General features: G+C 65.8%; 54 protein-coding genes (2 of these 54 only partly in view). 39 read left to right on the top strand and 15 right to left on the bottom strand.

Features of this window, described 5'->3' with window-relative positions:
* The 3 genes in view from ACQR1I_RS28895 to nikE are tightly spaced (at most 46 nt apart) and all read left to right on the top strand, a layout consistent with a single transcriptional unit that may run on beyond the window.
* Positions 1–11, top strand: the final stretch of a protein-coding gene (locus tag ACQR1I_RS28895; RefSeq protein ID WP_434868710.1) for an ABC transporter permease. The gene continues 1,021 nt to the left of window position 1, outside the view; only the last 11 of its 1,032 coding nucleotides appear in the window; its start codon lies beyond the left edge, outside the window; it ends in the stop codon at positions 9–11.
* A 2-nt stretch (positions 12–13) separates the two neighbouring features.
* Positions 14–874 carry an ABC transporter permease gene (locus ACQR1I_RS28890; protein ID WP_434868709.1) on the top strand — a complete coding sequence of 287 codons (861 nt, stop codon included), beginning with the start codon at positions 14–16 and terminating at the stop codon, positions 872–874.
* Positions 875–920: 46 nt separating this feature from the next.
* On the top strand, positions 921–2,582 hold the full coding sequence (gene nikE / locus ACQR1I_RS28885; protein WP_434868708.1) for a nickel ABC transporter ATP-binding protein NikE: 1,662 nt from the start codon (positions 921–923) through the stop codon (positions 2,580–2,582).
* A 48-nt stretch (positions 2,583–2,630) separates the two neighbouring features.
* On the opposite strand, the gene ACQR1I_RS28880 is transcribed toward nikE, so the two are convergent.
* A complete protein-coding gene (locus ACQR1I_RS28880; protein WP_434868707.1) occupies positions 2,631–3,362 on the bottom strand; it encodes a TonB family protein in 732 nt (243 codons plus the stop codon).
* Between the two features lie 394 nt (positions 3,363–3,756).
* Here ACQR1I_RS28880 and uxuA point away from each other — a divergent pair, with 394 nt between their 5' ends.
* The 31 genes from uxuA (at position 3,757) to ACQR1I_RS28725 (ending at position 38,951) form a co-directional block, all read left to right on the top strand.
* The gene (uxuA, locus tag ACQR1I_RS28875; protein WP_434868706.1) at positions 3,757–4,953 is read left to right on the top strand and encodes a mannonate dehydratase; all 1,197 of its coding nucleotides are present in this window, start codon (positions 3,757–3,759) and stop codon (positions 4,951–4,953) included.
* 52 nt (positions 4,954–5,005) lie between these two features.
* Positions 5,006–6,037 carry an L-idonate 5-dehydrogenase gene (locus ACQR1I_RS28870; RefSeq protein ID WP_434868705.1) on the top strand — a complete coding sequence of 344 codons (1,032 nt, stop codon included), beginning with the start codon at positions 5,006–5,008 and terminating at the stop codon, positions 6,035–6,037.
* A gap of 17 nt (positions 6,038–6,054) precedes the next feature.
* A complete protein-coding gene (locus ACQR1I_RS28865; RefSeq protein ID WP_434868704.1) occupies positions 6,055–6,981 on the top strand; it encodes a sugar kinase in 927 nt (308 codons plus the stop codon).
* Positions 6,978–7,622 carry a bifunctional 4-hydroxy-2-oxoglutarate aldolase/2-dehydro-3-deoxy-phosphogluconate aldolase gene (gene eda / locus ACQR1I_RS28860; RefSeq protein ID WP_434868703.1) on the top strand — a complete coding sequence of 215 codons (645 nt, stop codon included), beginning with the start codon at positions 6,978–6,980 and terminating at the stop codon, positions 7,620–7,622. Before ACQR1I_RS28865 ends, eda begins: the two co-directional genes overlap by 4 nt.
* 234 nt (positions 7,623–7,856) lie before the next feature.
* The gene (gene ytfQ, locus ACQR1I_RS28855) at positions 7,857–8,822 is read left to right on the top strand and encodes a galactofuranose ABC transporter, galactofuranose-binding protein YtfQ (RefSeq protein ID WP_434868702.1); all 966 of its coding nucleotides are present in this window, start codon (positions 7,857–7,859) and stop codon (positions 8,820–8,822) included.
* A 136-nt stretch (positions 8,823–8,958) separates the two neighbouring features.
* Complete coding sequence (locus ACQR1I_RS28850) at positions 8,959–10,509, top strand: sugar ABC transporter ATP-binding protein (RefSeq protein WP_434868701.1); 1,551 nt, start codon at positions 8,959–8,961, stop codon at positions 10,507–10,509.
* Positions 10,506–11,498, top strand: coding sequence for an ABC transporter permease (locus ACQR1I_RS28845; RefSeq protein ID WP_434888856.1), 993 nt, complete (start codon positions 10,506–10,508; stop codon positions 11,496–11,498). The genes ACQR1I_RS28850 and ACQR1I_RS28845 overlap by 4 nt, the downstream gene beginning before the upstream one ends.
* Positions 11,495–12,490 carry a galactofuranose ABC transporter, permease protein YjfF gene (gene yjfF, locus ACQR1I_RS28840; protein WP_434868699.1) on the top strand — a complete coding sequence of 332 codons (996 nt, stop codon included), beginning with the start codon at positions 11,495–11,497 and terminating at the stop codon, positions 12,488–12,490. Before ACQR1I_RS28845 ends, yjfF begins: the two co-directional genes overlap by 4 nt.
* Positions 12,487–13,230: a FadR/GntR family transcriptional regulator gene (locus tag ACQR1I_RS28835; protein WP_434868698.1), complete on the top strand. Its 744-nt coding sequence runs from the start codon at positions 12,487–12,489 to the stop codon at positions 13,228–13,230. Before yjfF ends, ACQR1I_RS28835 begins: the two co-directional genes overlap by 4 nt.
* Entirely contained in the window at positions 13,227–14,963 is a 1,737-nt protein-coding gene (locus tag ACQR1I_RS28830) for an IlvD/Edd family dehydratase (protein WP_434868697.1), read from the top strand. Before ACQR1I_RS28835 ends, ACQR1I_RS28830 begins: the two co-directional genes overlap by 4 nt.
* 9 nt (positions 14,964–14,972) lie before the next feature.
* Positions 14,973–15,902, top strand: a complete 930-nt coding sequence (locus ACQR1I_RS28825; RefSeq protein WP_434868696.1) for a dihydrodipicolinate synthase family protein — start codon at positions 14,973–14,975, stop codon at positions 15,900–15,902.
* Positions 15,903–15,904: 2 nt separating this feature from the next.
* The gene (locus ACQR1I_RS28820; protein ID WP_434868695.1) at positions 15,905–16,831 is read left to right on the top strand and encodes a Gfo/Idh/MocA family protein; all 927 of its coding nucleotides are present in this window, start codon (positions 15,905–15,907) and stop codon (positions 16,829–16,831) included.
* 4 nt (positions 16,832–16,835) lie between these two features.
* Complete coding sequence (locus ACQR1I_RS28815) at positions 16,836–17,915, top strand: aldose epimerase family protein (protein ID WP_434868694.1); 1,080 nt, start codon at positions 16,836–16,838, stop codon at positions 17,913–17,915.
* Positions 17,915–18,796 carry an SMP-30/gluconolactonase/LRE family protein gene (locus ACQR1I_RS28810; RefSeq protein WP_434868803.1) on the top strand — a complete coding sequence of 294 codons (882 nt, stop codon included), beginning with the start codon at positions 17,915–17,917 and terminating at the stop codon, positions 18,794–18,796. The genes ACQR1I_RS28815 and ACQR1I_RS28810 overlap by 1 nt, the downstream gene beginning before the upstream one ends.
* 106 nt (positions 18,797–18,902) lie before the next feature.
* Complete coding sequence (chvE, locus tag ACQR1I_RS28805; RefSeq protein ID WP_434868693.1) at positions 18,903–19,973, top strand: multiple monosaccharide ABC transporter substrate-binding protein; 1,071 nt, start codon at positions 18,903–18,905, stop codon at positions 19,971–19,973.
* A gap of 116 nt (positions 19,974–20,089) precedes the next feature.
* A complete protein-coding gene (gene mmsA, locus ACQR1I_RS28800) occupies positions 20,090–21,640 on the top strand; it encodes a multiple monosaccharide ABC transporter ATP-binding protein (protein ID WP_434868692.1) in 1,551 nt (516 codons plus the stop codon).
* 21 nt (positions 21,641–21,661) lie between these two features.
* Complete coding sequence (mmsB, locus tag ACQR1I_RS28795) at positions 21,662–22,852, top strand: multiple monosaccharide ABC transporter permease (protein ID WP_434868691.1); 1,191 nt, start codon at positions 21,662–21,664, stop codon at positions 22,850–22,852.
* Positions 22,853–23,567: 715 nt separating this feature from the next.
* Positions 23,568–23,816, top strand: coding sequence for an STAS domain-containing protein (locus ACQR1I_RS28790; RefSeq protein ID WP_434868690.1), 249 nt, complete (start codon positions 23,568–23,570; stop codon positions 23,814–23,816).
* A 1-nt stretch (position 23,817) separates the two neighbouring features.
* Positions 23,818–24,183 carry a response regulator gene (locus ACQR1I_RS28785; RefSeq protein WP_434868689.1) on the top strand — a complete coding sequence of 122 codons (366 nt, stop codon included), beginning with the start codon at positions 23,818–23,820 and terminating at the stop codon, positions 24,181–24,183.
* A complete protein-coding gene (locus ACQR1I_RS28780) occupies positions 24,174–26,243 on the top strand; it encodes a chemotaxis protein CheA (protein ID WP_434868688.1) in 2,070 nt (689 codons plus the stop codon). The genes ACQR1I_RS28785 and ACQR1I_RS28780 overlap by 10 nt, the downstream gene beginning before the upstream one ends.
* Positions 26,233–26,748, top strand: coding sequence for a chemotaxis protein CheW (locus tag ACQR1I_RS28775; RefSeq protein WP_434868687.1), 516 nt, complete (start codon positions 26,233–26,235; stop codon positions 26,746–26,748). Before ACQR1I_RS28780 ends, ACQR1I_RS28775 begins: the two co-directional genes overlap by 11 nt.
* A 211-nt stretch (positions 26,749–26,959) precedes the next feature.
* Complete coding sequence (locus tag ACQR1I_RS28770) at positions 26,960–29,521, top strand: methyl-accepting chemotaxis protein (RefSeq protein WP_434868802.1); 2,562 nt, start codon at positions 26,960–26,962, stop codon at positions 29,519–29,521.
* Between the two features lie 59 nt (positions 29,522–29,580).
* Complete coding sequence (locus ACQR1I_RS28765) at positions 29,581–30,399, top strand: CheR family methyltransferase (RefSeq protein ID WP_434868686.1); 819 nt, start codon at positions 29,581–29,583, stop codon at positions 30,397–30,399.
* Entirely contained in the window at positions 30,396–31,037 is a 642-nt protein-coding gene (cheD, locus tag ACQR1I_RS28760; protein ID WP_434868685.1) for a chemoreceptor glutamine deamidase CheD, read from the top strand. Before ACQR1I_RS28765 ends, cheD begins: the two co-directional genes overlap by 4 nt.
* Before the next feature lie 8 nt (positions 31,038–31,045).
* A complete protein-coding gene (locus tag ACQR1I_RS28755) occupies positions 31,046–32,104 on the top strand; it encodes a protein-glutamate methylesterase/protein-glutamine glutaminase (protein WP_434868684.1) in 1,059 nt (352 codons plus the stop codon).
* Between the two features lie 2 nt (positions 32,105–32,106).
* Positions 32,107–33,246: a methyl-accepting chemotaxis protein gene (locus ACQR1I_RS28750; RefSeq protein ID WP_434868683.1), complete on the top strand. Its 1,140-nt coding sequence runs from the start codon at positions 32,107–32,109 to the stop codon at positions 33,244–33,246.
* Between the two features lie 9 nt (positions 33,247–33,255).
* Entirely contained in the window at positions 33,256–33,555 is a 300-nt protein-coding gene (locus tag ACQR1I_RS28745) for an STAS domain-containing protein (RefSeq protein ID WP_434868682.1), read from the top strand.
* A gap of 3 nt (positions 33,556–33,558) precedes the next feature.
* Complete coding sequence (locus tag ACQR1I_RS28740; protein WP_434868681.1) at positions 33,559–34,191, top strand: ATP-binding protein; 633 nt, start codon at positions 33,559–33,561, stop codon at positions 34,189–34,191.
* A complete protein-coding gene (locus tag ACQR1I_RS28735) occupies positions 34,188–35,510 on the top strand; it encodes a PP2C family protein-serine/threonine phosphatase (protein ID WP_434868680.1) in 1,323 nt (440 codons plus the stop codon). The genes ACQR1I_RS28740 and ACQR1I_RS28735 overlap by 4 nt, the downstream gene beginning before the upstream one ends.
* Positions 35,494–35,853, top strand: a complete 360-nt coding sequence (locus tag ACQR1I_RS28730) for an Hpt domain-containing protein (RefSeq protein WP_434868679.1) — start codon at positions 35,494–35,496, stop codon at positions 35,851–35,853. The genes ACQR1I_RS28735 and ACQR1I_RS28730 overlap by 17 nt, the downstream gene beginning before the upstream one ends.
* Positions 35,850–38,951, top strand: coding sequence for an ATP-binding protein (locus ACQR1I_RS28725; protein WP_434868678.1), 3,102 nt, complete (start codon positions 35,850–35,852; stop codon positions 38,949–38,951). Before ACQR1I_RS28730 ends, ACQR1I_RS28725 begins: the two co-directional genes overlap by 4 nt.
* Before the next feature lie 41 nt (positions 38,952–38,992).
* Here ACQR1I_RS28725 and ACQR1I_RS28720 read toward each other — a convergent pair whose 3' ends face one another.
* The 5 genes from ACQR1I_RS28720 to ACQR1I_RS28700 all read right to left on the bottom strand — a co-directional run bounded on the left by ACQR1I_RS28720 (position 38,993) and on the right by ACQR1I_RS28700 (position 42,420).
* Positions 38,993–40,555, bottom strand: coding sequence for a rhodanese-like domain-containing protein (locus ACQR1I_RS28720; protein WP_434868677.1), 1,563 nt, complete (start codon positions 40,553–40,555; stop codon positions 38,993–38,995).
* A gap of 178 nt (positions 40,556–40,733) precedes the next feature.
* The gene (locus tag ACQR1I_RS28715) at positions 40,734–40,862 is read right to left on the bottom strand and encodes a hypothetical protein (RefSeq protein ID WP_434868676.1); all 129 of its coding nucleotides are present in this window, start codon (positions 40,860–40,862) and stop codon (positions 40,734–40,736) included.
* Between the two features lie 91 nt (positions 40,863–40,953).
* Positions 40,954–41,466, bottom strand: coding sequence for a hypothetical protein (locus ACQR1I_RS28710; RefSeq protein WP_434868801.1), 513 nt, complete (start codon positions 41,464–41,466; stop codon positions 40,954–40,956).
* Positions 41,467–41,468: 2 nt separating this feature from the next.
* Entirely contained in the window at positions 41,469–41,849 is a 381-nt protein-coding gene (locus ACQR1I_RS28705) for a hypothetical protein (protein WP_434868800.1), read from the bottom strand.
* Between the two features lie 166 nt (positions 41,850–42,015).
* Entirely contained in the window at positions 42,016–42,420 is a 405-nt protein-coding gene (locus tag ACQR1I_RS28700) for a nuclear transport factor 2 family protein (protein WP_434868799.1), read from the bottom strand.
* Positions 42,421–42,555: 135 nt separating this feature from the next.
* On the opposite strand from ACQR1I_RS28700, the gene ACQR1I_RS28695 reads away from it, so the two are divergent.
* Positions 42,556–44,163, top strand: coding sequence for a flavin monoamine oxidase family protein (locus ACQR1I_RS28695; protein ID WP_434868675.1), 1,608 nt, complete (start codon positions 42,556–42,558; stop codon positions 44,161–44,163).
* A gap of 25 nt (positions 44,164–44,188) precedes the next feature.
* Positions 44,189–45,907 carry an ATP-binding protein gene (locus ACQR1I_RS28690; RefSeq protein ID WP_434868674.1) on the top strand — a complete coding sequence of 573 codons (1,719 nt, stop codon included), beginning with the start codon at positions 44,189–44,191 and terminating at the stop codon, positions 45,905–45,907.
* A 30-nt stretch (positions 45,908–45,937) separates the two neighbouring features.
* Here the strand turns inward: ACQR1I_RS28690 and ACQR1I_RS28685 are convergent, their stop codons facing one another.
* The 8 genes from ACQR1I_RS28685 to ACQR1I_RS28650 all read right to left on the bottom strand — a co-directional run bounded on the left by ACQR1I_RS28685 (position 45,938) and on the right by ACQR1I_RS28650 (position 52,847).
* Positions 45,938–46,579: a glutathione S-transferase family protein gene (locus ACQR1I_RS28685; RefSeq protein ID WP_434868798.1), complete on the bottom strand. Its 642-nt coding sequence runs from the start codon at positions 46,577–46,579 to the stop codon at positions 45,938–45,940.
* Between the two features lie 13 nt (positions 46,580–46,592).
* On the bottom strand, positions 46,593–46,832 hold the full coding sequence (locus tag ACQR1I_RS28680; protein ID WP_434868673.1) for a hypothetical protein: 240 nt from the start codon (positions 46,830–46,832) through the stop codon (positions 46,593–46,595).
* 21 nt (positions 46,833–46,853) lie between these two features.
* The gene (locus ACQR1I_RS28675) at positions 46,854–47,171 is read right to left on the bottom strand and encodes a hypothetical protein (protein ID WP_434868672.1); all 318 of its coding nucleotides are present in this window, start codon (positions 47,169–47,171) and stop codon (positions 46,854–46,856) included.
* Entirely contained in the window at positions 47,168–47,896 is a 729-nt protein-coding gene (locus tag ACQR1I_RS28670; RefSeq protein WP_434868797.1) for an ankyrin repeat domain-containing protein, read from the bottom strand. The genes ACQR1I_RS28675 and ACQR1I_RS28670 overlap by 4 nt, the downstream gene beginning before the upstream one ends.
* 65 nt (positions 47,897–47,961) lie before the next feature.
* On the bottom strand, positions 47,962–49,605 hold the full coding sequence (locus ACQR1I_RS28665) for a SagB/ThcOx family dehydrogenase (protein WP_434868671.1): 1,644 nt from the start codon (positions 49,603–49,605) through the stop codon (positions 47,962–47,964).
* Positions 49,606–49,830: 225 nt separating this feature from the next.
* Positions 49,831–50,034, bottom strand: coding sequence for a hypothetical protein (locus tag ACQR1I_RS28660; protein WP_434868670.1), 204 nt, complete (start codon positions 50,032–50,034; stop codon positions 49,831–49,833).
* Between the two features lie 5 nt (positions 50,035–50,039).
* A complete protein-coding gene (locus ACQR1I_RS28655; protein WP_434868669.1) occupies positions 50,040–51,002 on the bottom strand; it encodes a PDR/VanB family oxidoreductase in 963 nt (320 codons plus the stop codon).
* 93 nt (positions 51,003–51,095) lie between these two features.
* The gene (locus tag ACQR1I_RS28650; RefSeq protein ID WP_434868668.1) at positions 51,096–52,847 is read right to left on the bottom strand and encodes a hypothetical protein; all 1,752 of its coding nucleotides are present in this window, start codon (positions 52,845–52,847) and stop codon (positions 51,096–51,098) included.
* 36 nt (positions 52,848–52,883) lie between these two features.
* Here ACQR1I_RS28650 and ACQR1I_RS28645 point away from each other — a divergent pair, with 36 nt between their 5' ends.
* A complete protein-coding gene (locus ACQR1I_RS28645; protein ID WP_434868667.1) occupies positions 52,884–53,156 on the top strand; it encodes a hypothetical protein in 273 nt (90 codons plus the stop codon).
* 283 nt (positions 53,157–53,439) lie between these two features.
* Positions 53,440–54,603: a PcfJ domain-containing protein gene (locus ACQR1I_RS28640; protein WP_434868666.1), complete on the top strand. Its 1,164-nt coding sequence runs from the start codon at positions 53,440–53,442 to the stop codon at positions 54,601–54,603.
* Between the two features lie 40 nt (positions 54,604–54,643).
* Here ACQR1I_RS28640 and ACQR1I_RS28635 read toward each other — a convergent pair whose 3' ends face one another.
* On the bottom strand, positions 54,644–55,924 hold the full coding sequence (locus ACQR1I_RS28635; protein WP_434868665.1) for a gallate dioxygenase: 1,281 nt from the start codon (positions 55,922–55,924) through the stop codon (positions 54,644–54,646).
* Between the two features lie 138 nt (positions 55,925–56,062).
* Here ACQR1I_RS28635 and ACQR1I_RS28630 point away from each other — a divergent pair, with 138 nt between their 5' ends.
* Positions 56,063–56,477: the 5' portion of a LysR family transcriptional regulator gene (locus ACQR1I_RS28630; RefSeq protein ID WP_434868664.1), read on the top strand. 491 nt of this gene lie beyond the right edge of the window; 415 of the gene's 906 nt are visible here — the first part of the coding sequence; it begins with the start codon at positions 56,063–56,065; the stop codon falls past the right edge of the window.

Here is a 56,477-nt window from a genome sequence, read left to right as displayed (position 1 = left end):
CGGTGGCCTGAGCATGACCACGATCGAGACCTCATCCACTTTGCGCCACACCGCCTTCGTGCTGCGCGGCAATCCGGTTACGGCGGTGGCAGCCAGCGGCGCGCTGCTGCTGGCGTTGATCGCGCTATTCGCGCCGTGGCTCGCGCCCTATGATCCTGTCGCCTCTGACGTGCCGGCCGCCTTGCAGCCGCCGAGTGCGGCGCACTGGTTCGGCACCGACCAGCTCGGCCGCGACGTGCTGAGTCGCCTGCTGGTAGCGAGCCGGCTCGACCTCACCATTGCCGTGACCGCGGTCGCGGTGTCGTTCGCGATCGGCTCCGTGATCGGCGCGCTGTGCGGCTATGGCGGCGGCCGGCTCGACAAGGCAGTCGGCCGCTTTGTCGACGTGCTGATGGCGTTCCCGCTGTTCGTGCTGGCGATGGCGATGGTCGCCGCGCTCGGCAACCGCGTCGAGAACATCGTGATCGCGACCGCGATCATCAACCTGCCGTTCTACATCCGCTTTGCCCGTGCGGAGGTCAACATCCGGCGCAATCTCGGCTGGGTCGAGGCCGCGCGCGCCTGCGGCGAAAGCCATGTCGCGGTCGTGCTGCGCTTCCTGTTGCCGAACGTCTTGCCGGCGATGGCGGTGCAGATGTCGCTCAATCTCGGCTGGGCGATCCTGAATGCCGCGGGTCTCTCGTTCATTGGTCTCGGCGTCAAGCCACCGACGCCGGAATGGGGCATCATGGTCGCCGAGGGCGCGCGCTTCATCTCGACGGGGCGATGGTGGCTGGTGGCGTTCCCGGGCCTTGCATTGATGAGCGCGGTGCTGTGCTTCAACCTGCTCGGTGACGGCCTGCGCGACATCCTGGATCCAAGGATGCGCACATGATGTATCCTTTTACCACTGCAAGCGGGGCGCATCCGAGGATGCGCACGTGACCGCGCCTTTGTTGGAAGTCGAGAACCTCAAGGTCACCTTCTCTACGCGCCGCGGCCTGGTCGAAGCCGTGCAAGGCGTGTCGCTGTCGCTGCAGCCCGGCGAGATGCTCGGGCTGGTCGGCGAGAGCGGCTCCGGCAAGTCGGTCACGGGCTTTGCCATCACCCATCTGCTCGACAAGGCCGGCCGCATCGCCGACGGCCGCATCCGCTTCAAGGGCCAGGACATCACCCGCGCCGGCGGCGCCGATCTGCGCAGCCTGCATGGGGCTGCGATGGCGATGATCTTCCAGAACCCGCGTGCCGCGCTCAATCCGATCCGCACCATCGGCCAGCAGATCGCCGATGCCATCCTCGCGCATCGCCGGCTGTCGCGGCAGGAGGCACAGGCCGAGGCGCTGTCGCTTTTGAAGGCCGTGCAGATCCGCGATCCCGAGCGGCGCATGGGCGCCTATCCGCACGAGCTGTCCGGCGGCATGTGCCAGCGCGTGATGATCGCGATCGCGATCTCCTGCAGCCCGCAGCTGTTGATCGCGGACGAGCCGACCACCGGCCTCGACGTCACCACGCAGAAGGTGGTGATGGACCTGCTCGCCCGGATCGCCTCGGAACGCGGCATGGCGACGATCCTGATCACGCATGATCTCGGACTTGCCGCGCGCTATTGCTCGCGCGTCGTAGTGATGGAGCAGGGCAGGCTGGTCGAGGAGGCCGCGCCGCTGACCTTGTTCCACCGGCCGCAGCATCCCTACACCAGGCGCCTGGTCGCGGCCTCGCCGACGGCGACCTCGCGGGTCGAGGACCTCGTGCCCGACGGCGACAAGATCCCGCTGGTCGAGGCGACCGAGCTGCCGCCCCTGCCGCACGGCACGCCGCCACTGCTCGACGTCAAGACCATCGCCAAGCGCTTCGATGATGGCACGGTCGGTGTTGCCGATTTTTCGATGACGATGCGGGGCGGCGAGAGCGTCGGCCTGGTCGGCGAGAGCGGTTCGGGCAAGAGCACGACCTCGCGCATGATCTGCCGCCTGATCGACCCCAGCGAAGGCGAGATCCTGTTCGACGGCCAGGCGATCGGTCAGATCCCGGCGCGCGACTTCCATCGATCCGAGTTGCGCAAGGACATCCAGATCGTCTTCCAGGACCCGAACGACAGCCTCAATCCGCGCTACACGGCATTCGACTGCATCGCCCATCCGCTGTTGCGGCTGATGAACATGCGCAGTGGCGACAAATTGCGCCAGCGCGTCGAGGAATGCGCCGACCGCGTCGGGCTGCCGCGCGAGCTGCTGTCACGCTTTCCGCATCAGCTCTCCGGCGGCCAGAAGGCGCGCGTCGGCATTGCCCGCGCGATTGCCTGCCGGCCCCGGCTACTGGTGCTGGACGAGCCGACCGCCGCGCTCGACGTCTCCGTCCAGGCCGTGGTGCTGCAGCTCCTCAACAAGCTCAGGCGCGAGGACAATCTCGCCTTCCTGTTCGTCAGCCACGATCTCAACGTCGTGCGCATGATGTGCGACCGCACCATCGTGCTGCGCACCGGCCTGATCGTCGAGCAGGGCGAGAGCCGGGCGTTGTTCGCCAATCCGCAGACCGACTACACCCGCGAGCTGGTCGACGCCGTCCCCCACATCGCCGCGCCGATGGCCCTGGCGCCGGTTTGAGGAGAAGCTGCTGCCGCGGGCGTAACTCGGCCGTCCTGTTCGCGGCCGCTAGCAGCCTCGGCAGACTGAGTTGACCTTGCTCCGTGCCTGCTCGTCATTCCAGGTCCCCTCGACGGCGAACACCAACTCGGCCGTCAGCTTCATCGGTGAACCGAGATCCGATGGCATTTTCGGAAACGGTTGGATCGCCTTGAGCCAGGTGACGGTCTGATCGTCGATCGCTTTCGCGCCGGAGCTCTTGGTGACCTTGGCGTCGACGAGGCGGCCGTCGCGGTCCAGCGAGAACGTAACGACAGATCGGACCTCGCTCGAGATGTTGATGTCGTCGGGCAAGATGTGCGGATAGACCCGCAAGTGCTGCTGCACATCGGAGCGATAGGCGATTTCCTGGCCTGAGGTCTGGGCAGTGGGCTGCCATTGCAGGTCGACATAACCAATGCGCTTCTGCATGCCGAGATTGAATGTCGTTTTGGCTTCGTAGGGTACGTTCAACTCATCCGGGACCCGCGGAAACGGTCGCATGCGCTTGAGGCTGGAGAGAATGTCCGCATCGTCGACACGCGAGCCGGAGCTCTGGTCGACCGTTGCATTCAGAATCTTGCCGTCGCGGTCAATCGAGAAGACAACCCCGACTTGAACGGCCTTGTTCTGCAATCGTAATGGGATCACCCAGCCATTTTCCATGATGTGCTGGTAGAGCTGACGCTTGAACACCAATTCGTCTGCAAGCGCCGAGCCCGATATCAAATGGAGGAGGACACAAAGACTGACGAATCGCATGCAAGCCCGCCCGCTGATTGGTGAGCCATTGTAGCTTGCTCTTCTGGCGCTGTCGCGGACAGTTCAGACCCGCGCTCTGGTGCGTTGTCGATCGATGGGCTACGCGGAGAGAGTTCCCGGTTGGCTGTGATGCTCATCGCACGTCGTTTCGCGATGCCGAACCGAAGGACGGCGTCCCGCCGCCCCCAAACGCGCGAAGCTATCCTTGCCGTTCGATGTCCGAAAATGTTTGACGGCCGAGATCAATCAAGGTTCCTTCGGCTCCTGCGGGATGCTGGCGAGGGCTGCAGCGTGAGGCAGTATCCCAGGCCAAGCTCGTGACGCGAGGCCGTGAGGATCAATAGACCAGCCGGATTGCAGCATCGGCAGTCCGATTCGGGCGGAGGTGGACGACATGGAACAGACGTGGCGCTGGTTTGGACCGGAGGATCCCATCACCCTGCCGCAGGTGCGTCAGACCGGAGCGACCGGCATCGTCACGGCGCTGCATCACATTCCCTATGGCGTGGTGTGGAGCACCGAGGAGATCATCAGGCGCATCGGCCTGATCGAAGGCGATTCCTCGCTGCGGCTGCGCTGGAGCGTGGTCGAGAGCCTGCCGGTCTCGGAGGCCATCAAGCTCGGCGAGGGCGACCTCACGTCGTTGTTCGACAATTACCGCCAGTCGCTGCGCAACCTCGCCGGCTGCGGTGTCACCACCGTGTGCTACAATTTCATGCCGGTGCTGGACTGGACCCGCACCGAGCTCGCGCATCGCCTGCCGGGCGGCGCCACCGCGCTGCGCTTCGACATGGATCGTCTCGCGGCCTTCGACTGCTACATCCTGCAGCGCCCCGGCGCGGAAGCCGATTTCTCCGCCGACGTGCTCGACCGTGCGAAGGCCTGGGTGGCGCAGGCCTCCGAGTCCGACAAGGACCGATTGCTCGCGACCATCATGGCAGGCCTGCCCGGCGCCTATGACCGCTACGACGTGCCCGGCCTGCGCCGCATGCTGGAGAAATATCGCGGCATCGGCCATGCCGAGCTGCGCGCCAACTATGCGCGCTTCCTGCGCGAGGTGGTGCCGGCGGCCGAGGAATGCGGCGTCAGCCTGTGCGTGCATCCGGACGATCCGCCGCGCGACCTGTTCGGCCTGCCGCGCGTGGTGTCCTCGGCGGACGATCTGCAGTTCATCGTCGATGCCGCCCCTTCGAAGGCCAACGGCATCACCTTCTGCACCGGCGCGCTCGGCGCGGGCGGCCAGAACAACGTGCCGGCGATGGCCGAGCGCTTCGCTCCGCACATCCGTTTCGTGCACCTGCGCAACGTGACGAAAATGCTCGACGGCTCGTTCATGGAGGCGGAGCATCTGCGCGGCGATGTCGACATGGTTAACGTCGTCACAACGCTGCTGAAGGAGCAGGCCCGCCGCAAGGCCGAGGGCGACCCGGACTGGCGCATCCCGTTCCGGCCCGATCATGGCCATGAGCTGGCCGATGACGTCGGCCGCGGCACCCATCCGGGCTATCCGCTGGTCGGCCGGCTCAAGGGATTGGCGGAGGTCCGCGGCGTCATGACCGCGGTGGCGGCCATCAACCGCTTGCCGGTCTGATCGGGTCGTGATCTAGGATCGCCGGACAAGATCAGGACAGGGAGACCGGCCGATGCGTGCCGTCGTGATTCACGCCCCCAAGGACCTGCGCATCGACAGCTTCCCGGATCCGGCGCCGGGCGCCGGCGAGGTCAGGGTCAAGATCGCGGCCGGCGGCATCTGCGGCTCGGACCTGCATTATTACCACCATGGCGGCTTCGGCACGGTGCGCATCAAGCAGCCGATGGCGCTGGGGCACGAGATCGCAGGCCACATCGCCGCGGTCGGCGCCGGTGTGACCGGCCTGTCCGAGGGCATCCGCGTCGCCGTCAATCCGAGCCTGCCGTGCGGGACCTGCGCCTATTGCCGCGAGGGGCTGCGCAACCAGTGCCTGGACATGCGCTTCATGGGCAGCGCGATGCGCGATCCCCACGTCCAGGGCGGCTTCCGTGAATACGTAACCGTCGACGCCGCGCAGGCGGTGCCGATCGCGCCGCAGCTCTCGCTCGGCGAGGCCGCGATGGCTGAGCCGCTGTCGGTGTGCCTGCACGCCGCCCACCAGGCCGGCTCGCTGCTGGGCAAGCGCGTGCTGGTGACCGGCTGCGGCCCGATCGGCGCGCTGTCGATCCTGGTCGCGCGCTATGGCGGTGCGGCCGAGATCGTCGCAACCGATGTCGCCGAGGCGCCGCTCGCGGTGGCGCGCACGCTCGGCGCCAGCCAGGCCCTCAACGTCGCTGCCGAGCCAACGGCGCTCGATCCCTGGCGTGCGGGGAAGGGCACGTTCGACGTGCTGTTCGAAGCCTCCGGCAATCAGGCGGCGCTGCGGGGCGCGCTCGACGTGATGAGGCCGGGCGGCGTCATCGTCCAGCTCGGGCTCGGCGGCGAAATGACCTTGCCGATCAACACGCTGGTCACGAAGGAGCTGCAATTGCGCGGCACCTTCCGCTTCGACCGCGAATTCGCGCTGGCGTTGCGGCTGATGGGCGAGGGGCTGCTGGACGTCAAGCCGCTGATCTCGGCGACGCTGTCATTTGAGCAGGCTGTCGATGCCTTCGAGCTCGCCAGCGACCGCAGCCGGTCGATGAAGGTTCATTTGACGTTTTGATGGATGGATTGACGCCGATGAGAGTCGCCTGCATCGGAGAGTGCATGGTGGAGTTTGCGCAGGAGGACGGCTCGCTGTTCCGGCGCGGCTTCGGCGGTGACACGCTCAACACGGCGCTCTATCTCGCCCGGCTGGGCGTGGCGACGTCCTACGTCACGGCGCTCGGCGACGATCCTCTGAGCGCGATGATGCTGGCAGCGTGGAAGGCGGAGGGCATCGACACCGCTGACGTGCTGCGGGTCGAGGGCCGCGTCCCCGGCCTCTACATGATCGAGCGCGACGCCAAGGGCGAGCGCAGTTTTCTCTATTGGCGCGACCGCGCGCCGGCGCGCGAACTGTTCGATCGCGCCGACCGCGACATGCTCGACCGGCTCTCGCGCTTCGACTGGATCTATCTGTCCGGCATCAGCCTGTCGCTCTATGGCGAGACCGGCAAGGCCAAGCTGCGCGAGCTGCTCACGGTGGCGCGCAAGCGCGGCGCGCGCGTCGTGTTCGACGGCAACTACCGGCCGCGCGGCTGGCCCAGCCCGGAGGTAGCGCAACGCGCGTTCCGCGCGATCCTGCCGCTGGTCGATATTGCGCTGCCGACGCTCGAAGACGAGCAGATGCTGTTCGGCGATGCCGATGCCTCGGTCTGCCTGCGCCGCTTCAAGGATGCCGGCGTGGCCGAGGTGGTGGTCAAGCGCGGGCCGCGCGGCTGCCTGATCCATGCCGATGGCGTGCTGGTGGACATCGCGCCGCCGGCCGTGCTGAAGCCGATCGACACCACGGCGGCCGGCGATTCCTTCAATGCGGCCTATCTGGCCGCGCGCATTAAGGGCGCGCCGCCGCGCAAGGCGGCCTTGGCGGGCCATCGGCTCGCCGGCGCCGTCATCATGGCGCCGGGCGCCGTGATCCCGGCGACCGCGATGCCTCGTGACATTCTGGCCATGAGCGAGACGTGATGAACAATTCGGACAAGCGCGCAAAGCTCGATGCCGTGTTTGCGCTGGCGCCGGTGATCCCGGTGATCACGATCGAGGATGCCGCGCACGCGGTGCCGCTGGCGCGGGCGCTGGTCGCTGGCGGCCTGCGCGTCATCGAGATCACCCTGCGGACGCAGGCCGGGCTCGACGCCGCGCGCGCGATCATCGCCGAGGTCCCCGACGCGGTCGTCGGCATCGGCACGGTGCTGACGCCGGCCGACTACGAGCGCGCCGCCCACCTCGGCGCCGCCTTCGCGATCAGCCCGGGGATGTCGATCGGATTGCTCGATGCCGCCAATGCTGGCGAGCTGCCGTTCGCGCCCGGCATCCAGACGCCGTCGGACCTGATCGCCTGCGTCACCCGCGGCTATGAGCTGGTGAAGTTCTTCCCGGCAGTGCCGGCCGGCGGCCTTGCTGCGCTCGATGCGCTCGCCGGGCCGTTCCCGAGCGTGCGGTTCTGTCCGACCGGCGGCATCAATGCCGGCAACGCTGCGCAGTGGCTCGCGCACAAGAAGGTCGTGGCGATCGGCGGCTCGTGGATCGCGCCTGCCGCGGATATCAAGGCCGGCGTGTGGGCCGCGATCGAGCAGCGCGCCCGCGAGGCGACGAAGCTGCGCTGAACACCGCAACAACTTCAAATGTCACTTTTGTCGGTGCACGATCGCGGGGACATAGAGGTAATTAGGTAGTATATTCGTTTGCTTTTCAAAAAGTATTACAGTCAAATAATATGACTAGTCAGGCCCGATGTTCCGTGGAATAACGGCCTCGTCAGCCATCGAGGCTGCGTCAACGGTGCGAAGACACCGCTGCGAGCGGTGCCGCGCCAAGATACTTTGTGGGAGAAACGCCTGATGACCCTGAAAGCCCTCTTTGCGGCCTCGGCAACGGCCGCCTTGCTGCTCGCTACCTCCGCCAGCGCCGCGGAACTGACCGTCGGCTTTTCGCAGATCGGATCGGAATCCGGCTGGCGCGCCGCCGAGACCTCGGTCTCGAAGTCGGAAGCCACCAAGCGCAAGATCAATTTGAAGATCGCCGACGCGCAGCAGAAGCAGGAAAACCAGATCAAGGCGATCCGCTCGTTCATCGCCCAGGGCGTCGACGCGATCTTCCTCGCGCCGGTCGTGGCCTCCGGCTGGGATGCCGTGCTGAAGGAAGCCAAGGAAGCCAAGATCCCGGTCGTGCTGCTCGACCGCGACATCGATCCCTCGGGCAAGGACCTGTATCTGACCGCCGTCACCTCCGACAGCGTGCATGAAGGCGCTGTCGCCGGCGAGTGGCTCGCCAAGACCGTCGCCGGCAAGGACTGCAACGTCGTCGAGCTGCAGGGCACGGTCGGCGCCAGCGTCGCCACCAACCGCAAGAAGGGCTTCGACTCCGTCGTTGCCAAGAACGCCAACCTGAAGGTCGTGCGCAGCCAGACCGGCGACTTCACCCGTGCCAAGGGCAAAGAGGTGATGGAGAGCTTCATCAAGGCCGAGAACGGCGGCAAGTCGATCTGTGCCGTCTATGCCCACAACGACGACATGATGGTCGGCGCGATCCAGGCGATGAAGGAAGCCGGCCTCAAGCCGGGCAAGGACGTCCTGACCGTCTCGATCGACGCGGTGCCGGACATCTTCAAGGCGATTGCCGCCGGCGAGGCAAATGCGACCGTTGAGCTGACGCCGAACATGGCTGGCCCGGCGTTCGATGCGATCGTTGCCTTCAAGGAGAAGGGCACCACGCCGCCGAAGTGGATCCAGACCGAATCGAAGCTCTACACCTCTGCCGACGAGCCGATGAAGGTCTACGACAGCAAGAAGGGCCTCGGCTACTGAGCCGCAGCTCTCGCCGTCGTCCTGGTCAGGTGAGCAGTTTGCGCGCTCGGCCGGGACGACGACAGCAAGTGGCTGGTGCTCGCATGCGAATGCGGGCGCCGGTCCCATGACCTTGCCAGTAGCATAGTAGTTCGCCATGTTTGATCCTTCAGCCCCTCCGGCGGCACGTCCCTTCCTTCTGGAGATCAGCGGCCTCAGCAAGAGCTTCGGCGCGCTGAAGGCGCTCGATGACGTCGACTTCAAGCTGGGGCAGGGCGAGATCCATGCGCTGCTCGGCGAGAACGGCGCCGGCAAGTCGACCTTGATCAAGGTCGTCACCGGCGTGTTCGCGCGGGACGCGGGCAGCGTGCGGCTGGCGGATCACGAGATCGAGGCGCGCTCGGCCAAGGACGCCGTCGATGCCGGCATTGCGACGGTCTATCAGGAAGTGAACCTGCTGCCGAACCTGTCGGTGGCGCAGAACCTCTATCTCGGCCGGCAGCCGACCCGCTTCGGTGTCGTGCGCGAGGCCGAGATGCGGCGGCGCGCGCGGGCGCTGCTGCTGGACTACGGCCTCGACATCGACGTCGGTGCGCCCCTGTCGAGCTACTCGGTCGCGGTCCAGCACATCACGGCGATCGCGCGCGCGGTCGATCTCTCCGCGCGCGTCCTCATACTGGACGAGCCGACCGCGAGCCTCGATCGCCACGAGGTCGAGGTCCTCTTCAAGGTGATGCGAAAGCTCGCGGAGCGCGGCATCGGCATCATCTTCGTCAGCCATTTCCTCGATCAGGTCTATGAGATCTGCGATCGCGTCACGGTGCTGCGCAACGGCCGGCTGATCGGCACGCGCGACATCGCCGACCTGCCGCGGCTCGACCTGATCCGCATGATGCTCGGGCGCGAGCTGGCCGAAACCACCCACGAGCGCGCGGCGAGCCAGCCCGACACGGCGCGCGAGGTCTGCGTCAGCTTCAAGGGCTACGGCAAGCAGAGCTATCTCGCGCCGTTCGATCTCGAGCTGCGCCGCGGCGAGGTGGTCGGGCTGGCCGGCCTGCTCGGCTCCGGCCGCACCGAGACCGCGCGGCTGGTGTTCGGCGCCGAGCGCGCCGACAGCGGCGAGGCCACGGTCGACGGCAAGGCCATCAGGCTGAACTCGCCGCGTGACGCCGCCGCGCTCGGCTTCGGCTATTGCCCGGAGGAGCGCAAGACCGAGGGCATCGTCGCCGACCTCACCGTGCGCGAGAACATCGTGCTGGCGCTGCAGGCGCGGCGCGGCCTGCATCGTCCGCTGTCGCGGCGCGAGCAGGACGAGATCGCGCTGCGCTACATCCGCATGCTCGACATCCGGCCGCCGGACCCGGAGCGTCCGATCGGACTGCTGTCCGGCGGCAATCAGCAGAAGGCGCTGCTGGCGCGCTGGCTTGCCACGTCGCCGAAGCTGCTGGTGCTGGACGAGCCGACGCGCGGCATCGACGTCGGGGCGCATGCCGAGATCATCCGCCTGGTGCGTGAATTGTGCGAGCAGGGCCTGGCGCTGCTCGTCATCTCCTCGGAGCTCGACGAGATCGTGACCTATTCCAACCGCGTCGTCGTGCTGCGCGACCGCGCCCATGTCGAGGAGCTGAAGGGCGAGGCGGTCGAGGTTTCCAGCATTCTCGCCGCGATCGCCGCGGATGCAGCCCCCGCGCAAGAGGCCGCATCATGACGCTCCGGATTCCGCGCCGCGGCCTCGCGCAAGCGCTCGCACTGCTCGTGATCCTGATGATCGATCGCGCGGTGTCGCCGCAGTTCTTCAATCTGCATCTGCAGGATGGCCGCCTGTTCGGCAGCGTCATCGACGTGCTCAACCGCGGCACCCCGGTGGCGCTGCTGTCGCTCGGCATGGTGCTGGTGATCGCGACCGGCGGCATCGATCTTTCGGTCGGCGCGGTCATGGCGATCGCCGGCGCGACCGCCGCGAGCCTCGCCGATACGCATTCGCTGCCGGTCGTCATCGCGTCGGCGCTCGCCGTGGGCCTGGCCTGCGGGCTCTGGAACGGCATCCTCGTCGCCGTGCTGAGGATCCAGCCGATCGTCGCGACGCTCATCCTGATGGTCGCGGGCCGCGGCATCGCGCAGCTGATCACCGAGGGCCGCATCGTCACCTTCACCTCGCCCGACCTGGTGTGGATGGGCAACGGCGCCGTGCTCGGCCTGCCGACCCCGGTCGTGATCGCCTTGGGCATGCTGCTGGTGACGGCGGCGGTGGTGCGCGGCACCGCGCTCGGGCTCCTGATCGAGGCGACCGGCGGCAACGCCCGCGCCAGCGAGCTGTCCGGCGTCGGCACCCGCGCCATGATCCTGTCGGTCTATGTCTGGTGCGGGCTCTGCGCCTCGCTGGCCGGCGTCATCGCGGCGGCCGACATCATGGGCGCGGACGCCAACAATGCCGGCCTGTGGCTCGAGCTCGACGCGATCCTCGCCGTCGTAATCGGCGGCACCTCGCTGTTCGGCGGCCGCTTCAGCCTGGTGCTGGCGGTGGCCGGCGCGCTGATCATCCAGGCGATGAACACCGGCATCCTGCTGTCCGGCTACCCGCCGGAGCTCAATCTGCTGGTCAAGGCCGTCGTCGTGCTCGCCGTGCTGCTGGCGCAGTCGCCGCGGCTCGGCGATCTCTCCCGCTTCACCGCGCGCTGGCGGAGGACCAAGCCATGAAGTCATCGACGTCGGTTGCAATCACCGCCTTCGTGCTGGTGGCGGGCTTCGCGCTGTGCGCGCTGCAGTTCCCCAACATCGCCTCGACCCGCGTCGTCGCCAATCTGCTCACCGACAATGCTTTCCTCGGAATCGTCGCGGCCGGCATGACCTTCGTCATCATCTCCGGCGGCATCGACCTCTCGGTCGGTTCGGTGATCGGCTTCACCACGGTGTTCGTGGCGCTCGCGGTCGAGCGCTGGGGCATTCCGCCGTTTGCGGCTTTCGCGCTGGTGCTGGTGCTCTGCGCGCTGTTCGGCGCCGCGATGGGCGCCGTCATCCACGTGTTCGAGCTGCCGCCCTTCATCGTGACCCTGGCCGGCATGTTCCTGGCGCGCGGCATCAGCTTCCTGCTGTCGACCGAGTCGATCCCGATCACGGCGTCGATCTACACCGAGGTGTCCGACTTCGCGATCCGGTTGCCCGGCGGCGGCCGGCTCACCGCAATCGCGATCGCCATGCTGGTCATCCTGGTGCTCTGCGCGCTGCTGCTGCACCTGACGCGGTTCGGCGCCAACGTCTACGCGCTCGGCGGCAGCCGTGCTGCGACTGCGCTGATGGGCATTCCGGTCGGGCCGATGACCATCCGCATCTATATGCTGTCGAGCGTGCTCGCGGGCCTCGCCGGCATCGCCTTCTCCTTCTATACCGCGGCCGGCTATTCGCTGTCGGCGGTCGGCGTCGAGCTCGATACCATCGCGGCGGTCGTGATCGGCGGAACATTGTTGACGGGCGGGCAGGGCTCGGTCATCGGTACCTTTCTTGGCGTCCTCATCCAGGGCATGATCCAGACCTACATCAACTTCGACGGCACGCTGTCGAGCTGGTGGACCAAGATCGCCACGGGGGTTCTGTTGTTCGTTTTCATTGCGCTGCAGCAAGGTCTGATGGCACTGGCGCGCCGCTCGTCGGCGAAGCCGGCAAGGGCCAGGCCTGCGGGGGCGGCGACATGACGACGCCGCACATCGTCTCGATTCCGACCCGGCGCGCACATTCCAACCACGCCGAGGTCGCCCGCAGCATCGGCATCGACATCATCTCAGGCAAACTGGGCGAGGGCGTGCGGTTGCCCGGCGATGCGGAGCTGACGGCCACGTTCGGCGTGTCGCGACCCGTGCTGCGCGAGAGCGTCAAGACGCTGGTGGCCAAGGGCCTGCTCTCGACCAAGGCGCGCGTCGGCACCGTGGTGCGCGAGCGCTCGGCCTGGAACATGTTCGACCCGGACGTGCTCGCCTGGCATCTCGATGCCGGTATCGACAAGCGCTTCCTCGCCGACCTCGCCGAGATCCGGCTGGCGATCGAGCCGCGGGCCGCCGCGCTCGCCGCGGAGCGCCGCAGTGAGGACGACGTCGCCGCGATGCGCAAGGCGATGGCCCAGATGGAGCGCGAGCCGTCGACTTCGGTCGCCTTCGCCGAAGCCGACCTTGCGCTGCACGTCGCGGTCGCCAACGCCTCGGGCAATCCCTTCATGCGGTCGATCGGTGCCGTCATCGAGGCGGCGCTGCGCACCTCTTTCGTGTTGAGCGCGCCGGTCGAGATAGCCGATCGCGACACCGTGCTGGTCTGGCACCAGCGCATCATCGACGCCATTGCCGATGGCAATCCCGAGGGCGCCTCGGAAGCCATGATCGAAGTCATCTACAACGGCCGGCGGCGTCATGCGCAGTCGGCTGCACGAACGGACCAGGAATGAGCAACGACAAGTCAGACAAGCAGCTGCGCAGCCAGGCGTGGTTCGGCCGCCAGGACAAGATGGGCTTTTATTATCGCTCATTCCTGAAGAACAGCGGCACGCCGCAGGACCGCTTCGAGGGCCGCCCGGTCATCGGCATCTGCAACACCTGGTCGGAGCTGACGCCCTGCAACGCGCATTTCCGCGTCATCGCCGAGCATGTCCGCCAGGGCGTGCTCGACGCCGGCGGCTATCCGCTGGAGTTTCCGGTCTCCTCGCTCGGCGAGGTGACGATGCGCCCGACAGCGATGCTGTTCCGCAACCTCGCCTCGATGGACGTCGAGGAGGCGATCCGCGCGCATCCGCTCGACGGCGTCGTGCTGCTGATGGGCTGCGACAAGACCACGCCGGCGCTGTTGATGGGCGCTGCGTCCGCCGACCTGCCTGCGATCGGCGTCTCCGGCGGCCCGCAGCTGCGCGGCGTCTATCGCGGCCAGATCATCGGCTCCGGCACCAACATCATCTCGATGAGCGAGCAGTTGCGCGCCGGCGAAATCACCTTGAAGGAATTCCATGAGGCCGAGGCTGGCATGAACCGCTCGGCCGGCAGCTGCATGACTATGGGCACGGCGTCGACGATGGCCTCGATGGTCGAGGCGCTCGGCATCGGCCTGCCGGAAAACGCGGCGATCCCCGCCGCCGACGCGCGCCGCAATTTGCTGGCGCGCATGGCGGGCCGGCGCATCGTCGAGATGGTGGGCGAAGACCTCAAGCCGTCGGACATTCTGACCCGGCAGGCATTCGAGAACGCAATCCGCACGCTGGCGGCGATCGGCGGCTCGACCAACGCGGTGGTGCATCTGCTCGCCATCGCCGGCCGCGTCGGCGTGGAGCTTTCGCTCGATGATTTCGATCGACTGTGCCGCGACGTGCATTGCCTTGTCGACCTGATGCCGTCGGGCCGCTTCCTGATGGAAGACTTCTACTACGCCGGCGGTCTTCCTGCGGTGCTGCGCGCGCTCGGCGAGCGCGGCCTGCTGCACAAGGATGCGCGGGCCGTCAACGGCAAGACGCTGTGGGACAACGTCGCCGAGGCGCCGAACTACAATGCCGAGGTGATCACGCCGTTCGAGACGCCGTTCAAGACGGAAGCCGGCATCGCCATCCTCACCGGCAACCTCGCGCCGAATGGCGCGGTCATCAAGCCGTCGGCGGCCTCGCCGGAGCTGATGAACCACACCGGACGCGCGGTCGTGTTCGAGAGCGTCGAGGAGATGCACGACGCCGTCGACGACGACAATCTCGACATCGATGCGTCCTGCATCATGGTGCTGAAGAACTGTGGCCCGAGGGGCTATCCGGGCATGGCCGAGGTCGGCAACATGCCGCTGCCGGCGAAAGTGCTGCGCCAGGGCGTACGCGACATGATCCGCATCTCGGATGCGCGCATGTCCGGGACGGCCTACGGCACCGTGGTGCTGCACGTCGCGCCGGAGGCGACCATCGGTGGACCGCTGGCGCTGGTCAAGAACGGCGACATGATCACGCTCGACGTCGCCGCCCGCCGGCTGCATCTGCATGTCAGCGACGAGGAGCTGGCTGTGCGCCGCACGGCGTGGACGCCGCCGAAGCCGCATGCCGACCGCGGCTATCAAAAGCTCTACATCGATCACGTACTGCAGGCCGATCGCGGCGTGGATTTCGACTTCCTGGTCGGCCGCACCGGCTCGCCCGTGCCGCGCGACAATCACTAAGAGGTGCCCATGACCGCTTCCGCCAAAAAGCTCTACAAGGGCGTCTTCCCGGTGGCGCCGACCGTGTTCGACGCCGATGGCCGCCTCGACCTCGAGGGCCAGAAGCGCGCGATCGACTTCATGATCGATGCCGGCTCGCACGGCATCTGCATCCTCGCCAATTTCTCCGAGCAGTTCGTGCTGACCGACGACGAGCGCGATCTCGTCATGACCACGGTGCTGGAGCACGTCGCCGGCCGCGTGCCGATCATCGTCACGACCACGCATTTCTCGACTTTCGTCTGTGCCGAGCGCTCGCGTCGGGCGCAGGACAAGGGTGCGGCGATGGTGATGGTGATGCCGCCATATCACGGCGCCACTTTCCGCGTGCCCGATAGCTCGATCTATGAGTTCTATCGCGGCGTGTCGGATGCGATCTCGATTCCGATCATGGTGCAGGACGCACCGGTCGCCGGCACGCCGCTGTCGGTGCCGCTGCTGACGCGCATGGCCAAGGAGATCGAGAACCTCGCTTATTTCAAGATCGAGGTGCCGCGCGCCGCCGACAAGCTGCGCGCACTGATCGAGGCGGGCGGTGAGGCCATCGAAGGTCCGTGGGACGGCGAGGAGGCGATCACCTTGATGGCCGATCTCGAGGCCGGCGCGACCGGTGCGATGACCGGCGGCGGCTATCCCGACGGTATCCGAAAGATCATCGATCCCTATTTCGCGGGCGATCGCGATGCCGCCGCCGCGGCCTATGAGCGCTGGTTGCCGCTGATCAACTACGAGAACCGGCAGTGCGGCCTTGCCACCTGCAAGATCCTGATGAAGGCGGGCGGCGTGATCAAGCACGACACGCTGCGCAGCCCGCAGCCGCCGATCCATCCGGCGACGCAAAAGGGCCTGCTCGAGATCGCGCGCCGGCTCGACCCGGTCGTGCTGCGCTGGGGACGCTAGAGATGAGCGAGCTTCGTGTCGCCATCGTCGGTTTCGGCAAGATCGCGCGCGACCAGCACGTGCCGGCGATCGCTGCCACCGAGGGCGTGACCTTGACCGCCGTTGCGAGCCGCAACGCGTCGCTGCCGGGGCTGCCGCATTTCGGCACCATCGAGGAGCTGTTGCGCGACGGTCCGGAGATCGACGCGGTGGCGCTGTGCACGCCGCCGCAGGTGCGCCGCGCCCAGGCGCTGGTCGCGCTCGAGGCCGGCAAGCATATCATGCTGGAGAAGCCGCCGGGGGCCGCCGTCAGCGAGCTCGATCCGCTGATTGCGCTTGCCGCCGCCAAGCAGCGCACGCTGTTTGCGACCTGGCATTCGCGCTACGCGCCGGCGGTCGAGCCGGCGCGGGAGTGGTTGTCACAGCGCCAGATCCGCAGCGTGCGGATCGACTGGAAGGAGGACGTCCGCGTCTGGCATCCGGGACAGGCCTGGATCTGGCAGCCCGGCGGGCTCGGGGTGTTCGATCCCGGCATCAACGCGCTATCGATCCTGACCCGTATCCTGCCCGAGCCGGTGTTCTTGACCGAAGCGGAACTGTCGTTCCCGTCCAATTGCCAGGCGCCGATCGCGGCCAGCCTGTCGCTCTCGACGGCCAGCGATCTGCCGATCGCGGCCGAGTTCGATTTCCGCCAGACCGGGCCGCAGAGCTGGGATATCAGGGTCGAGACCGACGAGGGACAGCTCAAGCTCTCGCTGGGCGGTGCGCGGATGACTGCGGACGATCAGGTGATGGTGGATGAGAAGGAGCGGGAATATCCCGGCCTCTACCGCCGCTTCGTCGAGCTGACGAAGACCGGAGCCAGTGACGTCGACCTCGCGCCGCTGCGGCTCGTCGCCGATTCCTTCCTGCTTGGCCGCCGCAACATCGTCGAGCCGTTCGAGGACTAGAGCCATGACCGAGGCGCGGATCACCAAGGATGTGTTCGGGACTCTGCCGGACGGCCGCGAGGTCGAGCGCGTGACCTTGCGCGGCGACGGCGGCTTCGAGGCGCGGATCATCACCTACGGCGCGGCGCTGCAGGCGCTGCTGGTGCCGGATGCGCAAGGCCGCGTTGACGACGTCGTGCTCGGCCATGACGACCTCTTGAGCTACCTCAAGCTCCGGAGATTCTTCGGCGCGACCGTCGGGCGCTACGCCAATCGCATTGCCAAGGCGCGCTTTGAGCTCGACGGCCAGGAGGTGCGTCTGGACGCCAATAACGGCGCGCACGCGCTTCATGGCGGGCCCGACGGCTTCGACCGCAAGCTCTGGCAGATCGTCGCGACCGAAGACGGTGCGCAGCCGTCAGTCACGATGCTCTATGTCAGCCCCGACGGGGAGGCGAACTATCCGGGACGGTTGGACGTTCGCGTCACCTATCAGCTGATCGGGCCGATGGAGTTGTCCATCACGTTCAGTGCCCGGACGACCCGCACCACGGTGGTCAACCTGACCAATCACAGCTTCTTCAATCTCGACGGCCTGGCCGCCGGCACTGATACTCTCGATCATCATCTGACGCTCTCGGCGGACCACTATCTCGCGATCGACGAGACCGCGATTCCGCTGGCTGGGCCGCCGCATTCCGTCGCCGGCACGCCGTTCGATTTTCGCGACGCGCATCCGGTCGGCGCGCGCATCCGCGCCGACGATGCGCAGATCAAATGTGGCCGCGGCTATGACCACAATTTCTGCCTGCGCGAGGGCAGCGGCGTTCGCTTCGCGGCGCGGCTGGAATCGCCGCGCTCGGGGCGGGTCATGGAGCTGCTGACGGACCAGCCCGGCCTGCAGATCTATTCCGGCAACTTCATCGACGCGACCGTCAGCGGCAAGGGGCGGGTCTATCGCCAGTCCGACGCCATCTGCCTCGAGCCGCAGGTCTGGCCGGACAGCCCGAACCGGCCGGATTTCCCGAGCGCTCGGCTGACGCCGGACGGCGTCTACAAGCACGAGACCGTCTATCGCTTCTCGATCGCGGGGGCGTCCGCGTGATGGAGCATGTGCCGACCTCCGTGCTGTGCGCCGACCACTGTCATCTCGGCGAGGGGCCGACCTATGACCCGGCCACTGACACCGCGTGGTGGTTCGACATCCGCGAGGGATTGCTGTTCGAAGCCAATCTCGGCAGCGGTGAAATTCGTCGCCACGTGCTGGGGAAGATGGCCAGCGCGCTCGGCCGAATCGATGCCTCCCGGCAGTTGGTCGTGGCCGAGGACGGGCTCTACATCCGCACCATCGCCGACGGCGCGCTGGCGCCGTATCTGCCGCTCGAGGCCGACAACCCGGCGACGCGGTCGAACGATTCGCGCGTCCATCCCTCCGGCACGTTCTGGATCGGAACCATGGGCCGCAAGGCCGAACGCGGGCTGGGCGCGATCTACGCGCTGCGTCGCGGCGAGATCGTCCGGCTGTTCCCGAACGTGACCATTCCCAACGCGATCTGCTTCTCGCCGGATGGTTCGATCGGCTATTTCGCCGATACCGATGAGAACGTGCTCTATCGCGTGGCGCTCGACCCGGAGACGGGCCTGCCGCGCGGCACGCCTGAGGTTCTGGTGCGTCGGCGCGCGCCCGGCGGCATTGACGGCGCGGTCGTCGACGCCGAGGGGCGCATCTGGCATGCCTGCTGGGGCGGTGGTTGTGTCGACGTCTACAGCCCGCAGGGCGAGCACATGCGGAGCATCGCGGTGCCGGCCAGCCAGGCCAGCTGTCCGGCCTTCGTCGGAAAGGACTTGTCAAGCCTGCTCGTCACTTCTGCCTGGCAGGATATGGACGCGGCGGCCAAGGCGGCCGACCCTGGTCACGGTCAGACTTTTCTGCTCGATGTCGGAGTCCACGGCCGTGCCGAGCCCGACGTCAAACTATGCATCTGAGAGGAGGAACAATCGGTCAGGCGTCGTTCAGCCTAACAGTTAACTGGTACCAAAATACGCAATCGCGTATTCATTGTCCAAATTTGAAGTCCAAAGGGAGTGAAATATGTCGAGAATGAAGACCATCATGGCCGCCGCCCTGGCCGGCCTCGGCGCCCTGGCGCTGTCGAGCGCCGCAATGGCCCAGAGCAAGGGGACCGTGGGCATCGCGATGCCGACCAAGTCCTCGGCGCGCTGGATCGACGACGGCAACAACATCGTCAAGGTGTTGAAGGAGCGCGGCTACGGCACCGACCTGCAGTATGCCGAGGATGACATCCCGAACCAGCTCTCGCAGATCGAGAACATGGTCACCAAGGGCTCCAAGGTGCTGGTGATCGCCGCGATCGACGGCACCACGCTGTCGGACGTGCTCAAGCAGGCCAAGGCCAAGGGCATCATCGTGATCGCCTATGACCGCCTGATCCGCGACACCCCGAACCTCGATTACTACGCCACCTTCGACAACTTCCAGGTCGGCGTGCTGCAGGCGCAGTCGATCGTGGACAAGCTCGGACTGAAGGACGGCAAGGGTCCGTTCAACATCGAGCTGTTCGGCGGCTCGCCGGACGACAACAACGCCTACTTCTTCTACAATGGCGCGATGTCGGTGCTGAAGCCGTTCATCGACTCCGGCAAGCTCGTGGTCGGATCCGGCCAGATGGGCATGGACAAGGTTGCGACCCTGCGCTGGGACGGCGCCACCGCCCAGGCCCGCATGGACAACCTGCTCAGCGCCTTCTACGGCAAGAAGCGCGTCGACGCGGTGCTGTCGCCGTATGACGGCCTGTCGATCGGCATCATCTCCTCGCTGAAGGGCGTGGGCTACGGCAGCGCCGATCAGCCGATGCCGGTGATCTCGGGCCAGGACGCCGAAGTGCCGTCGGTCAAGGCGATGCTGCGCGGCGACCAGTACTCGACCATCTTCAAGGACACCCGTGACCTCGCCAAGGTCACCGCCGACATGGTCGACGCTGCGCTGAGCGGCAAGGAAGTCCAGGTCAACGACACCAAGACCTACAACAACGGCGTCAAGATCGTTCCGTCCTACCTGCTCAAGCCGGTCGTCGTCGACAAGAGCAACTGGGAGAAGGTTCTGATCGACAGCGGCTACTACAAGAAGGCCCAGTTCCAGTAATCCTGGCCTTGGACTTCAACGACCCTCTCCCCGATCTCGGGGAGGGGGCTCTACCACTGAAGCCCGCGAGGCGCGCGCGCGGAACGCAGTGGAGACCCGAACAGAGATAGAAGACGATGACCGCAATCCTGGAAATGCGCAACGTCAGCAAGAGCTTCGGCAACGTGCAGGCTCTGCGTGACGTCAGCTTCACCGTCGAGCCCGGCGAGATCCACGCCCTGGTCGGCGAGAACGGCGCCGGCAAGTCGACGCTGATGAAGGTGCTCAGCGGCGTCTATCCGCATGGCCGCTACGAGGGCCAGATCATCTTCGAGGGCGAGGAGCGAAAGTTCCGCGACATCAACGATTCCGAGGCGCTCGGCATCATCATCATCCACCAGGAGCTGGCGCTGATTCCGCTGATGACGATCGCGGAAAACATCTTCCTGTCGCATGCGCCGCAGCGCTTCGGCGTCATCGACCGCGACGAGGTCTACCGCCGCACCCAGCAATTGCTCGCCCAGGTGGGTCTGAAGGAATCGCCGGATACGTTGATCACCGATCTGGGCGTCGGCAAGCAGCAGCTGGTCGAGATCGCCAAGGCGCTGTCCAAGCGCGTCAAGCTCCTGATCCTGGACGAGCCGACCGCCAGCCTCAACGAGGCCGACAGCGCGGCGCTGCTCGACCGCCTCGTGAAGTTTCGCGAGCAGGGCATCTCCTCGATCCTGATCACCCACAAGCTCAACGAGGTCTCGCGCGTCGCCGACCGCATCACGGTGCTGCGCGACGGCCGCAGCGTCGACGGCATCGACTGCCGTGCCGAGCCGGTCCTGGAGGACCGCATCATCAAGAGCATGGTCAACCGCGACATGGCGCACCGCTTTCCCGAGCGCCAGCCGAAGATCGGCGAGCCGGTGTTCACGGTCGAGAACTGGTCCGTGTTCCACCCGCAGCATACGGACCGCCGCGTCATCAAGAATGTCGACTTCCAGGTCCGTCGCGGCGAGATCGTCGGCATCGCCGGGCTGATGGGCGCCGGCCGCACCGAGTTCGCGATGAGCCTGTTCGGCCGCTCCTGGGGCTTCAACATCTCGGGTCGCGCCCGGCTCGAGGGCCACGATGTCAATCTCAACAGCGTGCCCGCGGCGATCGATGCCGGCCTCGCCTATGTCACCGAGGACCGCAAGCAGCTCGGCCTGATCCTGGCCGACGACGTCCGCAAGAACATCACGCTGGCGAGCCTCGGCCAGGTCGCGCCGAAGGGCGTGATCGACGACATCGCCGAGCTCAAGGCGGCCTCCGGCTACCGCGGCCGCATGCGCATCCGCTGCTCGGACGTCTATCAGGAGGCCGGCCAACTCTCCGGCGGCAACCAGCAGAAGGTCGTGCTGTCGAAATGGCTGATGACCGATCCCAAGGTGTTGATCCTGGACGAGCCGACCCGCGGCATCGACGTTGGCGCCAAATACGAGATCTACTGTATCATCCAGGAGCTTGCGGACGCCGGCCGAGGTGTGGTCGTAATCTCGTCGGAAATGCCCGAGCTGCTCGGAATCTGCGACCGGATCTGCGTGATGAATGACGGCGCCTTCGTCGGCGAGTTTGCCGGCCCGGAGGCGACGCAGGAAAAGATCATGCGCGCTATCATGCGCAACGAAGCCATCAAGAACCAGGAGACGGCCGCGTAAGCGGTCGGGAGGACACCACCAATGACCGACAAGACGGTTTCGCTCCCGGAGGAGAAGCCCCACAGCGGCTTCCTGAAGAACAATCTGCGCAGCTACGGCATGCTGATGTCGTTGTTCGTCATCATGCTGTTCTTCCAGGTCATGACCGACGGCACGCTGCTGCAGCCGCTCAATCTCACCAACCTGGTGCTGCAGAACAGCTACATCGTCATCATGGCGCTCGGCATGCTCTTGGTCATCGTGACCGGGCACATCGACCTGTCGGTCGGATCGGTCGCCGGCTTCGTCGGCGCGGTCGCGGCCGTGCTGATGGTGCGCTACCACATCGACTTTCCTATCGCCATCATCGCCTGCCTGATCGTCGGCGCCGTGATCGGCGCGGCGCAAGGCTATTGGGTGGCGTATTTCGGCATTCCATCCTTCATCGTCACCCTTGCCGGCATGCTCGTGTTCAAGGGCCTGGCGCTGGCGCTGCTGCAGGGCCAGTCGCTCGGTCCGTTCCCCGGCACATTCCAGAAGCTCTCGTCCGGCTTCATTCCGGAGCTGATCTCGGGCGCTGGCAATCTCAATCCGACGTCCATTGCCATCGGTGCGGTGCTGACGCTCATCCTGGTTTATGCCAGCGTCAAGGGCCGCGCCCGCGAGGTCGAGCACGGCATCGAGGTCGAGCCGTTCGGCGTCTTCGCCGCCAAGAACGTCGTGCTGGCCGGCGTTCTGATGTACTTCACCTATCTGATCGCCTCGCACCGCGGCCTGCCCAACGTGCTCGTCATCATGGTCGCGTTGATCGCGCTGTACGGCTTCATGACGCGCCGCACCGTGGTCGGCCGGCAGATCTACGCGGTCGGCGGCAACGCCAAGGCGGCCAAGCTGTCGGGCATCAAGACCGAGCGGCTGGTGTTCCTGACCTTCGTGAACATGGGCGTGCTGGCGGCCCTGGCCGGCCTGATCTTCGCCGCCCGCCTCAACACGGCGACGCCCAAGGCGGGCCTCGGCTTCGAGCTCGACGTCATCGCGGCCTGCTTCATCGGCGGTGCGTCGGCCTATGGCGGCGTCGGCAGGGTCGGCGGTGCCGTGATCGGCGCCATGATCATGGGCGTGATGAACAACGGCATGTCCATCCTCGGCATCGGCATCGACTACCAGCAGGTCATCAAGGGCCTGGTGCTGCTCGGCGCGGTCTGCATCGACGTCTACAACCAGCGCCGCTAACCGTTTCCAACAACGATCTCGACCTCGCTGCCGGCGCCTTCGCGCCGGCAGTTGCGTTTCTGGGCCAGCACGCCACTGCTCGCACCAGCGGCGATCGCCGCCGGCCATGGCTGCTTCCTCTCCGATCGCTAAGGCGTGGACGGGAGCGTCGCCTTCACGTCAGCCTGTTCGCCGGTGCGCGGTACCGTAGTCTTCCGGGCCCCCAGTCGAGTACCGGACGGCAATTCCCTTAACGATGGTCTTGCTATCAGCCTTGGCGAACCAGCCGAGCTGATCAGCCATGTTTCATCAGTCCTTCATTCCTTCCATCAGCCCTCAACGACGGAATCCGCGGCGGCGATCGCCAAAGACTGCGATTTCGGCTGCATGCGTCGGCGGCTGACTTGGCAACGAGGCGCGTCTCGATCGGCGTAGTTGAAACTGCCTTGCAGTTGAAGGCGAAACGCGGTGCAGCGTGAGCACGCAAAGGTAGAGTAGCCGTAATATTACGGTTCTAATCTTTAACAGTCCAACAATGGCTTTCTACACAATTTGAGTGAGTTACGGCGCCCGCAAAGGTCTCGCCGGTGTGAATCAAAGGTCAGAGTTGCTCGCCGGCGTCGTCGGTCCGCAACCGGAGCAGTCGACGGATTTTTCAAAGATGATGGACGCGATGTCGACCTCGACCCCTGGCGCTGCAGACGACTCGCAGGCCGCCGCTCATGCGCTTCCGCAGATGCTCGATCTGACACAAGCCGTGCAGCTGCGTGACGAGATGATCCGGCTCGTGAACGCCGGTGACGTCGCGCTCGATGCGAGTGGCGTGGAGCGGATGTCGACACCATGCGTGCAGATCCTGCTTGCCGCCGGCCGCGGCGCGCGGGCCGCGAACAGGTCGTTCAAGATCACGCAGGCATCGGAGCTGTTCAAGACAGCGATCGCAGACCTGGGCCTTCGTAACGAGTTTGAAAATTGGATGGAGTGACATGGCTAAGCGAATTCTGGCAGTCGACGACTCGAAGACCATGCGGGACATGGTGAGCTTCACCTTGAAGAAGGCCGGCTTCGACGTGGCCGAGGCCGAGGACGGCAAGGCGGCGCTCAACGTGCTGACCGGCAGCAAGTTCGATCTGATCATCACCGATCTGAACATGCCGAACATGGACGGCATTTCGCTGATCAAGAACGTGCGTTCCGGCAGCCAGCACCGCGCCGTGCCGATTCTCATCCTGACGACTGAAAGCGACGGGACCAAGAAGGCCGACGGCAAGGCCGCCGGGGCGACCGGCTGGCTCGTCAAGCCGTTCAATCCGGAGCAACTGATCGCGACCGTCAACCGGGTATGCCCGTGACATCAGACAGCGAAGCATATCCGGTCGCGCAATTCCGCAAGACCTACTTCGAGGAATGCGCCGAGCTGATGGACGCGCTGCAGTCCAATCTCGAGCTCTTGGCCAATGGGCAGGAGGACGACGAGACGCTGCACGCCATCTTCCGGTCGGTTCACTCGGTGAAGGGTGGCGCCGGCGCCTTCGGCTGCACGGATCTCGTGGCGTTCTCGCATACGTTCGAGAGCCTGCTCGACGCGCTGCGCGATCACAAGATCCCCGCGACCCACGACATCAAGCAACTGCTCCTGCGTGCCAGTGACGCGCTCGCGGATATCGTGAACGCAGCGCGGCTGGAGCAGCAGCTGCCGCCGAACTTCGCGGCTGATATCAGCGCGGCGATGCGCGATGCGCTGCAAGGGGCGGGGCAGTCCGTGGACGTCTCCGCGCCGGCGGCGGTTTCGGAGGCGAAAGCCCTGACCGAGCAGACCCATCGCATCCGGTTCCGCCCGCACACGGAGATGCTGAAGAAGGCCAACGAGCCGCTGCTGCTGATCCGTCAGCTGGGCAAGCTCGGGTCGCTGAGCACCGAGGTGGACAGCTCCAACCTGCCGCCGCTCGAATCGCTCGACCCCGAGGCGGCCTATCTCAACTGGACCTTCACGCTCGATACCGCCGTACCGCGTTCGGCGATCCAGGACGTCTTCGAGTTCGTCGAGGACGATTGCGACCTCGAGATCGAATCGCCGGAGCCCGCGGCGCCGGTCGCCGAGGCCGCCGCCACCGACGGGACGGGCGCCACCGACACGACAGGCGCCGTCGCAGCGACGGTCGCCGCCGTCGGCGCTGCGCAGTCGATCCGCGTCGACGTCGACAAGGTCGACCGGCTGGTCAACCTGGTCGGCGAACTCGTGATCAGCCAGGCGATGCTGACGGAGCAGGGTCTCGGACTGCCGGCCGACAAATATCCCGAGCTGATCCAGGGCATCGAGGCGCTGGCGCAGAGCGCGCGCGAGCTGCAGGAAAGCGTGATGGCGATCCGCGCCCAGCCGGTGAAGTCGGTCTTCGCCCGGATGCCGCGGATCGTGCGCGAACTCGCGGCCACCCTCGGCAAGGAAGTGCGCATCGTAACCTCCGGCGAGATGACCGAGATCGACAAGACGGTCATCGAGCAGCTGAACGATCCGCTCACCCACATGATCCGCAACGCACTCGACCACGGCATCGAGTCGCCGGTCGATCGCATCGCCGCAGGCAAGGTCCGGCAGGGCACGATCCACCTCTCCGCCGCGCAGCGCAGCGGCCGGATCGTCATCGAAGTGTCGGATGACGGCCGCGGCATCAACAAGGACAAGATCCTCGCCAAGGCAAAGGCGCGTGGTCTCGTCCCGGCGGGCGCCAATCTCAGCGACGACGAGATCAACGAGCTGATCTTCCTGCCGGCGTTCTCGACGGCTGAAGTCGTCTCCAACATCTCCGGACGCGGCGTCGGCATGGACGTCGTCAAGCGCAACGTGCAGGCGCTGGGCGGAAGAATTTCGGTCCGTTCGCGCTTCGGGCAGGGATCGGCGTTCACGCTGTCGCTGCCGCTCACGCTCGCGGTCGTCGACGGCATGGTGGTGTCGGTCGGCAGCGAGACGTTCATCATTCCGCTGGTCGCGATCGTCGAAAACCTGCGGCCGCAGACCGCCGACATTCATCCGGTGGTCGGCCGCGGCCACGTGCTCGCGCTGCGCGGCGAATATCTTCCGCTGGTCTACCTGCATCGGCTGTTTTCGATCAACGACGCCATCGGCGATCCCTGCCGCGGCATCGTGATCATCGTCCAGAGCGAGAGCGCCGGCCGCGTCGGCATCGTCGTCGACGAGCTCCTGGGCCAGCAGCAGGTCGTGGTGAAGAGCCTCGAGGCCAACTACGAGCCGGTCGACGGCATCAGCGGCGCGACGATCCTCGGCAATGGCCGGGTCGCGCTGATCCTGGACGTTGCCCGTCTGCACGAGATCGACGTCCGCGGCACCGCCATGAGGCTGCCACCGCCGGACGCGCCAACCGAAACCGAAAAGGACTTGACCCATGCAGCCTGACAACAAGCCGGCCGTGCAATTCGGCCAGGACGTGGCGGTCAGTGAGAACGTGCAGCAGTTCATCACCTTCACGCTCGGCGAGGAGGAGTACGGCATCGACATCATGGTCGTCCGCGAGATCAAGGGCTGGACCGAGACGACGATGATCCCGAACGCGCCGTCGCATGTCCGCGGCGTCATCAACCTGCGCGGCATCATCGTTCCGATCTTCGATCTCCGTGCCAGGTTCGGCACCGGCGTGACCGTGCCGACCAACATGCACGTCGTCATCATCGTTGCCGCTGGCACGCGCACGGTCGGCCTGCTGGTCGACACCGTGTCCGACATCATCTCCGTCGACCCGAAGGAGATCCGTGAAGTGCCCGACATGGGCATGCCGACCGAGGATCAGTTCCTGGAAGGTCTGGTCGCAATCCAGGACCGCATGGTGACGCTGGTGTCGCTGTCCGGCCTGTTCGGAATGCCCACCGAGTCAATCAAGCGTACGGCGGCCGTCGCCGCCTGAACCCATCACAAGCCATTTTTGCGAGATCGTCATGAGCGACACATACGAGGACAACATCATGCAGGACTTTACGGCCGACGGCGCACCGGGCGAAGACAACGCGGCGAGCAAGGCCAAGGCCCGATCGCGCAGCAGCCGCCCGCGGCCGGCTGCCGCCAAGGCGCCTGAAGCGTCGGGTGCGACGAGGGACCTGCAGGCCCAGGTCGCAGCCATGAACCGCTCGCAGGCGGTCATCACTTTCGGGCTCGACGGCACGATCCTCGATGCCAACGACAACTTCCTGAACGCGCTGGGCTACACCCTTGCCGAGATCAAGGGCCAGCATCACTCGATGTTCGTCGATCCGACCTACCGCCAGAGCCATGAGTACCGCATGTTCTGGGACAAGCTCGGCCGTGGCGAGTTTGACGCCGGGCAGTACAAGCGCATCGGCAAGGGCGGCAAGGAGGTCTGGATCCAGGCCAGCTACAACCCGATGCTGGACGCGAGCGGCAAGCCGTATCGCGTGGTGAAGTTCGCGACCGACATCACCGAGCAGGTGATCCGCAACGCCGACTACGGTGGCCAGATCGCCGCGATCAACAAGGCGCAGGCGGTCATCGAGTTCACGATGGACGGCAAGGTCCTCAACGCCAACGAGAACTTCCTGAACACGCTGGGTTACACGCTGGGCGAGATCAAGGGCCAGCACCACTCGATGTTCGTCGATCCGGTCTTCCGCCAGAGCCACGACTACCGGATGTTCTGGGACAAGCTCGGCCGCGGCGAATATGACGCCGGGCAGTACAAGCGCATCGGCAAGGGCGGCAAGGAGGTCTGGATCCAGGCCAGCTACAACCCGATCATGGGACCGGACGGCAAGCCGTTCAAGGTCGTCAAATATGCCACCGACATCACCGAGGACGTCATCCGCAACGCGGACTTCGGCGGCCAGATCGCGGCGATCAACAAGGCGCAGGCGGTCATCGAGTTCACGATGGACGGCAAGGTCGTCAACGCCAACGAGAACTTCCTGTCGACGCTGGGCTACTCGCTGAACGAGATCAAGGGCCAGCATCACTCGATGTTCGTCGACGCTGCCTATCGCAGCTCGACCGACTATCGCATGTTCTGGGACAAGCTCGGCCGCGGCGAATACGATGCCGGGCAGTACAAGCGCATCGGCAAGGGCGGCAAGGAGATCTGGATCCAGGCCAGCTACAACCCGATCATGGGCCCGGACGGCAAGCCGTTCAAGGTCGTGAAGTACGCGACCGACATCACCGAGGACGTCATCCGCAACGCCGACTTCAGCGGCCAGATCTCGGCGATCAACAAGGCGCAGGCGGTCATCGAGTTCACGATGGACGGCAAGATCGTCAACGCCAACGAAAACTTCCTGTCGACGCTGGGCTACTCGCTCGGCGAGATCAAGGGCCAGCATCATTCGATGTTCGTCGATCCCGTCTATCGCAGTTCGTCCGACTACCGGATGTTCTGGGACAAGCTCGGTCGCGGCGAATATGACGCCGGGCAGTACAAGCGCATTGGCAAGGCCGGCAAGGAGGTCTGGATCCAGGCCAGCTACAACCCGATCATGGGTCCCGACGGCAAGCCGTTCAAGGTCGTCAAATACGCCACCGACATCACCGCCCAGGTGAAGGCCTCCGAGATGATGCAGGCGGCCGTGCAGCAGACGCAGGATGTCGTGAATGCCGCCAAGCAGAACGATCTGCGTGAGCGCATTCCGCTCGAAGGCAAGTCGGGAGACATCGCCCAGCTCTGCGAGGGCGTCAACGGCCTGCTCGACACGATGTCGGCGATCATCTCTGACGTCGCGGAGAGTGCGGAAACGATCAGCTCCGCGGCCCGCGAGATCGCCTCCGGCAACACCGACCTGTCGCAGCGGACTGAAGAGCAGGCGGCGAGCCTCGAAGAGACTGCGGCCAGCATGGAGGAGCTCACCTCCACCGTGCGCCAGAATGCCGAGAACGCCCAGCAGGCCAACAAGCTCGCATCGTCGGCCTCCGACGTCGCGATCAGGGGCGGGTCGGTTGTCGCCGAGGTGGTCCAGACGATGGACGGCATCACCCAGGCCAGCCGCAAGATCGCCGACATCATCGGCGTCATCGACGAGATCGCCTTCCAGACCAACATCCTGGCGCTGAATGCCGCGGTCGAGGCCGCACGCGCCGGCGATCAGGGACGTGGCTTTGCCGTGGTGGCCGCCGAGGTGCGCAACCTCGCGCAGCGCAGCGCCAACGCCGCGAAGGAGATCAAGGGTTTGATCTCCGACTCGGTCTCGAAGGTGGAATCGGGCTCGCGCCTGGTCGACACCGCCGGCAAGACCATGGAGGAGATCGTGCAGTCGGTGAAGCGCGTCACCGACATCATGGCCGAGATCTCGGCGGCGTCGCAGGAGCAGCGCGGCGGCATCGAGCAGGTCAATAACGCCGTGACCCAGATGGACAAGGTGACGCAGCAGAACGCTGCGCTGGTCGAGGAGGCCGCAGCCGCAGCCAAGTCGATGGAAGACCAGACCGGCGCGATGAGCGAGATGGTGGGCAAGTTCCAGGTGCTCAGCGGCTTCGAAAGCGGCCGCGTGGCGCCCGCCCGAACCGGCAATCCAGTGGTCGACCGTTCGCTCGGCTCGGGCAAGGAGAAGCTCGCCAACGTCCGTCCGGCTCCGGCAAGGCCTGCGGCCGCGAAACCCGCGGCGCAGCCGAGCCGCACGGCCGAAGCGGAGCCCGCTCGCCGCCGCGCCTCGGGCGATATCGACTGGAAGGAATTCTGACAATTGGACGGGCGTCACCTGCTTCGGGTGACGCCCGTTTGTAACGGGGAGAGTCGAGGGTGCACGAAGAATTCGCGCTTCAGGACAGGGAGTTTCACAAGCTTTCGAAGCTTGTGATGGATACCGCCGGGATCGTCCTGAGCGAACGCAAGCGCGCGTTCATTCACGGCCGGCTCGGCCGGCGCCTGCGCGCGCTCGGCATGGGCAGCTTCTCCGAATATTGCAAGCTGCTGGAGACCGATGCTGGCGACGACGAGTTGCACAATTTCATCAACGCGGTCACGACCAACCATACGAGCTTCTTCCGCGAGGCGCATCACTTCGAATATCTGGCCAAGAACATCCTTCCCGCCATTGTCGCCGGGCATGATCGCCGCCGGTTGCGCATCTGGTCGGCTGGCTGCTCGACCGGCGAGGAGCCGCACAGCATCGCGATGACACTGCTGTCGTGCGAGCAGCTGTTGTCCAGTTGGGACGTCAAGATCCTGGCGACGGATCTCGATACCAACGTGCTCGCGCACGCCGCCCAGGGCGTCTACGATTTCGAGCGCGCGGAAGGCATTCCGGAAACCTTCCGCAAGCGCTTCGTGACTCTTCGCGGCAACCAGGCCGTGATGAAGGACGAGGTGCGCGAGCTGATTTCGTTCGGCCATCTGAACCTGCTCGGGCCCTGGCCGATGTCGGGCCCGTTCGACATCATCTTCTGCCGGAACGTCGTCATCTATTTCGACCAGAACACGCAGCGCCGCCTGTTCGATCGCTACGCCGAGATGCTCAAGCCCGACGGCTGGCTCATCATCGGTCATTCTGAAAATCTGCTCAACATCTCCGACCGCTTCGACCTGATCGGCCGGACCATCTATCGCAGGATCAAATGAACAGCGCCAGGACTCCAAGGCGGTCCGCACGATCCGTGGATACTGATGCTTTCCACGGAGCGCGCAAGTACTACGACCCGCAGTTCGAGGCCACCGCCGTGAAGGTCTTCCCCGGCGATCACTACGTGTGCGCGAGCGAGGAAGAGATGCTTGTCACCGTGCTCGGCTCCTGCGTGGCGGCATGCATTCGCGACCCGCTGACCGGCGTCGGCGGGATGAACCATTTCATGCTGCCGGAATCTGCCGGTGCAGGCTGGGGGGCCGGCGCGTCCGACAGCATGCGGTATGGCAACGTCGCCATGGAGCGGCTGATCAACGACATCCTCTCGCGCGGCGGCGCTCGGCAACGGCTTGAGATCAAGGTGTTCGGAGGCGGCAATGTCCTGAAGAGCGCCACCAATATCGGCCATCGCAATGCGGATTTTGTCGAGGAGTACCTGCTGGCGGAAAACCTTGGCATCGCGGCCAAGCATCTGCGCGGGTCGCTGCCGCGCAGGGTCCACTATTGGCCGAGCAGCGGCAGGGTGATGCTGCTCGAACTGGCGCGCACCGAGCAGGATGCGGTCGTCAGGGAGGAGACATCCTACAAGAAGAAAATCCAGGTCGAGCCCGTTGCCGGATCGGTCGAACTCTTTTGAGGCTTGTGATGAGTGCCATTCGCGTTCTGATCGTCGACGACTCTGCCTTCGTCCGGCAGATTCTGACCGAAATCATGTCGTCCGATCCCGACATCGAAGTGGTGGGCGCCGCGCCAAATCCGATCATTGCGCGTGACATGATCAAGGCGCTGAACCCCGACGTGCTCACGCTCGACATCGAGATGCCGCGCATGGACGGCCTCGCCTTTCTCGAGAAGGTGATGAATCTCCGGCCGATGCCGGTACTGATGATTTCGTCTCTGACGCAGAAGGGCGCCGATACGGCCGTCCGTGCCTTGGAGATGGGGGCCGTCGATTTCGTGGCCAAGCCGGTGGTCGGTCTGGTCGAAGGCCTGCCGATGCTGCGCGACGAGATCATCAGCAAGGTGAAGGCCGCGTCGGTCGCGAAGATCCGCTCGCCGGCGCAGCGGACGGTCGAGACGGCCCAGAAGCCCGGGGGCGCGTATTATTCGTCGGAGAAGATCATTGCCATCGGAGCGTCGACCGGCGGCGTCGAAGCTCTGCAGGAACTGCTGACGGCGTTCCCATCGAACGCGCCGGCCATCGTGATCGCGCAGCATATGCCTGCGGTGTTCACCGCCTCTTTTGCCGCGCGCCTGAACCAGCTGTGCGCCGTCACGGTCAAGCAGGCCGACGGCGGCGAGCGCGTCCTGCCCGGCCATGTCTACATCGCCCCGGGAGGCTACCATCTCGAGCTCGCGCGCAACGGCGCGAACTACGTCTGCCGCGTTCATGACGAGCCCGCCGTCTCGGGTCATCGGCCGTCGGTCGACGTGTTGTTCCGGTCGGTGGCGCATGCCGCTGGCCCGAATGCAATCGGGATCATCCTGACCGGCATGGGACGTGACGGTGCACTTGGTCTGTTGCAGATGCGGACGGCAGGCGCGCCAACGATTGGACAGGACGAGGCCAGTTGCGTGGTCTACGGCATGCCCAAGGCCGCGCGCGAGTGCGGCGCGACCGAAATCGAGCTGCCGCTCGCCAACATCGCGGCCAATGTCTTGAAGCGCTGCGAGTCGCTGGCTGCGCGCGGAGTGAGAGTTTAGTCATGTTCAGATGGAGGCAGAGCAGCGCGGCATTGCCGAAGCTGGCGGAGGTCGAAGCAGTGCCGTTGGCGCCTGAGGCGCCGCAGGGGTCGACGGAGCCGGCCCGGCACGACGAACTGATGCAGCGCTGGATCTCGTTTGCAGCCATGCAGCAGCGCGTGATCAGGACGCTGGTGTCGGAGATTCAGCAGACCTCCGCCGTCGTGGAGACGGAGGCGGACCAATTGAGCGGACGCTTTCAGCGCCTGGCGGTGTGCGCCGAGCAGCAGACGGCAAGAGTCGACGATTTGAGCAAGCTCGCGGTCGGAATCGAGGTCGACGGCGAGATCGTACCGATCGACCGGATCGCAGGTCTGCTCGAGGACACGTTGAGCGATGTCGTCGAGAAGATCCTGATGTTGTCCAAAGACGCGATGCAGATGGTGTATGCCTTGAGCGAGCTCAACACCAATGTCGACCGGGTCGACAGCTGCATGGCCGAGCTCAGCAAGATCAACCGGACCACCAACATGTTGGCGTTGAACGCCCGCATCGAGGCGGAGCGGGCCGGAGGGGCTGGTGCGGCGTTCAGGGTGGTCGCAGGCGAAGTGCGCGAGCTGTCGGGTGCAACGGCGCGCCTGTCGGTCGATATGGAGTCCGAGCTCAAGGCGGTGACCGACGGAATCGCCAGTGGTCATGAGACGCTCAAGCGCGTCGCCACGATCGACATGTCGCACAACCTGATGGCAAAGGACCGTCTCGAGGTTCTCATGGCCGCCCTGATCAAACGCAGCTCGAGCCTGGCTGCTGTCGTTGGCGCAGCCGTGAAGGAAGCCGAGGTGATTTCGTCCGATGTCTCGGCGATGATCACGGGGATCCAGTTCCAGGACAGAACCCGTCAGCGGCTCGAGCATGTGGTCGATACGCTTCACGTCGTCGACGAAGCGCTCGACGAACTGAAGGTCGCGACCGCGGAGGCGCTGCCGCCAATCCCGGAAGGACAATCGACCGATACCGAGTGGGTCAAGAAGCTGCTCGACCGCTTCACTCTCGGTGATCTCCGCGCGCGGTTCGTCGCCCAGCTTCTCGACGGCGAGCAGCCCGTCGAAGCCGTGGCCGCCGAGAGCGCCTCGGCGAGCAGTGGAACCATCGAGTTGTTTTAGGAGGAAACCATGCAGATTCAAGTAGACCGCGGAGCCGGCCAGATCTCGATGAGCGGCGAGTTCACCTTCACCGATCACGCACCGTTCAAGCAGATGGTCTCCGAGCTGTTCGCAACGAGCGGCAAGTCGGTCATCCTTGATCTATCCAAGCTCGATTTCATCGATTCCGCCGGCCTTGGCATGCTCCTGCTGGCGCGAGACGAAGCCAAGAAGAACGACCGCGATCTCATCCTGCGCCGTCCGAGCGGACAGGTGAAGCGCATGTTCGGCGTGACCAAGTTCAGCACGCTCTTCACCATCGAGGATTGAGACATGGGCAACTCCCTGCAGGCTTCAGCATCCGGGCCGCATGTCACCTGCTGGGACGGCGCCTCGGAGGCAACGCTGGAGGCCGCGTTGGAGCCGCCCGCGATCCAATGCGTCGAGGTCGGGCTCGCCGGCAAGTGCGAGGGCGATCTCGATGGTGCCGCCGAGCCCGGTCATCTCAGCCTGGTGGTGACCACGCGGTCGGCCTACAAGCATTGCATCGTCAAGGTCTTCATCCATGCCATGGAGCACCGGACAGCCCTGACCGAGGATCTTCGCGTGCGGGTCTACAGCGCCGTTCAGGAAGCGCTGATGAACGCGGTGCTGCACGGCAACCTGCGGATCAACCCGGAGTCGCGCGGCAGCCTCGACGGTCTGCTCGCCGCGCACGATGCCATCGAGTCCAAGTTGAGTTCGTCGGATGTTGCCGAGGCTCCGATCCGGATGGACGCGCTCTGGGACGAGGCCCAACTGCGCGTGCTCGTGCACGACAGCGGCGTTGGATACGAGCCGCAAGCCGTCCAGTCCAGGGCGGGAGAAGACTCGATGGGGCGCGGGCTCGCGATCCTGCAGGCGTTTTCCGACAATGTCGCGATCCTCGATGGCGGCACCACGGTCGAGCTGGAGTTTCGGCTATGAACATTCAGGGCCACAGTGCCGGGGCGGCCGCCGACGATCGCCGCGGTGACGATGGAATCTGCGACGCCCGGATCCTGATCGCAGACGACGATCCGCTCTGCCGTCAGCTGGTGGAATCGGTCCTGCGCCGCCGCAACTTCGTCAACCTGGAGTTCGCGGAAGGCGGCGTCTCGGCGCTGGAGCAGTCCCGCAGTTTCAATCCGGACCTGCTGCTGTTGGACATGCAGATGCCGGACATGAGCGGCCTCGACGTGTGCCGCCACGTGCGAGCCGATCCCAATTTGGCGGACATTCCGATCCTGGTTCAGACGGCGACCTTCGATCGCAAGAAGATGGGCGAGCTGTTCGCCGGCGGCGCGTCGGACTTTCTGTCCAAGCCGGTCAATCCGTCGGAACTGATCGCGCGCGTCGTCGTGCATCTGGAGCGCTGGAATTCGCTGCGGGAGCTGCGCAGCTATCGCGAGCGAATCTCCCGTGAGCTTGAGGCCGCGCGGCGCATGCAATTCGATCTGTTGCCGTCCAGCGCATCGCTCTCCGAGCACGCCGAGAAGGCCGGCATGAGGATCGCGTCCTACAATCGGCCGTCTTCCGAGCTCGGCGGCGATCTCTGGGGCATGCTGCCGATCGATGATGGCGTGCTCGGGTTTTTTCTCGCCGACTTCACCGGCCATGGCGTGAATGCCGCGCTCAACACGTTCCGGCTTCATGCCTTGATCCACGAGTACAAGAACCTTCATCATGCCCCAGCCGAGCTGCTCTCGATGCTGAACGAGCGGCTGGTGCACTTGCTGCCGCCCGGACAGTTCGCAACGTTCCTGTATGTCGTCATCGACCATCGGCGAGGCGAGCTGAGATTTGCCTCGGCCGGCGCGCCGCCTGCGATCCTGGTACAGAACCAGTCTGGGAGGCCAAGGCTATGCGAGGGCACCGGACTGCCGCTCGGCATCGAGCCAGGGGTGAAATATCAAGTCCACAAGCGCAAATTCCCCCAGGGTTCGCTTCTGCTGCTGTTCAGCGACGGACTTCCGGAATATCCCGACGCTCTCGGCGAGCGCATCGGCGAGGACGGCCTGCTGAACGTCCTGCATGCCTGCCATTTCGGGCTCGCGCCGGACGAGGTGATCGATCGGCTCTGCGCGGCAGCCGGAATCACCGGGCAGGCCGCGCTGCCGGACGACACGACGGTCATCTGTCTCGATCGCCGAATTCCCGAGCTGGATGATCAATCCTTGCCTGCAGCGGATGCGAAGACGCAGGCACCATACCGCGCGCGTCGATCTGCTCCCAGAATGGACATCAAACATGGATACCGTTGCTGAACGCGACCCGCTGCTCGATTCCGAGCAGATCGAGCTCCTGCGCGACGCCCTCGGCGACGAGGAGCTGCTGCGGATGTTGTCGCAATTGCCCGCCGCGGCTTCCGACACCCTGCAGAGAATTCGCGAATGCCTGGCCGCGGCCGATCTGGCCGAGACCCGCAAGGCTGCCCACGTTCTGAAGGGTTTCTCTTCGAGCCTTGGCGCCGCGCGGCTCTCGGCGATCGCCTGCGAAATCGAGCTCGACCTCGCCACGCTTGCGGATGTCGAGGCTCGCATGCCCTCGCTCTCCGAGACGATCGAGGCGACGGTTGCTGCCGTGGCAGCGATGCAGGAGCGCTCATGAGCGAAAGGCCGCATCGCCCTGCCAGCGCCGACACTGATACTATGCACGGCCGGACGCGGGCAGGTGACGGCAGCCTTTCGCGCAGGATGCGGTCGACCTATGCCACGATGATCGTGGCAGCATTTCTGACGGTCCTCATGCTGATCGCTGCAGGACTGACCATCAAGAACCTGCACGATCGGGTCGAGGACGAGACCAAGGCCAATCTGGCACGGCTGTCTTTCGTGCTGTCGGAGGAGAGTTCTCGATCGTTCAAGGCGATCGACCTGATGCTGAAGGATGCGATCGAGCGCCTCGGCCTTCACAATCTTCGCCGGGAGGGGGCCGACGCGAAGATCGGCTGGCGCGAAACGCACGAGTATCTGGATGAAAAACTGAAGTTGTTACCGCAAATCGACCGGATGCTCATCATCGGGACCGACGGTCGATTGAGGAATCATTCCCAGATCTGGCCGATCCCGGAAATCTCGCTGGCCGACCGCGAGCAGTATCGCTTCTTTCGTGATCACGACATCGCGGAGTTGTTCATCAGCCAACCGGTGCGCAATCGCCTGGACGGGTCGTGGACCATGCAGATGGCCAGGCGGTTGACCGACTCCGAAGGAAACTTCGCCGGCGTGCTCAGTGCCGGGGTCCACATCGACTATTTCACGCGGCTCTACGAGAACATCGGGATCCAGAACGGCGGGTCGGTCTCGTTGCTCCGCCGCGACGGCATGATGCTGGCGCGCTATCCTTTCGCCGACGAGATGATCGGGCAACTCTATCCCGGTGCCAGTTCCGGCGGCACCGCCGTCTGGAGCACCGGAACGGACAGCGGCTACAGCCACGTGGCCATTCACGATGTGGCGGGCTTTCCGCTGATGATCTCGACGGCGATGACCGAGGATGCCGTGCACGGCTCGTGGCGGCGCGACGCCCTCATCCTGCTGCTCGGGACAGGCGCAGCCGTTGCCGGCATTCTGTCTTTGCTTGTGCTGCTCGGCCGCAGGGTCCGCGGAATGAAAGAATCCGAAGATCTGCTCGAGAAACAGAACGCGCTGCTTGCGGAGCAGAGCGAGCGCCTGCTCGAGGCGCAGCGGATCGGCAAGGTCGGGCACTGGGTCACGGATCCCAGCCGCGAGGCGGCGGTGTGGTCACAGCAGCTGTTCGACATCACCGGCCTGCCGCCCAGCGAGAGCGTGCCCTTCGAGACGTTGCTCGACCTCGTGCACCCCGACGATGTCGTGGGTTATCTGCGCGCACGCGAGGCGGCTCGCGCGGCGTTGTCGGGATACAATTATGAGTTCCGCATCATCCGCCCCGACGGCGAGATGCGATGGGTGCGGATGGAAGCAGGTCCGCGCGGGCAGGGCGCCGAGAGCTATTTCTTCGGGATCATCCAGGACATCACCGACCGGAAGACGGCCGAGACGGTCGCGGAAGAATCCAGGCTGCGCCTGGTAGACGCGATCGAGGCGCTGACCAAAGGCTTCGTTCTGTTCGACAAGGACGACAAGTTCGTGATGTCGAACACGCATTTCCGTGAGATGTTTCCAGCCTGGGCCGCGCTGATGGAGCCGGGCATCAGCTACAAGGACCTGTTCCGCAAGGCCCACCAGATCGGTCTGATCAGTCCGAAGGGTGACGGGTTCGAGGATTGGCTGCAGCGAAAGGTCACGCGGCATCTTGCCGGCAGCAAGGCCGTCGAGCATCGCGAACCGAGCGGACGCTGGATCCAGAGTGTCGACCACCGGACGTCCGACGGCGGCTTCGTCGGGCTGCGCACGGATATCACCGCGTTCAAGACGATTCAGGCGCAGCTCGAACAGAAGCTCGCTTACGTGCAGGCGATCCGGTCCGACCTCGAGGATCAGAAGCAGGAGCTGGAGGCGACGGGCGCCGAGTTGCGCGCCGCCCGCGACGCCGCCCAGGCCGCCAGCCGCGCCAAGAGCGACTTCCTAGCGATCATGAGTCATGAGATCAGGACGCCGCTCAGCGGCATGGTCGGCATGGTCGATCTGTTGCGCGGAACCCCGCTGAACGACGAGCAGAAGCGCTATACCGTGCTCGCCAAGGAATCCGCCGATCTGCTGCTCGAGGTCATCAACGACATTCTCGACTTCTCCAAGCTCGAAGCCGGGCGGCTGCAGTCTGAACAGATCGATTTCGACCTGCCGAACCTGATCGAGAGTGCGGTCTCGTTCATGGGAGAGCGGGCGAAGAAGAAGAATCTCGATATCAAGGCCGGCCTCGCGCCGGGACTGCCGCAGTTCGTGAAGGGCGATCCGACGCGGATCCGCCAGGTGGTGCTGAACCTGGTCTCGAACGCCATCAAGTTCACCGAGCATGGCTCCATCGAGGTGCGTGCCGCCTATCGCTATCACGGCGATGGCGCGGCCGCTTTGAGGATCGAGGTGATCGATACCGGCATCGGCATGTCGCCCGAGATTCAAGCCCAGATCTTCGATCCATTCGTGCAGGCGGACACGTCGATCTCGCGCAAATATGGCGGCAGCGGCCTCGGGCTCGCGATCTGCAGGCAGCTCTGCACCACGATGGGCGGCACGATCGGCGTCGACAGCGAACCCGGCCGCGGGAGCCGCTTCTGGCTCGAACTGCCGTGCCCGCGTGGCCAGGCGCCGGTGCTCTCCTCCGAGCCGATCGTCGATCGGACGGACCGGGAACTCGACATCCTGGTGGCCGAGGACAGCCCGATCATCGCGACGCTGATCTCGAGCCTGCTGGTGAAGCAGGGCTTCAAGCCCACGATCGTCGGCAACGGCGCCAAGGCTCTCGCAGCCGTGTCCGAGCGGCGTTACGATCTGGTGCTCATGGACGTGCAGATGCCGGAGATGGACGGCATCTCCGCGACCAAGGCGATCCGCCAACTGACGGGTCCGGAGGCCCAGGTGCCGATCATCGCGTTGACGGCGAATGCGCTGGTCGGACAGCGCGAGACCTATCTCGCAGCCGGCATGAACGACTACGTCACCAAGCCGATCCAGCCGCCGCTGCTGTTCGCCGCCATCCGTCGCTGGGCGCTGCCGCACAGCGCCGACGCACCGCCGCTGCAGCCGGACCGCGCGAACCAGCCCGAGATGGTCGCTTCGTCCTGACTCCGAAGACCGTCCTGGCTGCATCGCCAGCGCCGGGCTCGTCACACCACGTGAAAATTCGAGACCGAATCGTTGGCGAGCTGTGCGACCAGCTGCAGCTCCCAGTCGATATAGGCCTGCATCGCCTCGGCGGCGTTGTCGGTGCCCTCATAGGGACGCTTGTAGACGTCGTCTGACGGCGAGATCCAGACGTGGTGGTCGGTCTCCAACGTGTAGCCTGCTTCCGTCCAGGCGCGCGTCCCGCCGCTGAGGACGCGGATCTCCCGCGTTGTCGCGGCCCGCGCATCGGCGAGCGCGAACGTCGCCTCGGCGCCGTCGTCGCTGGTCAGCACGATCGGCCCATCGCCGGGCAGCTTGGCGAGGTCCTGCGCAAAGCGCGACGCCAGAGCGAAGCTTGCGCCGGGAATATGCCCGGCCTTGTAGGCCGGACTGCGCGAAAGATCGACGAGCGTGCAGGCTGTGGGCTCGGCAGCAAGCTGCGCGACGCTGATCGCGGCATCGCCTACGTCCGGCAGCGCCGGCCGCCGCGCCGCGCGGACGCTCGTGTCCGTCGGCGCGACGACACCAGACCCGACGATCGCGACGTCCCAGCCCATCTGCTTGAGCCATGACGCGGTCATGCGCGCACGCACGCCGTCGTCGTCGAACAGCACCAGCCGCGCGCCGCGCACACCGATCCACTCATCCGTGGCCTGCACCAGCTGGCCCCCCGGAGCGGAGATGAATCCCGCCGGATGGCCCGCGGCATGTTCCTCAGGGGTACGAACGTCGAGGCAGTACAACGTCCGAACTTCGGCTTCCGCACGATAGCGCGCCAAGGTCGCGGCATCGAGCACGCCGACGCCGACGCGCTCGGCCCAGGCCTTGGCGTCGGCGAGCGCCGCTGGGTAGCTCGCCTTTGGCCGCTCGAGGACACGCGCCGTCCTGCCGCGCTCGACCTGGTGGCCGGCCAGCGTCCAGCCGATGGTGCCGTTGCGCAGCGCGTAGATGCGGTTGGGCAGTCCGGCGTTGATCAGCGACTGCGTGCCGATGATCGAGCGGGTGCGGCCGGCGCAATTGACGATGATCGTGGTGTCGGCCGACGGCGCAATCTCGCGCGCCCGGAAGGCCAGCTCGCCGCCGGGCACGCTGACGCCGCGCGGAATGCTCATGGTGCGGTATTCCTCGAAGCGGCGGGCATCGAGCACCACGAGATTCGACTCCCGCTCGATCAGCGCCTTCGCTTCATCGGCCGACAGCGATGGCGTGTGCCTGATCGCCTCGACCAGCTCGCCGAACGCCTTGCTCGGCACGTTGACGTCGCGGAACACCTCGCCGACGCGCGCGTAGCCCTTGAGGCCGCCGTCGAGCACCGCGACGTCGCGGTAGCCCAGCGCGCGGATGCGCGGCACGGCCCGCGCGGCATAACCCTCGCCATCATCATAGACGACGACGGGCGCGCTCAATCGCGGCACCAGGTCGAGCATGCGCAGTTCGATCTGCGACAGCGGCAGCGACACCGCGAAGAACGGATGCGACAGCGAGTAGGGGCCTTCCTCGCGGACATCGAGCAGCGCCACCTCCTCGCCGGCGCGCCAGCGCCGCCGCAGTTCGGTCGGGGTCATGACCTCTGGTTGATCCGTCGCAGATCCAGTCGAACGAGAAGGTGTCGGCGATGTCATTCAGAGGGTCCCGCAAGGTGGGGGCTGCTGCGTTCCCAACCTGCGGGACGCCTGCCATGTCACCCCTCTGTGGCGGCATGGCAGGCATTTGTCCAGCCGCCACCGCGGGCGGCCGTGCCGGTCAGACGTGCGGGCCGAGCATGGCGAGATAGAACAGATCCTCCTCGTACGCATCGGTCAGTCGCTGGTCGTCATGATGGCCGGCAAAGAATGAGCCGAACCAGCCTTCGAACCACGCGACGTAGCGCATGACACACTCCCTTGCTGCGCTGATCAGCTCATTGTAGCGCTACGATCCGGCGTTGACAGAGCTGCACGAGCTCCGGGCGAAGTTCGACAGATCATGCTCTTTGCAGCGCCTCGTCGGCAAAATCCTTTTCCATCTCCTGCGGATCGCGCTGCTCTGCGTCTCCATGCGACGCGCTGTCGCCGATCCCCAGCAGCTGATCGTGCCAATGCGTCCGAAACGCCAGCCATGAAGCGTGATCCTGGAACGCCACTTCGGCGAACCATTCGACCGTGACGGCGCCGCTCGGCCAATAGCGCTCCTGGTCATGCCAGCACAGGACGGGCCAGCGCGGGTTGCGGAAGGAGCGGCCGGTGTCGTCATGCAGCGACGGCCGGCCGAGATGATCGATCAGCCATGACATCACTTCGGGCAGGAACGTCGCGGCAAACGAGACGCCGTGGCGGCCGAGCCGCTGCGGCATTCGCATGACGCGCTGATCGATGATGGCGAAGGCCGGCGGCACCGCGCCGACATTGAACTGCCGGATCATCAGCAGGCGGAAGCCGCAGTCGCAGAGCTCGGCGGGGACGGCATGGATTGCCGTCGGCTGAAGTGGAGCCGTCATGTTCATACCAGTGCTCCCTTCGCCTGTTCGAGCATATGGCCGGGTGAAAGCTGCGCGCCGTCGCGCTGGATGATCGCGCCGAAAGTCGTGGCCAGCGCGGCACAGACCGCGAGAGCTGCAGCCTCCTCGCGCGGATCGCCACCCCATTTCAAGGTCGCTGCGACATCGCATGCATCGGCGCGCTGTTCCTCGATCTCCGTAAAGCGCAGATCGAATCCGGCGTCCTCGCCATCCAGCGTACAGGGCAGGTATCCGGAGGTCTCGAGCGGCACGTAGCCGTCGTCGAGCGTCAGCGGGAAGGGAAGTCCCGCGATGGCCTGCTGCAACGCTGTGCGTGTCGGCACCTCGGTGCGCTTCAGATAGGCGGTCAGAACACGTGCCATCTCGTCTCTCCCCGTCGGCTTCTGCACGATGCGGTTCGCAGGGTGCAGATCACCTCGCGCAGAGACGGTGACTGGGTCCCGCATCCGACGCGACGAAAATCAACAATCTCCGACATCCCTGCCGGTGAGAGATAGCAGATCAAGTTTCGTGCCAGATGCGGCGGGATCAGTGGAGGCTGCGGCCGTCCGCGTTGTCGTCCGGGGAGATCATCTGCGCGATCGCACTGGATTGATGGTGAACCATCCGCCAGGCGCCGCCGCTGCGCGCGAAGTGATTGGCGGCGGCGAGGGCTGCGCCGTCCACCAGCTCGAGGCAGACCACGTGACCGTGATCGCGGTCGACGATGGCGTGGGGTTCCGCACAGACGATCTGGGGCCGTGCAGGATTGCTCAGAATGTCGCGCCAGCTGCCGATCACAGCGTTGCGGCCGACGATCGCCGGCCATCCCGGGTGAATGCAGGAGATGCCGTCGCCGTCCGCCCACAACGCTGCGAGCGCGGCGAAGTCGCCGGCTGCAAAGGCTGCGTAGAAGGCCGCGTTGGCCGCCAGGATGTCGTTCGCGTCGCTCATCGGACTGAGGTGGGCCAATCGATTGCGAAAATCAAGCAATGTTTGGAAACGCACACGACCGGCTCCCGAAAGCTTGCAAGCTTCTTGCAAGGCCTGGCGGAGACGCCATCGCAACGCATCAGCGGAGGTTCTGCCATGCTCGAAACGGCCATTGTCGGCGGCGGATTGTGCGGAATTGCACTCGCGCGCGGCCTGCAGCAGCGCGGCGGCACGCCGGCCTTGTTCGAAGCCCGACATCGCCTGGGTGGGCGGGTGTTGTCGGCCCGGAGCAAGACCGGGCTGGCGCTGGACCTCGGCCCGACCTGGTTCTGGCCCGAGACCCAGCCGCTGCTGACAGGATTGATCGCCGAGCTCGGACTGTCGCATTTCGCCCAGCACGACGACGGCACGGTGCTTCACCTCAAGGAGGCCGACAAGACGGCCGAGCAGATCAGCGGGCCGCCGATCCATCAGGGCGCGCGCCGGCTCTCCGGCGGCATGAGCAGTCTGATCGAGGCGCTGGCGCGCGATCTGCCGCCGTCCTGCATCCACCTCGGTCACGAGCTGATGCGCATCGTCGATTGCGGTACGCATGTGCGGTTGATTTTCGCCACCGCGACGGAATCCGTCGCGATCGAGGCGAGGCGCGCCGTGCTCGCGCTGCCGCCGCGGCTGCTGGTCGACAATGTCGGCTTCTATCCGGCGCTCGATGACGCGACGTTCGAGGCGATGCACAATGCCGAGACCTGGATGGCGGCGCAGGCCAAGGTCGTGATCGCCTATGACCAGGCGCATTGGCGCGACAAGGGCCAGTCCGGCAACGCCTTCGTCAGTCATGAGCAGGCCGTCATCGGCGAGATCTTCGATGCCTGCGACGAGGGCGGCGACCGCGCCGCGCTCGGCGGCTTTCTCGCTTTTCCGCCAGATCTGCGTGAAGCCTTCAATGTCGGGCTGCCGCTGCTGATGGACAGCCAGATGGTGCAGCTGTTCGGCTCGGCGCTCGAGGGCGGCGAGCAGCACTACCAGGACTGGGCCGCCGAGCGCTTCACCTGCAGCGCGCTGGACCGCACCACGCCGCGCGGCGAGCACAGCGAAATCGCCAATCCGATGCTGCGGCGGGCGCTGTGGGAGGGCCGCCTGCATCTCGGCGGCGCAGAGACTGCCAGCCATGCGGCCGGTTATCTCGAAGGCGCGCTGAATGCCGCCAGACGCATAGAGCGGACGATCGCGCGCATGGCGGGCGAGGGCGCGCGTCCGGCCGCAGCCGTCGGCGCCGGCCTCTCCGGCAATGATGCCAGCCTCGCCTGGTTCGGCGCATGGGTCGCCGCGCAACGCGATGCGGCGTTCGACGACTATCGGCACCGGCTGAACCGTAGCCTCGCCACCCAGCAGCGTGAGCAGCTGACGCAGCTCGCCGTGCTCGGCGCTATGGAGCAGGTGTTCGCGGCGGCCTTGCAGGTGCTGGATGCTCTGACCTTCGAGATGCGCGATGTCGCCGTCGAGCGCGGGCGCTCGGCCTTGATGCCCGAGATCCAGAAGCCGTTCCGCGACGTGATGCAGTCGCTGCTGGACGATGCCATCGCCTTCAACCGCACCTCCTGCGCCTTGTCGAACTTCCCGTTCGAACACAAGCCGTCGAAGGATTATGTGCAGACCATCCTGCGCGACATCGCCGCTGCCTGGCAGGAGTTCTCGCTGGCCGCCAACCGGCTGCTGCTGGCCAAGGCGGAGGCCGCGCGCCAGCCGGCGAGCGTGACGTCGTGAGCCGCCCGGACCTGAGTAACGACCGATGAAGCTGCAGATCGAACGCCCGACCATCGAGGCCATGGCGGCGGCCTTTCCGAACCTCGCCTCGCTCCGGGAGCAACTGCGCTTCGGCGACAAGGTCGAGGTCGACATCACCAGGCTCGCCGGCGCCGAGCTCGACTTCCTGCGCGACAGCTACCAGAAGACCGGTCCGGAATGGCATGCCCGCGCGGCGCATATCGCGACCCTGCAGCGCGCCTTCAACGATTCCGGCACGCGCTTCTCGGAGCATGAGCTGGAATCCGTGCTGCCGGCGATCGCACGCTACCTGATCTCGGGCGCCATCCGTGGCTGGATGTTCACCGCCAATGTCGCGAGCAGGCCACTGCCTTATGTCGTGACGCGGCTCGACTACACCGCGCCGTCCAACGACGAGGCCGGACGCGTCTTCATCGAGCTCAAGGCCAATGCCAAGGGTGCGATCACGACGTCGACCTTGCGCATTTCCGTCGGCGACATCGTCGGCAGGACGGTGGCCGAGATCTTCGCCGCCAAGGGCTTCCTGAAGGAAACGCCCGAGCTGATCTCGGCCTATGACGAGACCGCCGAGCGCTACTTCGCTTGGCGCGGCCGCTATGGTGCGCAGTTCTCCGGCCGCGGCATCGGCTTCTTCGCCGACGATCCGAACTCCTCGCATCGCGACGTGGACTGGTCGCGCAAGGACGTCATCGTGCTGTCCTCCGGCGGCGGCACCGCGCGGCTCGTCAATGACGAGGGCATCCTGACGGAGCGCGCGCTGACGCTCGAGGTCACCGGCGACATTCTCGGGCAATATCTGCGCAAGGCCGCCAAGAGCAATCTCTACGATGCCGAGCAGGAGGTGGAAGAATCCAAGGCGGCGATCCCGAAGGGCGTGTTCTGCAAGATCCCGGTCCTCCCGTACATGCTGATGTTCCATCTCGACCTGCACCATTATCTCTGGGTGCACGCCGACGACATGACGCCCTACGCCTATCAGCCCGAGCTGAAGCAGAAGCTGGTGCTGCCGGAGGAGCAGACCGACCTGATCGACATCCTCACCGCCGAGATGGATCTCCTGATGGACGACATCGTCGCCGGCAAATCGGGCGGCACCACCGTGCTGTGCGCCGGCCCTCCCGGCGTCGGCAAGACGCTGACGGCGGAGGTCTATGCCGAGATCATCGGCCGGCCGCTGTACCGCGTGCATTCGGGGCAGCTCGGGCTCAACGTCGCCGCGATGGAGAGCGCGCTGAAGGATGCGCTGACGCGCGCGCAGCGCTGGGGCGCGGTCATGCTGATCGACGAGGCCGATGTCTACATCAAGCGACGCGAGGACGACATGACGATGAACGCCGTCGTCGGCGTGTTCCTGCGCGTGCTCGAATATTTCAACGGGCTGTTGTTCCTCACCACCAACCGCATCGACGACATCGACGAAGCGATCGTGTCGCGTTGCATCGCGCTGATCAAGTTCCAGGCGCCGGACGCCGAAGCACGCGGGCGAATCTGGCGGGTGATGTGCGAGCAGTTCGGCCTCAAGATCGAGCCGGCGCTGATCGAGCTGCTGGTGGAGACGTTCCCCGGCGCCTCGGGGCGCGACATCAAGGGGCTCGCCAAGCTCGTCGCCAAATACTGCCACCACAAGAGCGTGCATCCGACCATCGACGTCTTCCGCCGCTGTGCCATCTTCCGCGGCCTCGACCTGGGCGACCAAGAGCTGCTGCCGGAGGCGGCGGAGTAGGGCGCGGGGGGCGTCAGGCCAGCGATGTCGTTACTCGCCCGCTTTGCCGAGCGTCGCCGGATTGTAGCCTTCCTCGCGCAGGACGCGCTGCACCACCGGCCGCGCCAGCATCCGCCGGTAGTGCGCGAGCAGGTTGGCGGGCAGCGTGATGTCCGTCTTGTCGGCCCAGAACGTGACGTAGAACAGGATCGGATCGGCGACCGAGAACTCACCACCGAGGTAGGGCTGCTCGCCGAGCATCCGGCTCAGGATCGCAAAACCCTTCACGACGATGTTGAGGCCAAGCGCGCGAACCGATTCCTGATCGGCTTCATTGCGGCTGAAGGTCGGTGTCGCGAAGATGCGCGCGAAGCCGTGACCGTGCACGGTGCCGGCGATGTAGGTCATCGCCTCGAGCAGCCGGGTTTCGGTTTCGACATCCGAAGGCCAGAGCTTGGCCCGCGGCCGCGAGCGGCCGAGCCAGTAGGCGATCGCGGGCACCTCGGTCAGCACGCTGCCGTCGCTGCGCACCAGCGCCGGGATGGTCGATTTCGGATTGATCGCCACGTAGTCGGGCTTGAAATTGTCGCCGGCCGGCAGGTTGACGATATAGGCCTCGAACACCTCCTCGAGCTCCTCGAGAATAATGTGGATGCCGGTCGAGCAGGATCCCGGCGTCATGTAGAACTTCATCGCGGCCATACCGCTAAAACCCGTCCGACTTTTTGCCCCAGGGGTGGCTGCCGGGCACCAGCGGCGCCTTGATGCCGGCCTTCTCGACGTCGGCCTGGGACTTGAAGAACGTCGCCTCGTGCACCAGCGTGCCATTCTTGGTCGTCACCGCGACGTAGCGGGCCACGGTGTCGATATCGCACAGATAGCCACCGCCGGGATCGGCGGCGCTGCGCAAGTTGCCGTCCCAGTCGACGAAGAAGCCTTCACTCATTTCGGTCTCCATTTCGAGGGTTCATTCCGTTTCGGGCTGATCGGCGACGAACTGCGCGTAGGCGCGCTCGACGATGGCCCGACATTGCAGCAGGCGCTGATGCTCGGCCTTGCCGATGCTGACCATCTCGCTCTCGTCGTGAGCTGGCGCCGTGGCCGCCTGCAGGGCTTCGAACAGCGCCTTCTCCAGCTGATAGATCTGCTCGCTGGCGCGCTCCAGATAGGGGATCGGGTTGGCGCGGACATTGGCCTCGTGCAGCGCATCGAGGCTGAGCAGCGTCCGGAAGCGGCGCTCGACCTGGCGCTGCTGCAGGCCGAAATCGTGCTCGATGACGGTCATCGCCGGACCCCGGGCGCGGCCGCCTCCGCCGCTTGCCGCAGCAGAGTGAGGCATTCGAGCGAGGCGGCCATGTCGAGCGCGGAAAAGCCGTCGAGCGTCTCGGTGCTGAGATCGGCGCCCTTTGCAAGGAGATGCGCGACCACCGCGGCCTTGCCGGACGAGGATGCATACATCAGCGCCGTCGCGCCATTGTCGTTGCTGTTGTCCAGATCGATGCCGGCCTCGACCAGCGCATCGATCGCCTCGAGGTGATTGCCGACGCAGGCGAGCCACAGCGCGTTGTTGCCGTCGGCGTTCCTGGCAGCGACCGAGGCCCCGGCCGCGAGCAGTTCGCGGATCACGGCGACGTTGCCGAGATGCGCCGCCTTCATCAGCGGCGTGGTGCGGTTGGCGATGGTGGCGTCGACGTCGTCGGCGAGAAATCCCTGGGCGATGAGCCAGGCTGCCAGGGTCGGGCTGATGTCGGCGCAGCCGTTCCTGGCAGGGAAGCGCTGCCGCCATGCCTCGTAGCCGCCGTCGAGACTGTAGACCTCCGTGAAGCCGAAATCGGAGAAGGTCTGGGCGTATTCCTGGCTGGCATGGCCATGGTAGCAGTAGATCAGAATGGCGCTATGCCTGGTCGTGCCGGAGATCAGCGCGGACAGGTTGCGCTGGGTCAGGTGCTGCGCACCGGCGATATGTGCTGCGGTGAACGAGGCCTGGTCGCGGACGTCGAAGCGCAGCAAATCATCGCGCTGGAGCAGCTCGGCCGCCTGGCCGACGTCGATGCGCTGGAACGGAATACGCGGTCTCATGGCAGGACTCCCGCCTCATTGCGCGCGCGGCCGGGATAGGCCGGAAGCGTGGTGATGCGATCATCGGTCAGCGGACGGCCGATGGTGAAGTGATAGAGCGTCTGGTATTGGCTGCCGGCGATGCCGAGCATCTCGTGCACGGAGTCGTCGAAATAGCAGCCGATGCCGGTGCCGCGCAGGCCGGCCGCCTCGGCTTCGAGATACAGCACCTGGCCGATCAGGCCGGCCTCCCAATGCAGTTGGCGATAGCGCCAGGCGTTGCCGCTGACGATCGGCGCGAACTCGGCCAGCATCGCCACCGCGAAGCAGCTGTCGCCGCCGATGGCCTGGTGGCAGCTCGCGGTGCGGATCACGCCGCGGCTGTCGGTCGGCAGGAGTCGGAACAACGGCAGGTGATCAGGCGCGCCCTCTACCCGCTGCCAATCGAAATCGGGCCGCAGCGCACGCTGCAGATGGCTTGCCGCCTCGCCGCTGCGCGGCAGTGCGTAGAGCCCGGGCGTAAGGCCCTCGACACGGTGCACGAACAACAGCGGATGCAGCCGCGGTATGTAGGGCCAGACCTGCCATGGCGTCGTGGCGCGCGGCAGCAGCGCATCGAGCATGTGATGGAACGATGCGAGATCCATCGTGAACCTGGCATCGAAGCTCTGCGCGCTGCGGCGATTGAGAATGAGTTCGGCCGCGCGTGCCGCTGATCGCTGCACGAGCGGCGGAAGGGACGGGGGCGCATCGATCGGATCCTGCGCGGCGCCCGTCGTCGCTGCACTCACCTCGGGGATCACGGGCCAGCGGTAGAGCGGATGGCGATCGAGCCGGTTGGCCTGGCCTTTCCAGATGTCCGCGATGGAGCAGGGCGGCGGCAAGTCGGCATGCGCAGGTTCGCCCGTATCGCGCGGCGCGATGGCGACAAGGACATCGGCATCCTCGGCTTCGACGCCGGCGAAATCACTGGCGCGATCGAGGCCCATGATGGCGGCAAGCCTGCTGCCGTCGAGGCCGTCGACGACGCGTGCGGTCCAGCCGAGCGCCGCGGCTGCGAAGCTGATGGCGCCGAGCGCATGGCCGAGATCGAGCTGACAATAGCGGAACGCGCGCTCGCCATATTTCCACGCCTCGCGCCAGTGGATCGAGGACAGGCCGAGCCACAGGCGCGGCGCGGCCTGCGATGCCGTGTCACGACGGCAGCGCTGCTCCAGCACGTGATCGCGGCTGACATAATGATGGATCCCGTCGCTCAGCCCCTCCACGTTCTCCGCGACGATGTAGGCCTCTGTCGGATGCAGATTGCCGCTGGAGGGATTGCAGCGCAGCGCCCAGCGGTCCGGGCCAAGCTCCTTCCACGCGCTGAGCCCGAACGACAGCTCCAGCAGCAGCGCGATGCCGTCGATCGTCAGCGGCTGCACCGGCGCCGTGCCGTCGCACGCGTCGGCGAAACGCGTGCCCAGGCGGTCCGATGTCAGCGGCAACGCCGTGCGTGGGCTGCCGACGAATTCGCGGAACGGGTTGGGCTGCGCATCCCAGTCCAGCGTCTCCGGCCCCGCGGCATAGCGTTTCAGGCTGTGCTTGGTGCGGGCATGGTAGGCGAGCGCGATATCGGCCGGGGACGGCAGCTCTGCCGCGCTGAACTGTGACACGGACATGGATCCTCACGAGGCGCGACGCATGGCGCGTGCGCATGGTGGATGGTCGCTTCGGTGACCGGATGTGGCTGAGCAAATTCCGTTCCGGAGAGCTGCGGCGTCTTTACATCGTGAGATCGGACGAGACGCCGCCGCGGGATCTCCAAGTCGGCGAGGATACGGTCACGCCGCGCGGATCGTGTGCCAATCCGGACAGGGCCGTCCGGCTCTGTCCGTTTCTCGACATCAATGCGGATGCGCGCTGCGCGAAGCGTTCGCCTCAATCAACCGGGCGACCTTGCCCGCGATCGAGAGCCACGCCTGATGCGCGTCGATCTTGTGGCCGAGCTTGAAACTGTCGGCCATGCGCGCAGCGAACGCCGGCCCATCGGTCCCGTGCTGTTCCGCGATGATCCACGCGGTCTGCCACAGATCGGTTTCGGTGGTCACGGCGGCTACAGATCCAGCACCAGCCTGTCGCCCTTGCCGCGCGACACGCACGGCAGGAAGTAGCCCTCGGCGCGCTGCGCCGCCGACAGGCGCTTGTCGCGATGGTCGATCTCGCCCTTGATGACCCTGGTCTTGCAGGTGCCGCACATGCCCTGCTCGCAGGAGGTCGCGATCTTGACGCCGTTCTCCTCGAGGAACGCGGTCACGGTCTTGTCGCCGGGGATCTTGAACGTCGCGCCGGTGCTCTTGATGGTGACCTCGAACACCTTGTCGAGCAGCGCGGCGGCGGCCTTGGCGGTGAAGCGCTCGACATGGATGCGCTCCTCGGCAAACCCCTTCTGCTTGGCGAGCGCGATGATCGGATCCATCCACCAGTCGACGCCGCAGATGAACAGCTGGGTGTCGTCGGGGCGGTCGGCGAGCAGCTCGGTGGCCTTCAGCAGCTGATTGTCCTCGGTGGCTTCCTTGTAGTACGTCGTGTTGTCGGCAAAGGACGATGCCTCGATGGTGCCGCGAAACGAATCCGGCGACATCAGCGCGAACACGTAGTGCAGCTCGAACGGGACGTTCTTGACCTTCAGCGTGTCGGCGATCGACAGCATCGGCGTGACGCCGATGCCGCGCGCCAGCAGCAGCGCGCGCTTGGTGTCCTTCGGGATCTTGAAGCGGTTGCGCGGCCGGCTGACCTGCAGCCGGTCGCCTTCGTTGATGTCGAGATGCAGCGCCTTGGAGCCGCCGCGGCTGTTGGCATCCTTCCAGACGCCGATGCAGTAGCGGTTGCGCTCCGAGGCGCTGTTCAGCAGCGAATATTGTCGCGTCAAACCGTTCGGCAGGGTGACGTCGATGTGGCTTCCCGGCGTGAAGCCCGGAAGCGGCTGGTCATCCGCCGGGACGAGCTCGAATGAGGCCATATTGTGGGCCTCGATGGCCTTCCTGGCCACGACAACGTTGTGCAGGGCGTCGGACATCTGACAACTCCATCATGCGAACCGGCTGATGGACAGCCGATGCAAGGGAAAGGCCAGATGGCCGGCGCGCTGCCGCCGGCCATGACCCGCGTGTCAGCCCCAGATGTGGTGCATGGCGTGCTGGTGATGGTCGACCATGGTCGACGAATGCGAGGAGGCCGTCGTGTGGGTGGCGGTCGAGTTGTGGGTGGCGGCGGTCGCGGTGTTGTGGTGGTGGTGGTGGGTGGTGGTCTTCGTCGTCGTCGCCGTCGTGCCCGTGGTGGTGTTGCCCGTGTTCGTGGTCGTTCCGGTCGTCTTGGCCGTTCCGGTGCCGGAGCTGGTGGTGCCCGTCGTCGTGCTGGTGGTCGTCGCGGTGCCGCCGGTGCCGTTGGCGATGTTCGGATTCGCCGTGACCTTGGTCGTGCCCTGGGCCAGCCCCGCGACCGACGTCGCCTTCGAGACGGTCGTCGCGGAGCCGACATAGCTGGCGCCGCCGATCGCGATGTTGTTGCCGCTGACGTCCATGGCGTCGGCCACGAAGCCTTCGCCCGCGGCGGTGAGCATGGCGAGGTCCGCCGTCAGCGCCGCGCCGGTGTCGCCGTTCAGAATGCCCTGCAGGCCCTTGATCGCGGTGGCGGAGTCCGCCTGCAGGGTGCCGTTGTTGAGCTCGTTGTCGAAGCGGCCCTGGAACACCGCGCCCTGGGCGGCGTCGAACGCGGCGCCGAAATTGTTGTAGTTCGTGATCTGCGTGATCAGCGCTTGGCTCGCCGTGCCCGTGCCGTTGACGATCGCGGCGAGCTGCGCGTTGATCGTGTTGGCCTCGGCGACGAAGGTCGCCCAGAAATTGGTCTGCGCCTGGTTGTCCTGGAACCTGGTGACGGTGCCGGTGAGCCCGCCGGGGTCCTCGGCGAAGCCGCCGGTGTGCCCGGGCGTGCCGTTGCCGCCGGCGGCGGTGTTGAGCGCGGTGTCGTTCTGGATGATGTCGATGATGTCGAGCAGATTGTCGGTGGTGCCGCGCAGGGCGGTGGTGTTGCCGGTCGCCGCGGCGGAATCATACTTCGCGATCTGCAGATTGATCTGGTTCAGCACGGTCTGGAGATGCAGCGTCGTCGCTGCCGCCGCGTTGGCGGTCTCTCCGGCCTCGATCTGCGCCAGCATGGTCGCGTTGTTGAGGATCGCGGTCAGGCCGGACTGCACGGCGGTGAAGTCGGCCGTGACCTCGGCGAGATTGTTCGCGTTGATGCCGCCCGAGATGACGCTCACCGCGGCGTTGAACACCTCGCCGACCACCTTCAGGCTGGTGCCGGCCGTCGCTGCGGCGAGCGTCGTCGGATCATCCGCGCCGGCGGGGAGGTTCTGGAAGGCGACGTCGACGGCGCCGGTGTTGGCGGTGAAGGTGACGTTGTTGAGCGCCGCCGACAGATGGGAATCGTTGTTGATCTCCGACAGGATCTCCGTCTGCAGTGCGTGAATCGTCTGCGACGCTGCCGACATCGTGGTGGCATTCGTGGTCTGCGCGGCCGCGGTCAGCAGCGACCCGAGCTGCGTCTGGACGTTGGTCAGGACCGAGATGTCGGTGGAGCTCAACGTGAACGTCTCGCCGCCGATCGTGACCTCGTTGGGGTTGGCGAGAATGGCGGCGATGTCGTTCTGGACCGCGTGAATGTCGGTCGTGTAGCTGGACAGGAAGGTGTTGGAGTTGCCGCTGCCCTGACTGCCGGAATAGAGCCCGAGTGAGATGCGTACGGCATCGTTGAAGACGACGCCGGCCTGAACCAGATCGGTCGACAGATTGAGCGCGCTGGCCCGCGTGAGCAGGTTGGATGTGCCGTTGGCGAGCGCTGTCGCGTTGAAGTTGGTTGCCATTCGATCGTCTCCTCTGGCTTCAAGGCTTGTCGCGACATGAGCTGCGGAGCAGGCAAGGCATCGCCGTTCGCCTGCATCGGTCTGATGCAGGTCGTCGTGATGGGCATGTCGAAACGTCAGAGGGCGTGTAGAGGCGCAATCGGGCCGTCCGCCGCTGCGAACTCGTCATCGAACGGGCAGGCGGCGGGCTTTCCCGTCTGTTTGTTTCTCCGCGGCGAGGAGAAATATTCGTTGGTCAAAGTCGGGTGCGGCGTTCTGTCGCAGGCGCTGTTTCGCTTGTCATCAAAGGTGAAAATCATTCGCAACTAATAACTAACAGGTGAGATTCGCATTCGCGGCTGAGATGGGGGGCGACACGAGCGGGCCTGTCGTCGCGCCAAACGTCTGGGCGATGTCGCGGCCTGCCGCCGCCGAAGCGGCGCGATGCGAGTTGCATCGTCGCGCGATCGGATGTAAGAGCGTCGCCCACTTTAACCCCAGAGCGTTCAACGCGAGAGGACTTGAGACATGCCGAATCCACTGTGCGCGACACGATCCGTGCCGACGCAAGCAGTGCGTCCGGCTGTCAGTCCCTCCCTGAAGTTGAACGACCATGGCACAGTCATTGATGCGCCGCCGGCAGGAGGCCGAGCGCGCAAGAGTTGAAGCCTATGAGCTGACGCTGCGCCGCGTCTCGCGGCAGACTCGTCCGCCGCCGGACCTTGACGCCGCGATCCGCGAGGCCCAGGCCGGCTTCACCGCCCACATCATTCGTCCGCTCGAGGCGTGGAAGCCGCAGCTCAAGACTCGCGATGCAGCGCGTCTGCGTCTGGCGGCTGCGCGCCATTTGTTCGCACGCTATCCGGTGGCGCCGCATCTGGAGCAGATCTGGATCGATGCGACGGGACTCGGCCGCGACGAGACGCTGTTGCGCAAGAGCTGGTACATCGTCGCGGCCGGCGGCGGCTCGCTGTACAAGGCGGGTGCGTCGGCATTGCTGTCGCGCAAGGAGGTACACGCCTTCCTCAATCCGCTCGGCCAGCCCGGCTTCGACGAGGCGATCTGGCAGGCGATCGTGCGCTCCTCTACCGACGATCCGGCGCTGGTGACACGGATCGCGCGGTCGGGGATCGCGCGGACGCCGCGGGGCGAGCTCGCGTTCTGGCGCGAGGCGGCACAGTTCTTCTGCGCGCAGCCGACGACGCTCGAAGAGATCGACGACCTCTGCGACTACATCGCCCACCGGCGCCGGCGCGAGCGCAAGTTCAGCCTCAAGGGCCGCTCGCTCGCGGCGCTGCGCCGTCTGATGCACGCGTGGCATCGCGATCTCGCGGTCATCGCGCGGATCGAGGCGGCGCGGCAGCGGGCCCTGATGGCGCGGCAGCGCGCGGCGGTGTCGGCGGCGGAGCTCGCGACACATTGGCCGGGTGCGCAGCTTGCCGAGTGGACCTGGAGCCCGTCGGCCAAGGCCAGCGCGAAGCGCGACGACTATGTCGTCACGCAACTGCGGACCGCTGAGGATCTGGTCGCCGAGTCGCGGGCCATGCGGCACTGCGTGTCGAGCTATGCGAGCAAGTGCATCACCGGCCATGCCTCGATCTGGTCGCTGCGTCACCGGCACATGGGGAGGACCGACCGGCTGCTGACGATCGAACTCGATCGCCAGCATCGTGCGGTGCAGGTTCGCGGCTTCGCCAATCGCGTGGCGCATCCCGATGAGCGCAAGATCCTGGAGCGCTGGGCCAAGGCGCGCGGGATTGTCCTGCTCGACACATGACCTGCGTCGCCCGTTCGCGGCGGCGCAGGTCGTGCGCGTCTCATTGCGCGTCGATCGCGTCCGCCTTGGCGCCGCCGGCCACCGAGTACCGCATCGGCACCTTGCGTGTCTTGAGGAACGCCTCCAGCGTCTCGCCGCGGAACGCCGCATAGACCTCCGGATTCGACACGCCGAGCACCGCGGCCATCTTCTCCAGCACGAAGAAGCTGACGCCGCGCCTGATCATCTCGATCCATTTGCGCGTCCGGATTAGCGCGCGCTCCTCGTCCGTCAGCCGGTACTCGTCCGCAAGCGCGTCGAAATCCCCAATGAATCTGCTGCGATGCGCCGGGATCACGAGCCGGTGCAGGAAGTCGTTGATGCGAAAATTGGCCTGGCTGCGCGCTTGTGTGAACGGATAGGTGCCGGCCAGCGTCTCGGCGCCGGCGAGCTCATGCGCCATGTGCGCGCGATAGTCGGCGGCCGCCTGCGGATCGGGCGCGCCGCCGAGATCCTCGAACACCAGCGTTGCGATGTTGGTCACCGACGGCGCGTAGGTCTGCTTGTGCACCAGCTTGACATGCTCGGACAGCGCGCCGCGCATGATCAGCCACATGATCACCTCGGCGCCTTCCATGCCGCCCTTGACCGCGTAGTCGGCGATGCGCATGGCCGTGAGTTGCTCAGGATCCTTCTCCAGCAGGTCGAGGAATTCGTCGTCCCACGCCTCGTTGAGGAAGCCGGCGCGCTCGCCATGGACCTGGTGCGACAGCCCGCCGGTGGCGAAGATCGCCACCTTCAGATCCTCCGGATAGCTCTCGATCGCCTTGCGCAGGGTCTTGCCGAGCTTCCACATCCGCCTCGCCTTGGGAATCGGCAGCTGCAGCACGCCGACCTGCAGCGGCACCACGCTGCCCGGCCACGGGCCGCTGGCATCGCCCATCATCGACAGCGGCGACAGCAGGCCGTGATCGACCGGCTTGCCCTGGAAGAACGACATGTCGAACTCGTCGGCGACCAGCGCCTGGCCGATGTGCTGCGACAGGCCGAGATGCCCCTTGGCCGGCGGCACGTCGCGCGGTCCGCCGCCTTCGTCGGCTGCGACATAGCGGTCGTCGATCCCGAGCGCGAAGGCCGAATAGTGGTCGAAGAAGAACGAGGTGATGTGATCATTGTAGATCATGAACAGGACGTCGATGTCCTTGCGCTTCACCCAGTCGCGCACGGCGTCGAAGCCGTCGAAGATCGGCTTCCAGGCCGGGTCGTTCTGCTTGTTGGTGTCGAGTGCGAAACCAATGGTGGGCGAGTGCGATGCGCCGATGCCGCCGATGATCCGGGCCATGTGTCCCTCCGCGAGGTGCGAGGCCGGCGCCGGATGGTGGCGCGGCCGTGTCGCGGCCGGGACCTTACGAAGTTTCCTATGTGAGACAATAATGCTAGTGTGTACGGATCGTTTCTATGATTGGACGAGCACTGGCTCATGAAATGGCGGATCGAGGACATTCCGGTATTCCACGCCGTCGTGGCGACCGGCGGCATGACCGGCGCCTCGCGCTCCCTCGGCATGCCGAAATCCTCGGTCAGCAAATCGGTCGCGCGGCTCGAGCAGGATCTCGGCGTCCGCCTGTTCGACCGCAATTCGCGGCGCGTCCGCGTCACCCGCGAAGGCGAATTGTTCTTCCAGCAATGCCAGAAGATCCTCGACCACGTCGCTGAAGCCGATGCCGTCATGACCGGGCTGGTCGGCGTGCCCAGCGGGCGGCTGTCAGTGGCGCTGCCGCCGGCGTTCTGCGAGGAGATCCTGGCGCCGAAGCTGGCCGAATTCCATCGCCGCTTTCCGCGCATCGAACTCGACGTCGAGGCCACCACGCGGGCGATCGACATGCTGGCGGATC

The sequence above is a fragment of the Bradyrhizobium sp. HKCCYLS2038 genome (assembly GCF_051167655.1).
In the GTDB taxonomy this organism is placed as follows: Bacteria; Pseudomonadota; Alphaproteobacteria; order Rhizobiales; family Xanthobacteraceae; genus Bradyrhizobium.
This window is presented reverse-complemented; position numbering and strand designations above follow the sequence as displayed.

Excerpts from the sequence above, each read along its gene's own strand:
- ACQR1I_RS28830 (WP_434868697.1), top strand. The coding sequence starts at position 13,227 with ATGAGCAACGACAAGTCAGACAAGCAGCTGCGCAGCCAGGCGTGGTTC.
- mmsA (WP_434868692.1), top strand. The coding sequence starts at position 20,090 with ATGACCGCAATCCTGGAAATGCGCAACGTCAGCAAGAGCTTCGGCAAC.
- ACQR1I_RS28870 (WP_434868705.1), top strand. The coding sequence starts at position 5,006 with ATGCGTGCCGTCGTGATTCACGCCCCCAAGGACCTGCGCATCGACAGC.
- ACQR1I_RS28890 (WP_434868709.1), top strand. The coding sequence starts at position 14 with ATGACCACGATCGAGACCTCATCCACTTTGCGCCACACCGCCTTCGTG.
- ACQR1I_RS28690 (WP_434868674.1), top strand. The coding sequence starts at position 44,189 with ATGAAGCTGCAGATCGAACGCCCGACCATCGAGGCCATGGCGGCGGCC.
- ACQR1I_RS28705 (WP_434868800.1), bottom strand. The coding sequence starts at position 41,849 with ATGGCACGTGTTCTGACCGCCTATCTGAAGCGCACCGAGGTGCCGACA.
- ACQR1I_RS28820 (WP_434868695.1), top strand. The coding sequence starts at position 15,905 with ATGAGCGAGCTTCGTGTCGCCATCGTCGGTTTCGGCAAGATCGCGCGC.
- ACQR1I_RS28735 (WP_434868680.1), top strand. The coding sequence starts at position 34,188 with ATGAACATTCAGGGCCACAGTGCCGGGGCGGCCGCCGACGATCGCCGC.
- ACQR1I_RS28695 (WP_434868675.1), top strand. The coding sequence starts at position 42,556 with ATGCTCGAAACGGCCATTGTCGGCGGCGGATTGTGCGGAATTGCACTC.
- ACQR1I_RS28755 (WP_434868684.1), top strand. The coding sequence starts at position 31,046 with ATGAGTGCCATTCGCGTTCTGATCGTCGACGACTCTGCCTTCGTCCGG.
- ACQR1I_RS28775 (WP_434868687.1), top strand. The coding sequence starts at position 26,233 with ATGCAGCCTGACAACAAGCCGGCCGTGCAATTCGGCCAGGACGTGGCG.
- ACQR1I_RS28825 (WP_434868696.1), top strand. The coding sequence starts at position 14,973 with ATGACCGCTTCCGCCAAAAAGCTCTACAAGGGCGTCTTCCCGGTGGCG.
- ACQR1I_RS28790 (WP_434868690.1), top strand. The coding sequence starts at position 23,568 with ATGCTCGATCTGACACAAGCCGTGCAGCTGCGTGACGAGATGATCCGG.
- ACQR1I_RS28715 (WP_434868676.1), bottom strand. The coding sequence starts at position 40,862 with ATGCGCTACGTCGCGTGGTTCGAAGGCTGGTTCGGCTCATTCTTTGCC.
- yjfF (WP_434868699.1), top strand. The coding sequence starts at position 11,495 with ATGAAGTCATCGACGTCGGTTGCAATCACCGCCTTCGTGCTGGTGGCG.
- ACQR1I_RS28865 (WP_434868704.1), top strand. The coding sequence starts at position 6,055 with ATGAGAGTCGCCTGCATCGGAGAGTGCATGGTGGAGTTTGCGCAGGAG.
- ACQR1I_RS28810 (WP_434868803.1), top strand. The coding sequence starts at position 17,915 with ATGGAGCATGTGCCGACCTCCGTGCTGTGCGCCGACCACTGTCATCTC.
- ytfQ (WP_434868702.1), top strand. The coding sequence starts at position 7,857 with ATGACCCTGAAAGCCCTCTTTGCGGCCTCGGCAACGGCCGCCTTGCTG.
- ACQR1I_RS28750 (WP_434868683.1), top strand. The coding sequence starts at position 32,107 with ATGTTCAGATGGAGGCAGAGCAGCGCGGCATTGCCGAAGCTGGCGGAG.
- chvE (WP_434868693.1), top strand. The coding sequence starts at position 18,903 with ATGTCGAGAATGAAGACCATCATGGCCGCCGCCCTGGCCGGCCTCGGC.
- uxuA (WP_434868706.1), top strand. The coding sequence starts at position 3,757 with ATGGAACAGACGTGGCGCTGGTTTGGACCGGAGGATCCCATCACCCTG.
- ACQR1I_RS28880 (WP_434868707.1), bottom strand. The coding sequence starts at position 3,362 with ATGCGATTCGTCAGTCTTTGTGTCCTCCTCCATTTGATATCGGGCTCG.
- ACQR1I_RS28650 (WP_434868668.1), bottom strand. The coding sequence starts at position 52,847 with ATGGCAACCAACTTCAACGCGACAGCGCTCGCCAACGGCACATCCAAC.
- ACQR1I_RS28730 (WP_434868679.1), top strand. The coding sequence starts at position 35,494 with ATGGATACCGTTGCTGAACGCGACCCGCTGCTCGATTCCGAGCAGATC.
- ACQR1I_RS28785 (WP_434868689.1), top strand. The coding sequence starts at position 23,818 with ATGGCTAAGCGAATTCTGGCAGTCGACGACTCGAAGACCATGCGGGAC.
- ACQR1I_RS28655 (WP_434868669.1), bottom strand. The coding sequence starts at position 51,002 with ATGTCCGACGCCCTGCACAACGTTGTCGTGGCCAGGAAGGCCATCGAG.
- ACQR1I_RS28720 (WP_434868677.1), bottom strand. The coding sequence starts at position 40,555 with ATGACCCCGACCGAACTGCGGCGGCGCTGGCGCGCCGGCGAGGAGGTG.
- ACQR1I_RS28710 (WP_434868801.1), bottom strand. The coding sequence starts at position 41,466 with ATGACGGCTCCACTTCAGCCGACGGCAATCCATGCCGTCCCCGCCGAG.
- ACQR1I_RS28685 (WP_434868798.1), bottom strand. The coding sequence starts at position 46,579 with ATGAAGTTCTACATGACGCCGGGATCCTGCTCGACCGGCATCCACATT.
- ACQR1I_RS28745 (WP_434868682.1), top strand. The coding sequence starts at position 33,256 with ATGCAGATTCAAGTAGACCGCGGAGCCGGCCAGATCTCGATGAGCGGC.
- ACQR1I_RS28680 (WP_434868673.1), bottom strand. The coding sequence starts at position 46,832 with ATGAGTGAAGGCTTCTTCGTCGACTGGGACGGCAACTTGCGCAGCGCC.
- ACQR1I_RS28740 (WP_434868681.1), top strand. The coding sequence starts at position 33,559 with ATGGGCAACTCCCTGCAGGCTTCAGCATCCGGGCCGCATGTCACCTGC.
- ACQR1I_RS28835 (WP_434868698.1), top strand. The coding sequence starts at position 12,487 with ATGACGACGCCGCACATCGTCTCGATTCCGACCCGGCGCGCACATTCC.
- cheD (WP_434868685.1), top strand. The coding sequence starts at position 30,396 with ATGAACAGCGCCAGGACTCCAAGGCGGTCCGCACGATCCGTGGATACT.
- ACQR1I_RS28815 (WP_434868694.1), top strand. The coding sequence starts at position 16,836 with ATGACCGAGGCGCGGATCACCAAGGATGTGTTCGGGACTCTGCCGGAC.
- ACQR1I_RS28845 (WP_434888856.1), top strand. The coding sequence starts at position 10,506 with ATGACGCTCCGGATTCCGCGCCGCGGCCTCGCGCAAGCGCTCGCACTG.
- ACQR1I_RS28675 (WP_434868672.1), bottom strand. The coding sequence starts at position 47,171 with ATGACCGTCATCGAGCACGATTTCGGCCTGCAGCAGCGCCAGGTCGAG.
- ACQR1I_RS28850 (WP_434868701.1), top strand. The coding sequence starts at position 8,959 with ATGTTTGATCCTTCAGCCCCTCCGGCGGCACGTCCCTTCCTTCTGGAG.
- ACQR1I_RS28780 (WP_434868688.1), top strand. The coding sequence starts at position 24,174 with ATGCCCGTGACATCAGACAGCGAAGCATATCCGGTCGCGCAATTCCGC.
- ACQR1I_RS28665 (WP_434868671.1), bottom strand. The coding sequence starts at position 49,605 with ATGTCCGTGTCACAGTTCAGCGCGGCAGAGCTGCCGTCCCCGGCCGAT.
- ACQR1I_RS28770 (WP_434868802.1), top strand. The coding sequence starts at position 26,960 with ATGAACCGCTCGCAGGCGGTCATCACTTTCGGGCTCGACGGCACGATC.
- ACQR1I_RS28700 (WP_434868799.1), bottom strand. The coding sequence starts at position 42,420 with ATGAGCGACGCGAACGACATCCTGGCGGCCAACGCGGCCTTCTACGCA.
- ACQR1I_RS28640 (WP_434868666.1), top strand. The coding sequence starts at position 53,440 with ATGGCACAGTCATTGATGCGCCGCCGGCAGGAGGCCGAGCGCGCAAGA.
- ACQR1I_RS28635 (WP_434868665.1), bottom strand. The coding sequence starts at position 55,924 with ATGGCCCGGATCATCGGCGGCATCGGCGCATCGCACTCGCCCACCATT.
- ACQR1I_RS28725 (WP_434868678.1), top strand. The coding sequence starts at position 35,850 with ATGAGCGAAAGGCCGCATCGCCCTGCCAGCGCCGACACTGATACTATG.
- ACQR1I_RS28645 (WP_434868667.1), top strand. The coding sequence starts at position 52,884 with ATGAGCTGCGGAGCAGGCAAGGCATCGCCGTTCGCCTGCATCGGTCTG.
- mmsB (WP_434868691.1), top strand. The coding sequence starts at position 21,662 with ATGACCGACAAGACGGTTTCGCTCCCGGAGGAGAAGCCCCACAGCGGC.